This is a genomic window from Pseudomonas sp. MT3, from assembly GCF_054720805.1.
The window spans coordinates 107,717-163,956 of record NZ_JBTVPY010000010.1 but is presented as its reverse complement, the minus strand read 5'-3'; the positions used below and the strand labels follow the sequence as shown (position 1 = coordinate 163,956).

Annotated in this window: 51 protein-coding genes (1 of these 51 cut by a window edge); 34 read left to right on the top strand and 17 right to left on the bottom strand. The window is 66.5% G+C overall.

Going from position 1 to position 56,240, the window contains the following annotated elements:
• Positions 1-160 precede the first annotated feature (160 nt).
• On the top strand, positions 161-1,798 hold the full coding sequence (locus tag ACYCAX_RS12715; protein WP_041712140.1) for an MFS transporter: 1,638 nt from the start codon (positions 161-163) through the stop codon (positions 1,796-1,798).
• Positions 1,799-1,940: 142 nt separating this feature from the next.
• Positions 1,941-2,225 carry a hypothetical protein gene (locus ACYCAX_RS12710; RefSeq protein WP_015478422.1) on the top strand — a complete coding sequence of 95 codons (285 nt, stop codon included), beginning with the start codon at positions 1,941-1,943 and terminating at the stop codon, positions 2,223-2,225.
• Positions 2,226-2,390: 165 nt separating this feature from the next.
• Here the strand turns inward: ACYCAX_RS12710 and ACYCAX_RS12705 are convergent, their stop codons facing one another.
• Together ACYCAX_RS12705 and ACYCAX_RS12700 are read right to left on the bottom strand one after the other, a co-directional pair.
• The gene (locus ACYCAX_RS12705; protein ID WP_015478421.1) at positions 2,391-2,780 is read right to left on the bottom strand and encodes a hypothetical protein; all 390 of its coding nucleotides are present in this window, start codon (positions 2,778-2,780) and stop codon (positions 2,391-2,393) included.
• A gap of 170 nt (positions 2,781-2,950) precedes the next feature.
• Positions 2,951-3,388 carry a YqaA family protein gene (locus ACYCAX_RS12700; protein ID WP_015478420.1) on the bottom strand — a complete coding sequence of 146 codons (438 nt, stop codon included), beginning with the start codon at positions 3,386-3,388 and terminating at the stop codon, positions 2,951-2,953.
• A 190-nt stretch (positions 3,389-3,578) separates the two neighbouring features.
• Between ACYCAX_RS12700 and ACYCAX_RS12695 the strand changes: the two genes are divergently transcribed.
• The 16 genes from ACYCAX_RS12695 to ACYCAX_RS12620 all read left to right on the top strand — a co-directional run bounded on the left by ACYCAX_RS12695 (position 3,579) and on the right by ACYCAX_RS12620 (position 20,372).
• Positions 3,579-5,198, top strand: a complete 1,620-nt coding sequence (locus tag ACYCAX_RS12695) for a methyl-accepting chemotaxis protein (protein ID WP_015478419.1) — start codon at positions 3,579-3,581, stop codon at positions 5,196-5,198.
• Entirely contained in the window at positions 5,173-5,682 is a 510-nt protein-coding gene (locus ACYCAX_RS12690) for a chemotaxis protein CheW (protein ID WP_460248153.1), read from the top strand. Before ACYCAX_RS12695 ends, ACYCAX_RS12690 begins: the two co-directional genes overlap by 26 nt.
• Complete coding sequence (locus ACYCAX_RS12685; protein ID WP_294979570.1) at positions 5,679-6,920, top strand: CheR family methyltransferase; 1,242 nt, start codon at positions 5,679-5,681, stop codon at positions 6,918-6,920. The genes ACYCAX_RS12690 and ACYCAX_RS12685 overlap by 4 nt, the downstream gene beginning before the upstream one ends.
• Complete coding sequence (locus ACYCAX_RS12680; protein WP_460248152.1) at positions 6,913-7,599, top strand: chemotaxis protein CheW; 687 nt, start codon at positions 6,913-6,915, stop codon at positions 7,597-7,599. The genes ACYCAX_RS12685 and ACYCAX_RS12680 overlap by 8 nt, the downstream gene beginning before the upstream one ends.
• Positions 7,596-9,851, top strand: a complete 2,256-nt coding sequence (locus tag ACYCAX_RS12675; protein WP_460248151.1) for a response regulator — start codon at positions 7,596-7,598, stop codon at positions 9,849-9,851. Before ACYCAX_RS12680 ends, ACYCAX_RS12675 begins: the two co-directional genes overlap by 4 nt.
• Positions 9,848-10,855: a chemotaxis response regulator protein-glutamate methylesterase gene (gene cheB / locus ACYCAX_RS12670; RefSeq protein WP_015478414.1), complete on the top strand. Its 1,008-nt coding sequence runs from the start codon at positions 9,848-9,850 to the stop codon at positions 10,853-10,855. Before ACYCAX_RS12675 ends, cheB begins: the two co-directional genes overlap by 4 nt.
• 8 nt (positions 10,856-10,863) lie before the next feature.
• Entirely contained in the window at positions 10,864-11,886 is a 1,023-nt protein-coding gene (locus tag ACYCAX_RS12665; protein ID WP_041712138.1) for a response regulator, read from the top strand.
• Between the two features lie 118 nt (positions 11,887-12,004).
• Positions 12,005-13,100, top strand: a protein-coding gene (gene prfB, locus ACYCAX_RS12660) for a peptide chain release factor 2 (RefSeq protein ID WP_157883337.1) whose coding sequence is annotated in 2 segments (ribosomal slippage) — positions 12,005-12,076 and positions 12,078-13,100 — 1,095 coding nt in all. Because the reading frame shifts where the segments join, the coding sequence is not laid out codon by codon here.
• Between the two features lie 130 nt (positions 13,101-13,230).
• Positions 13,231-14,736, top strand: a complete 1,506-nt coding sequence (lysS, locus tag ACYCAX_RS12655; RefSeq protein WP_460248150.1) for a lysine--tRNA ligase — start codon at positions 13,231-13,233, stop codon at positions 14,734-14,736.
• Positions 14,737-15,113: 377 nt separating this feature from the next.
• A complete protein-coding gene (locus ACYCAX_RS12650) occupies positions 15,114-15,830 on the top strand; it encodes a TetR/AcrR family transcriptional regulator (protein WP_460248149.1) in 717 nt (238 codons plus the stop codon).
• A gap of 96 nt (positions 15,831-15,926) precedes the next feature.
• The gene (locus ACYCAX_RS12645) at positions 15,927-16,490 is read left to right on the top strand and encodes a hypothetical protein (RefSeq protein WP_015478409.1); all 564 of its coding nucleotides are present in this window, start codon (positions 15,927-15,929) and stop codon (positions 16,488-16,490) included.
• Positions 16,487-17,791, top strand: coding sequence for a flavohemoglobin expression-modulating QEGLA motif protein (locus ACYCAX_RS12640; RefSeq protein ID WP_015478408.1), 1,305 nt, complete (start codon positions 16,487-16,489; stop codon positions 17,789-17,791). Before ACYCAX_RS12645 ends, ACYCAX_RS12640 begins: the two co-directional genes overlap by 4 nt.
• Before the next feature lie 46 nt (positions 17,792-17,837).
• Positions 17,838-18,584, top strand: a complete 747-nt coding sequence (locus tag ACYCAX_RS12635; protein WP_294978804.1) for a TIGR00266 family protein — start codon at positions 17,838-17,840, stop codon at positions 18,582-18,584.
• Positions 18,581-19,504, top strand: coding sequence for an alpha/beta hydrolase (locus ACYCAX_RS12630; RefSeq protein WP_294978801.1), 924 nt, complete (start codon positions 18,581-18,583; stop codon positions 19,502-19,504). Before ACYCAX_RS12635 ends, ACYCAX_RS12630 begins: the two co-directional genes overlap by 4 nt.
• Complete coding sequence (locus ACYCAX_RS12625; RefSeq protein ID WP_015478405.1) at positions 19,501-19,824, top strand: hypothetical protein; 324 nt, start codon at positions 19,501-19,503, stop codon at positions 19,822-19,824. The genes ACYCAX_RS12630 and ACYCAX_RS12625 overlap by 4 nt, the downstream gene beginning before the upstream one ends.
• 38 nt (positions 19,825-19,862) lie before the next feature.
• Positions 19,863-20,372 carry an O-acetyl-ADP-ribose deacetylase gene (locus ACYCAX_RS12620; protein WP_294978797.1) on the top strand — a complete coding sequence of 170 codons (510 nt, stop codon included), beginning with the start codon at positions 19,863-19,865 and terminating at the stop codon, positions 20,370-20,372.
• 171 nt (positions 20,373-20,543) lie between these two features.
• Here ACYCAX_RS12620 and ACYCAX_RS12615 read toward each other — a convergent pair whose 3' ends face one another.
• Entirely contained in the window at positions 20,544-22,919 is a 2,376-nt protein-coding gene (locus ACYCAX_RS12615) for a heavy metal translocating P-type ATPase (protein ID WP_460248148.1), read from the bottom strand.
• Between the two features lie 90 nt (positions 22,920-23,009).
• Here ACYCAX_RS12615 and cadR point away from each other — a divergent pair, with 90 nt between their 5' ends.
• Positions 23,010-23,477, top strand: coding sequence for a Cd(II)/Pb(II)-responsive transcriptional regulator (cadR, locus tag ACYCAX_RS12610; protein WP_015478402.1), 468 nt, complete (start codon positions 23,010-23,012; stop codon positions 23,475-23,477).
• 136 nt (positions 23,478-23,613) lie between these two features.
• Here cadR and ACYCAX_RS12605 read toward each other — a convergent pair whose 3' ends face one another.
• Entirely contained in the window at positions 23,614-23,961 is a 348-nt protein-coding gene (locus tag ACYCAX_RS12605) for a hypothetical protein (protein ID WP_015478401.1), read from the bottom strand.
• 209 nt (positions 23,962-24,170) lie between these two features.
• On the opposite strand from ACYCAX_RS12605, the gene ppc reads away from it, so the two are divergent.
• From ppc to ACYCAX_RS12570, 7 genes are all read left to right on the top strand, one after another.
• Entirely contained in the window at positions 24,171-26,807 is a 2,637-nt protein-coding gene (ppc, locus tag ACYCAX_RS12600; protein ID WP_294978787.1) for a phosphoenolpyruvate carboxylase, read from the top strand.
• A 250-nt stretch (positions 26,808-27,057) separates the two neighbouring features.
• Complete coding sequence (gene adk, locus ACYCAX_RS12595) at positions 27,058-27,705, top strand: adenylate kinase (protein WP_015478399.1); 648 nt, start codon at positions 27,058-27,060, stop codon at positions 27,703-27,705.
• 101 nt (positions 27,706-27,806) lie between these two features.
• Positions 27,807-28,481: a tRNA (adenosine(37)-N6)-threonylcarbamoyltransferase complex dimerization subunit type 1 TsaB gene (gene tsaB / locus ACYCAX_RS12590; protein ID WP_015478398.1), complete on the top strand. Its 675-nt coding sequence runs from the start codon at positions 27,807-27,809 to the stop codon at positions 28,479-28,481.
• A gap of 68 nt (positions 28,482-28,549) precedes the next feature.
• A complete protein-coding gene (locus ACYCAX_RS12585; protein WP_460248147.1) occupies positions 28,550-28,897 on the top strand; it encodes a hypothetical protein in 348 nt (115 codons plus the stop codon).
• The gene (locus ACYCAX_RS12580) at positions 28,894-29,754 is read left to right on the top strand and encodes a DUF72 domain-containing protein (RefSeq protein WP_294978812.1); all 861 of its coding nucleotides are present in this window, start codon (positions 28,894-28,896) and stop codon (positions 29,752-29,754) included. The genes ACYCAX_RS12585 and ACYCAX_RS12580 overlap by 4 nt, the downstream gene beginning before the upstream one ends.
• Positions 29,755-29,831: 77 nt before the next feature.
• Positions 29,832-30,662 (top strand): isocitrate lyase/PEP mutase family protein, encoded by an 831-nt coding sequence (locus tag ACYCAX_RS12575; protein WP_015478395.1) that lies wholly within the window; start codon positions 29,832-29,834, stop codon positions 30,660-30,662.
• A gap of 67 nt (positions 30,663-30,729) precedes the next feature.
• Entirely contained in the window at positions 30,730-31,512 is a 783-nt protein-coding gene (locus ACYCAX_RS12570; RefSeq protein ID WP_015478394.1) for a class I SAM-dependent methyltransferase, read from the top strand.
• A gap of 190 nt (positions 31,513-31,702) precedes the next feature.
• Here the strand turns inward: ACYCAX_RS12570 and ACYCAX_RS12565 are convergent, their stop codons facing one another.
• Positions 31,703-32,335, bottom strand: coding sequence for a TetR/AcrR family transcriptional regulator (locus ACYCAX_RS12565; protein ID WP_015478393.1), 633 nt, complete (start codon positions 32,333-32,335; stop codon positions 31,703-31,705).
• A gap of 96 nt (positions 32,336-32,431) precedes the next feature.
• On the opposite strand from ACYCAX_RS12565, the gene ACYCAX_RS12560 reads away from it, so the two are divergent.
• Together ACYCAX_RS12560 and ACYCAX_RS12555 are read left to right on the top strand one after the other, a co-directional pair.
• Positions 32,432-33,535, top strand: a complete 1,104-nt coding sequence (locus ACYCAX_RS12560; protein ID WP_015478392.1) for an efflux RND transporter periplasmic adaptor subunit — start codon at positions 32,432-32,434, stop codon at positions 33,533-33,535.
• A 6-nt stretch (positions 33,536-33,541) separates the two neighbouring features.
• Positions 33,542-36,610 carry an efflux RND transporter permease subunit gene (locus tag ACYCAX_RS12555; RefSeq protein WP_460248146.1) on the top strand — a complete coding sequence of 1,023 codons (3,069 nt, stop codon included), beginning with the start codon at positions 33,542-33,544 and terminating at the stop codon, positions 36,608-36,610.
• A gap of 230 nt (positions 36,611-36,840) precedes the next feature.
• On the opposite strand, the gene ACYCAX_RS12550 is transcribed toward ACYCAX_RS12555, so the two are convergent.
• From ACYCAX_RS12550 to ACYCAX_RS12530, 5 genes are all read right to left on the bottom strand, one after another.
• On the bottom strand, positions 36,841-37,542 hold the full coding sequence (locus ACYCAX_RS12550; RefSeq protein ID WP_015478390.1) for an ATP-binding cassette domain-containing protein: 702 nt from the start codon (positions 37,540-37,542) through the stop codon (positions 36,841-36,843).
• Positions 37,543-37,545: 3 nt separating this feature from the next.
• Positions 37,546-38,313, bottom strand: coding sequence for a high-affinity branched-chain amino acid ABC transporter ATP-binding protein LivG (livG, locus tag ACYCAX_RS12545; protein WP_015478389.1), 768 nt, complete (start codon positions 38,311-38,313; stop codon positions 37,546-37,548).
• On the bottom strand, positions 38,310-39,566 hold the full coding sequence (locus ACYCAX_RS12540) for a high-affinity branched-chain amino acid ABC transporter permease LivM (protein WP_015478388.1): 1,257 nt from the start codon (positions 39,564-39,566) through the stop codon (positions 38,310-38,312). Before ACYCAX_RS12540 ends, livG begins: the two co-directional genes overlap by 4 nt.
• Positions 39,563-40,486: a high-affinity branched-chain amino acid ABC transporter permease LivH gene (gene livH / locus ACYCAX_RS12535; RefSeq protein WP_015478387.1), complete on the bottom strand. Its 924-nt coding sequence runs from the start codon at positions 40,484-40,486 to the stop codon at positions 39,563-39,565. Before livH ends, ACYCAX_RS12540 begins: the two co-directional genes overlap by 4 nt.
• Before the next feature lie 116 nt (positions 40,487-40,602).
• Complete coding sequence (locus ACYCAX_RS12530) at positions 40,603-41,724, bottom strand: branched-chain amino acid ABC transporter substrate-binding protein (RefSeq protein WP_015478386.1); 1,122 nt, start codon at positions 41,722-41,724, stop codon at positions 40,603-40,605.
• 307 nt (positions 41,725-42,031) lie between these two features.
• On the opposite strand from ACYCAX_RS12530, the gene ACYCAX_RS12525 reads away from it, so the two are divergent.
• Both ACYCAX_RS12525 and ACYCAX_RS12520 read left to right on the top strand, forming a co-directional pair.
• Positions 42,032-42,349, top strand: coding sequence for a DUF2288 domain-containing protein (locus ACYCAX_RS12525; protein ID WP_294977784.1), 318 nt, complete (start codon positions 42,032-42,034; stop codon positions 42,347-42,349).
• Between the two features lie 66 nt (positions 42,350-42,415).
• A complete protein-coding gene (locus tag ACYCAX_RS12520) occupies positions 42,416-42,787 on the top strand; it encodes a DUF5064 family protein (protein ID WP_294977782.1) in 372 nt (123 codons plus the stop codon).
• Between the two features lie 260 nt (positions 42,788-43,047).
• Here ACYCAX_RS12520 and phnE read toward each other — a convergent pair whose 3' ends face one another.
• Genes phnE through ACYCAX_RS12500 form a run of 4 tightly spaced genes read right to left on the bottom strand, consistent with a single transcriptional unit; the run spans position 43,048 to position 46,314 of the window.
• Positions 43,048-43,836, bottom strand: coding sequence for a phosphonate ABC transporter, permease protein PhnE (phnE, locus tag ACYCAX_RS12515; RefSeq protein WP_460248145.1), 789 nt, complete (start codon positions 43,834-43,836; stop codon positions 43,048-43,050).
• The gene (locus ACYCAX_RS12510) at positions 43,833-44,660 is read right to left on the bottom strand and encodes a PhnE/PtxC family ABC transporter permease (RefSeq protein ID WP_294977780.1); all 828 of its coding nucleotides are present in this window, start codon (positions 44,658-44,660) and stop codon (positions 43,833-43,835) included. The genes phnE and ACYCAX_RS12510 overlap by 4 nt, the downstream gene beginning before the upstream one ends.
• Positions 44,654-45,460 carry a phosphonate ABC transporter ATP-binding protein gene (locus ACYCAX_RS12505; protein ID WP_015478381.1) on the bottom strand — a complete coding sequence of 269 codons (807 nt, stop codon included), beginning with the start codon at positions 45,458-45,460 and terminating at the stop codon, positions 44,654-44,656. Before ACYCAX_RS12505 ends, ACYCAX_RS12510 begins: the two co-directional genes overlap by 7 nt.
• Positions 45,457-46,314 (bottom strand): putative selenate ABC transporter substrate-binding protein, encoded by an 858-nt coding sequence (locus ACYCAX_RS12500; RefSeq protein WP_015478380.1) that lies wholly within the window; start codon positions 46,312-46,314, stop codon positions 45,457-45,459. The genes ACYCAX_RS12505 and ACYCAX_RS12500 overlap by 4 nt, the downstream gene beginning before the upstream one ends.
• Positions 46,315-46,483: 169 nt before the next feature.
• Here ACYCAX_RS12500 and ACYCAX_RS12495 point away from each other — a divergent pair, with 169 nt between their 5' ends.
• Both ACYCAX_RS12495 and ACYCAX_RS12490 read left to right on the top strand, forming a co-directional pair.
• Positions 46,484-47,383 carry an NAD(P)-dependent oxidoreductase gene (locus ACYCAX_RS12495; RefSeq protein WP_460248144.1) on the top strand — a complete coding sequence of 300 codons (900 nt, stop codon included), beginning with the start codon at positions 46,484-46,486 and terminating at the stop codon, positions 47,381-47,383.
• Positions 47,380-48,171 (top strand): hydroxypyruvate isomerase family protein, encoded by a 792-nt coding sequence (locus ACYCAX_RS12490; RefSeq protein ID WP_460248143.1) that lies wholly within the window; start codon positions 47,380-47,382, stop codon positions 48,169-48,171. Before ACYCAX_RS12495 ends, ACYCAX_RS12490 begins: the two co-directional genes overlap by 4 nt.
• Before the next feature lies 1 nt (position 48,172).
• Here ACYCAX_RS12490 and ACYCAX_RS12485 read toward each other — a convergent pair whose 3' ends face one another.
• A complete protein-coding gene (locus ACYCAX_RS12485) occupies positions 48,173-50,335 on the bottom strand; it encodes a putative bifunctional diguanylate cyclase/phosphodiesterase (protein WP_460248142.1) in 2,163 nt (720 codons plus the stop codon).
• Positions 50,336-50,636: 301 nt separating this feature from the next.
• Between ACYCAX_RS12485 and ACYCAX_RS12480 the strand changes: the two genes are divergently transcribed.
• Positions 50,637-52,295 carry a phosphoethanolamine transferase gene (locus ACYCAX_RS12480; RefSeq protein ID WP_460248141.1) on the top strand — a complete coding sequence of 553 codons (1,659 nt, stop codon included), beginning with the start codon at positions 50,637-50,639 and terminating at the stop codon, positions 52,293-52,295.
• A gap of 70 nt (positions 52,296-52,365) precedes the next feature.
• Here ACYCAX_RS12480 and ACYCAX_RS12475 read toward each other — a convergent pair whose 3' ends face one another.
• Positions 52,366-52,818 (bottom strand): universal stress protein, encoded by a 453-nt coding sequence (locus ACYCAX_RS12475; RefSeq protein ID WP_015478375.1) that lies wholly within the window; start codon positions 52,816-52,818, stop codon positions 52,366-52,368.
• Positions 52,819-53,103: 285 nt separating this feature from the next.
• Positions 53,104-55,956: an RNA polymerase-associated protein RapA gene (rapA, locus tag ACYCAX_RS12470; RefSeq protein ID WP_177324588.1), complete on the bottom strand. Its 2,853-nt coding sequence runs from the start codon at positions 55,954-55,956 to the stop codon at positions 53,104-53,106.
• A 224-nt stretch (positions 55,957-56,180) separates the two neighbouring features.
• On the opposite strand from rapA, the gene ACYCAX_RS12465 reads away from it, so the two are divergent.
• Positions 56,181-56,240, top strand: partial view of a hypothetical protein gene (locus ACYCAX_RS12465; RefSeq protein WP_015478373.1) — the 5' end (the start) only. Its footprint extends 243 nt past the window's final position; only the first 60 of its 303 coding nucleotides appear in the window; it begins with the start codon at positions 56,181-56,183; its stop codon lies beyond the right edge, outside the window.

Here is a 56,240-nt window from a genome sequence, read left to right as displayed (position 1 = left end):
CTCCCGGCCGCTGAGGTGTCGGGCGGTTCGCGAGCAAGGACTGGGCGTCCCCCTCGGTCCTGCAAGGAGCAACATCGAAACGCTATCGCGCGGTGTGAAAGCCGTGGCAGTAGAGGCTGAAACAACAATAAAAGCCCCAGCAGGGGCAGGAGAGCCCGCAATGTCTGATCCAGCAGTGACGAGTGCGACACAGAGCAGGACCTACGAGCGGCAGGTGTCGTCACGCCGCGAAGAGCGCAAGGTGATCTTCGCCTCGTCGCTCGGCACGGTGTTCGAGTGGTACGACTTCTTCCTCTACGGCGCGCTGGCGGCGGTCATCAGCAAGCAGTTCTTCGCCGGGGTGAACGACACCACCGCCTTCATCTTCGCCCTGCTGGCCTTCGCCGCCGGCTTCCTCGTGCGACCCTTCGGCGCGCTGGTGTTCGGCCGCCTGGGCGACATGATCGGGCGCAAGTACACCTTCCTCGTCACCATCCTGCTGATGGGCCTGTCGACCTTCGCCGTCGGCCTGCTGCCGTCCTACGCCAGCATCGGCGTGGCCGCGCCGATCATCCTCATCGCGCTGCGCATGCTGCAGGGCCTGGCGCTGGGCGGCGAGTACGGCGGCGCGGCGATCTACGTGGCCGAGCACGCGCCGGCCAACAAGCGCGGCAGCTACACCAGCTGGATCCAGTCGACCGCCACCGGCGGCCTGCTGCTGTCGCTGCTGGTGATCCTCGCCTGCCGCCAGCTCACCGGCGACCAGTTCGAGACCTGGGGCTGGCGCCTGCCGTTCCTGCTGTCCATCGTGCTGCTGGGCATTTCCACCTGGATTCGCCTGTCGATGCACGAGTCGCCGGCGTTCCTGAAGATGAAGGCCGAGGGCAAGACCAGCAAGTCGCCGCTCAAGGAGTCCTTCACCAACTGGAAGAACCTGAAGATCGTCCTTACCGCGCTGTTCAGCATCAACGCCGGGCAGGCGGTGACCTTCTACTGTGCGCAGTTCTACGTGCTGTTCTTCCTCACCCAGGTGCTCAAGGTGGACGGCGCCCTGGCCAACGAACTGCTGGTCGTCGCGCTGGTGATCGGTGCGCCGTTCTTCGTGGTGGCCGGCTGGCTTTCCGACAGGATCGGCCGCAAACCGGTACTGTTGGCGGGCCTGCTGCTGGCGACGGTGGGCTACTTCCCGCTGTTCCAGGCGTTGACCCATTACGCCAACCCGCAGATCGACCAGGCGTCGCGCACCGCGCCGATCACCGTGATAGCGGACCCGGCAACCTGTACCTTCCAGTTCGATCCGGTCGGCAAGGCCAAATTCGACAGCCCCTGCGACCAGGTGAAGACCCTGCTGGTGAAGAGCGGCGTGCCCTATGGCTCGCAGGCGGCGCCGGCCGGCAGTGGCGTGGTGGTGACCGTCGGCGAGACGCGCATCGAAGGTTTCGACGCCGCTGCGCTGAGCGCCGCGGTGAAGGCGGCGGGCTATCCGGCCAAGGCGGATGCCGAGCAGGTGAACAAGGGCATGGTGATCGCCATCCTGGTGGCGCTGGTGCTGATCTCCTGCCTCTGCTACGGCCCGCTGGCGGCGCTGATGGTGGAGCTGTTCCCGACCCGCATCCGCTACACCTCGCTGTCGCTGCCGTACCACATCGGCAACGGCTGGTTCGGTGGTCTGCTGCCGACCCTGTCGTTCGCCCTGGTGGTGTACACCGGCGATATCTTCTATGGCCTGTGGTATCCGGTGCTGATCACGGCGGTGAGCCTGGTTTGCGCGCTGCTGTTCCTCAAGGAAACCCGCCACAACGACATCCACGCCGACTGACCGGCCGGGCATGAAGGGCGCCTGCGGGCGCTCTTCGTGTTCATTCGGCGGCTTCGGGCTCGCCTGGACGCCGTCGCTGGAATACCCTTGCGGGATTTTCCGGCGCACGTTGTGCCGGGCCCTTCGTGGAGAAGCACCGAGCATGAGTCAGGCATTCGTCACCGTTACCGTCAGCGCCGAGCACTGGGGGCGTGAAACCGAGGCGGTGGACAACCCGCGTGTCTCGGCCAGCCTGAGCGCGCCGGAGCCGGGCATCATCAAGCTGAGCTTCGACGGCCAGCTGGATGCGCCGGAGGAGCCCACCCATGTCTGTGTGACGCTGGAAAACGGGTTGTCCTATTACGGCGAGATCAAGGATGGCGCGGCGAACGAGACGGGCGGCTGGCTGACCTTCGACGGCGAGCTGATCGATCTGGAAGGATTCTGAGCCCGGGCCGGCTCTCGTAGGAAGCGGGACTTGTCCGCGAGATCCATCGCGGCCGACTCGGTGCGCCATGTGAACACCGGCGTCATTCGCCCGCGGTGCTGTTGAAGGAAGCCTCAATGAAAAACCGGCCACTCGGGCCGGTTTTTCATTGCCTGTGGATAACCCTCACTGCCGCGGGATCATCCCCTCGATACGCTTGGCGAAGGCATTGGCCAGGTCGCCGTCGGCGAGCAGCAGCAGGTAGTCATGGTCCGACTTGGCTGCCGGGGCGATGCGGTACTTGAGCGTGCCGGACGCCACCTGGCCCACTACCGGCACCGACAGCGTGCCGACGCATTCCAGGACGCCACTGTCCGGGTCCTTCTCGATGATGGCCACGTCCTTCAGTTCGGCCTTGGTCAGTGCATCGGCCTGGCTGGACAGCGACCCGCTGAGGAAGATCTTCACCAGTTGGTTCTTCACGTCGTCCGACCCGCAGACCTTGGCCTGGTTGCCGCCGCAGGCGCTCAGCAGCGCAGCCGCAGCCAGCACGGCCGACAATTTCAACACATTCATCTATCCACCCCGTGGCATTCCATGATGGCTATTGGATACGTCAGCGTAGGAAAAATTCCCTGGCCAGACGATAAATCGCGCACCCATGCCGCTCATGACGGTGCAGGTGGGCCGGCCGGCCCATCGCGGCCTGGGCAGGGCAACACTGTCGGCCCGACAGATCGGACGATTCAACCCAGCGTCAGCCAGGCCAGTGCGGCGTAGCGGCCGACCTTGGCCAGGGTCACCAGCAGCAGGAAGCGCCAGAGCGGCTCGCGCATCACACCGGCGATCAGGGTCAGCGGGTCGCCGATCAGCGGCGCCCAGCTCAGCAGCAACGACCAGCAGCCGAAGCGCCGGTAACGCGCCTGGGCTTTTTCCAGCGTCTGCGCGCTGACCGGGAACCAGCGCTGGTCATGCCAGCGTTCGATGCCGCGCCCCAGCACCCAGTTGACCAGCGAGCCGAGCACGTTGCCCAGGCTCGCGGCCAGCAGCAGCGACCAGAGCGGGTATTGCCCGCCGAGCAGCAGGCCCACGAGCACCGCTTCCGATTGCAGGGGCAGCAGGGTGGCGGCGCCGAAGGCCGAGAGGAAAAGGCCGGCGTGGGCGGCCAGGGCAAGGGACAGCATGGGGGAAATTCGATGGCCTTCCGGGGCGGGGAAAAGTGCTGGAAATTTGGAATAAAGAGGCGAGCTTTAGACGTGTCCAGATACTATATGTCCTATCTTGCTGAGGACTTAGTAGGAATTTTCATTCGCGAGCCTAAGCTTTCCCGAATGCACGTCCGTCAGCATGTCTCGATCATTTCTGGGGAACGCTGTGAAGAACTGGACTCTACGCCAACGCATCCTGGCCAGCTTTGCTGTCGTCATCGCCATCATGTTGCTGATGGTGGTGATCTCCTATGTCCGCCTGCTGGACGTGGAATACAGCACGGAGCGGGTCAGCCGCGATGCCATGCCTGGGACCTACGCCCTGACCACCATGCGCTCGTCCTGGACCGACAGCATCCTGATGGTGCAGATGCTGGTCGGCCTGAGCGAGGACAAGCCGCTCGACGCGGCGGGTCGCCAGGCGTTCCGTACCAACCATGAGGCGCTGCTCGAGCGCCTCGCCCGCTATGAAGCGACCATCCACGAGGACCGCGACCGCCAGATGCTGGCGCGTTTCAAGCAGCAGGCGCAGGACTACGACGTGCTGCTGGGGCAAGTGCTGGAGCAGTACGGCACCGATCGTATCGCGGCGCGCAAGCTGCTGGTGGAGAAGCTGGATCCGGCCTGGGACACCGGGCGCAAGACGCTCAACGACCTGATCGACCTGAACAGGCAGATCGCCGACGCGGCCGCCGAAGAGATCGTCATCGAAGTGCAGCGGGCCAAGGTCATCATGCTGGTGTCGCTGCTGCTGGCCATCATCGTGGCGGCGATCTGCGGGCTGTTGCTGATGCGCGCCATCACCGAGCCGGTGCGCCAGATGGTGCGCGGGCTGTCGTCGATGGGCGGCGGCGACCTGACCACCCGCCTGGAGCTGGAACGCAACGATGAGTTCGGTGTGATCGAAACCGGCTTCAACGGCATGGCCGAAGAGCTCAAGAGTCTGGTGTCGCAGGCGCAGCGTTCGGCCATCCAGGTGACCACCTCGGTGACCGAGATCGCCGCCACCTCCAAGCAGCAGCAGGCCACCGCCACCGAGACGGCCGCCACCACCACCGAGATCGGCGCCACCTCGCGGGAAATCGCCGCCACCTCGCGCGACCTGGTGCGCACCATGACCGAGGTGTCCTCGGCCGCCGAGCAGACTTCCACCCTGGCCGGCTCCGGCCAACTGGGCCTGGCGCGCATGGAAGAGACCATGCACCACGTGATGGGCGCCGCCGAGCTGGTCAACGCCAAGCTGGCGATCCTCAACGAGCGCGCCGGCAACATCAACCAGGTGGTCACCACCATCGTCAAGGTGGCCGACCAGACCAACCTGCTCTCGCTCAACGCCGCCATCGAGGCGGAGAAGGCCGGCGAGTACGGCCGTGGTTTCGCCGTGGTGGCCACCGAAGTGCGCCGCCTGGCCGACCAGACCGCCGTGGCCACCTACGACATCGAGCAGATGGTCCGCGAGATCCAGTCCGCCGTGTCCGCCGGCGTGATGGGCATGGACAAGTTCTCCGAGGAAGTGCGCCGTGGCATCGCCGAGGTCGGCCAGGTCGGCGAGCAGCTCTCGCAGATCATCCAGCAGGTGCAGGCGCTGGCGCCGCGCGTGCAGATGGTCAACGAAGGCATGCAGGCCCAGGCCACCGGCGCCGAGCAGATCAACCAGGCGCTGGTGCAACTGGGCGAGGCCACCGGGCAGACCGTGGAATCCCTGCGCCAGGCCAGCTTCGCCATCGATGAACTGAACCTGGTGGCCAACGGACTGCGCAATGGCGTTTCCCGCTTCAAGGTCTGACGCGGCTATGGCCGGCAGGCTCTACCTGCAGTTCCGCCTCGGCGCGGACCGCTATGCGCTGGACGTGCACGACGTCATCGAAGTGCTGCCGTTGCCGGCGCTCAAGCGCCTGCCCGAGGCGCCGGCGTGGGTCGCCGGGCTATACGCCCATCGCGGCGAGCTGCTGCCGGTGCTCGATCTCAGCCAGCTCGCCTTCGGTCACGGCGCGCCCCGGCGCACCAGCACGCGCCTGGTGCTGGTGCGCTACCGGGTGGATGCGCAGGCCATCGAACAGCATCTCGGGCTGATCCTGGAGCAGGCCACCCACACCTTGCGCCGCGATCCGGCGGCCTTCCGCGACTATGAGCTGGACAACGGCGCCGCCCGCTACCTCGGCCCGGTGCTGGAGGACGAGCAGGGACTGTTGCAGCGCGTGGCGGTCGATCAATTGCTGACCGATGAGGCGCGCGAGCGTCTGCTGCGCGATGCGGGGAGTGCGGCATGACCGATGCGCGCTTCGCCCGGCTGCTCAAGGAGCGCATCGGCCTGGACGCCGAGTCGGTCGGCGACGCGGTGATCGGCCGTGCCGTGCGCCAGCGCAGCGTCAAGGTGGCCGGCGGCGATGCCGAGCGCTACTGGGAACGCCTGCAGGTGTCCGCCGAAGAAGTGCAGGCGCTGATCGAGGCGGTGATCGTCCCGGAAACCTGGTTCTTCCGTTATCCGGAGTCCTTCGCCGCGCTGGCCCAGCTGGCCGGGCGCCGGGTCTGCGAGCTGGCCGGTGCGCGCCCCTTGCGCCTGCTCAGCCTGCCGTGCTCGTCGGGCGAGGAGCCTTATTCGATCGTCATGGCGCTGCTCGACGCGGGGCTGGCGCCTTCGGCCTTTCAGGTCGACGCGCTGGACGTCAGCCGCCCGGTGCTCGAACGCGCCGAGGCGGGCCGTTACGGGCGCAACTCCTTCCGTGGTGCGAACCTGGGGTTCCGCGATCGTCACTTCACCGGCACGGACAGCGATTTCCAGATCAGCGAGGCCGTGCGGGCGAAGGTGCAGTTCCGCCTGGGCAACCTGCTGTCGCCGTCGCTGCTGGCCGGCGAGGCACCCTATGACTATGTGTTCTGCCGCAACCTGCTGATCTATTTCGACTGCGCGACCCAGGAACGGGTGGTGGACGTGCTGCGCCGCCTGGCGCGCGAGGACGGGGTACTGTTCATCGGCCCCGCCGAGGCCAGCCTGCTATCGCGCCAGGGGTTGCGGCCGCTGGGCGTGGCGCAGTCCTTTGCCTTCCCGCTGGACAGCCAGACCCAGGCGCCGGCGGCGCGCCCGGCATTGGTGCCGCCGCCGCCCAGGCGTACCGCGCCGGCGACGAAATCCAGCGCCGCGCCGGTGCGTCCGCGCGCGCCGAAGCCGTCTCCACCGATCCCGCGCCTTGCGTCGGCCAGCGCCAGCCTCGAAGACATTGCCCGGCTGGCCAATTCCGGCCAGGCCGCCGAGGCACGCCAGCGTTGCGAAGCGCTACTGGCCGAACAGGGCCCCAACGCCGAGGCGTTCTACTGGCTGGGGCTGCTCAGCGACGCCCAGGGGCGGGGGGCGCAGGCGCAGGGCTACTACCGCAAGGCGCTGTACCTGCAACCCGATCATCAGGAAAGCCTCCTGCATCTGGCCGCGCTGCTCGCCGCCCAGGGCGACCAGGAGGGCGCCCGGCGCCTGCAGGAACGCGCCGCTCGAGGAGTGAAGCGCGATGCCTGAATACGACTACGAATTGCAACTGGATGATCGTGCCGAGCCGGTGGAGGACTGCTGGAACCGCATCGGTGTGCGCGGCGACAAGTCCTGCCCGCGGCTCGTCGAGCACATCCATTGCCGCAACTGCCCGGTCTATGCGGCGGCGGCCATTCGCATGCTGGACCGCTACTCGCTGGGCGGCGAATCCGCCGCGCCGGCGCCGGTGGCCGATGAAGCGGCGCCCGAGGACGGGCTCGCCTACCTGATTTTCCGTCTCGGCGATGAATGGCTGGGGCTGCCGACCCGCGCCCTGGCGGAGGTCGCCTCCGAATGCGCGGTGCACTCACTGCCGCACCAGCGCTCGCCGGCGCTGCTGGGCGTGGCCAATGTGCGGGGAACGCTGGTGGCCTGCATCTCGCTGGGCGAACTGCTCGGCCTGGATCGGGGCACCGGCGTTGCCAACGGCCGGCGCGTGGTGCCGCGCATGTTGATCCTGGCGGCCGGCAGCGGGCCGGTCCTGTCGCCGGTGGATGAGGTGGACGGCATTCATGAGCTGGACAGCGCCACTGTGGTGGCTGCGTCCGGGCCAGCGTTGGCGGCCAACGATCGTTTCACCCACGGCGTGTTGCAGTGGAGCGGACGCAGTGTCCGCCTGCTTGACCCCGAGGCGTTGCTGGAAGCCGCCACCCGGAGCCTCGCATGACCCCGGATCAGATGAAGGATGCCTCGATGCTGGAGCTGTTCCGCCTGGAGGCGGAGGCCCAGACGCAGGTGCTCAGCCAGGGCCTGCTGGCGCTGGAGCGCAACCCGGGCCAGGCCGACCAGTTGGAAGCCTGCATGCGCGCCGCCCATTCGCTGAAGGGCGCGGCGCGGATCGTCGGGCTGGATGCCGGCGTACAGGTCGCCCACGTGATGGAAGACTGCCTGGTCGGCGCCCAGGAAGGGCGCCTGCTGCTGACGCCGGAGCACATCGATGCGCTGCTGGCCGGCACCGATATCCTGCTGCATATCGCCGATGCCCAGGCCGAGCGGGCCGAGCAGGCGCAACAGGCGGTCCCGGCGATGGTGGAGCGCCTGCAGGCGCTGGTGAGCGGGCAGGCGGCGGTACGCGCCGCGCCGCCCGTGCCGGCGGAAATGCCCCCGCTCGCCGAGCCCGAGGCCGCCGTCGAGCAGCCGCCGCGCCGTCGCTCCGGCGACAGTGACGACGCCGGCGAGCGTGTCCTGCGGGTTACCGCCGAACGCCTCAACCAGTTGCTCGACTATTCCAGCAAGGCACTGGTGGAGTCCCAGCGCCTGAAGCCGCTGCTCGACTCGTTGCAGCGCCTGAAGCGTGTGCAGGCCAGCGCCAGCCGCGTGCTGGATGGCGCCCGCGACGCCGTCGGCGGCGCCAACCTCGAACCCGAAGCGCAGACATACCTGGCCGACGCGCGGCGGCTGGTCGGCGAATGCCAGCAGTTGCTCAGCGAGCAGATCGCCGAGCTCGACGAGTTCAGCTTCAAGGCCGGCCAGCGCGCCCAGTCGCTCTACGACACCGCGCTGGCCTGCCGCATGCGGCCTTTCTCCGACGTACTCGCCGGGCAGGCGCGGATGGTCCGCGACCTTGGCCGCTCGCTGGGCAAGGCCGTGCGCCTGGACATTCAGGGGGCCACCACCCAGGTCGACCGCGAGGTGCTGGAAAAGCTCGAAGCGCCGCTCACGCACCTGCTGCGCAATGCCGTCGACCACGGCATCGAGTCCCCCGAGGTGCGCCTCCAGGGCGGCAAGCCGGAGGAGGGCCGCATCCAGCTGCTGGCCCGGCACCACGCCGGGATGCTGGTGCTGGAGCTGCAGGATGACGGCGCCGGGGTCGATCTTGAGCGCCTGCGCCGCGCCATTGTTCGCCGCCAGCTCTCCACCGGGGAGACCGTGGCGCGGCTGACCGAGGATGAGCTGCTGGCCTTCCTGTTCCTGCCCGGCTTCAGCATGCGCGAGCAGGTCACCGAAGTGTCCGGCCGGGGCGTCGGCCTGGACGCCGTACAGCACATGGTGCGCCAGCTGCGCGGCGGCATCCGCATGGAGCAGGTGGGGGGGCAGGGCGCGCGCTTCCACCTGGAGGTACCGCTGACCCTCTCGGTGGTGCGCAGCCTGGCGGTCACCATCGGCGGCGAAGCCTACGCCTTCCCGCTGGCGCATATCGAACGCATGCGCCGCCTGGCGCCGGCGGAGATCGTCCAGCTCGAGGGGCGCCAGCAGTTCTGGCACGAGGGGCGGCACGTCGGCCTGGTCGCGGCCAGCCAGTTGCTGCAACGCCCCGAGGGCAACGCCAGCGACGAGGAGATCGCCGTGGTGGTGATCCGCGAGCGCGACAGGCTCTACGGCGTGGCGGTGGAGCGTTTCATCGGCGAGCGGACCCTGGTGGTGCTGCCGCTCGACCCGCGCCTGGGCAAGGTGCAGGACGTGTCTGCCGGCGCGCTGCTGGACGACGGCACGCCGGTGCTGATCCTCGATGTTGAGGACATGTTGCGCTCGGTGGAGAAGCTGCTGGCCACCGGCCGCCTGGAGCGCATCGACTCCGCCGGCCGCCTGAGCGGTCCGCAGCGCAAGCGCGTGCTGGTGGTGGATGACTCGCTCACCGTGCGCGAGCTGGAGCGCAAGCTGCTGCTCGGTCGCGGCTACGACGTCGCCGTGGCGGTGGATGGCATGGATGGCTGGAATGCGCTGCGTTCGGAGCATTTCGACCTGGTCATCACCGACATCGACATGCCGCGCATGGACGGCATCGAGCTGGTCACCCTGATCCGCCGCGACAGCCGCCTGCAATCGCTGCCGGTGATGGTGGTGTCCTACAAGGATCGCGAAGAAGACCGCCGGCGCGGGCTCGACGCCGGCGCCGACTATTATCTGGCCAAGGCCAGTTTCCACGATGAGGCCCTGCTGGATGCGGTGGTCGACCTGATCGGAGGTGCGCAGGGATGAAGATAGGGATCGTCAATGACATGCCCCTGGCGGTGGAGGCGATGCGCCGCGCGCTGGCCTTCGAGCCGGCGCACCGGGTGGTCTGGGTAGCCTCCAACGGCGCGGAAGCCATCGAGATGTGCGCCGCGCAGAAGCCCGACGCGGTGCTGATGGACCTGCTGATGCCGGTGATGGATGGCGTCGAGGCCACCCGCCGGATCATGGCCCAGAGCCCCTGCGCGATCATCGTGGTCACCGTCGACCTGGAGCAGAACATGACCCGGGTGTTCGATGCGATGGGCTATGGCGCGGTGGACGCGGTGAACACCCCGGCCATCGGCAGCGGCGATGCCTACGAGGCCGCCCGCCCGCTGCTGCGCAAGCTGCAGAACCTGGCCTGGCTCAACGCCCCGCGCAATGAACGTCCCCCGGCCACCATCGAACCGCTGCGCCGGGGCAGCGGCGCGCGCCAACTGGTGGCCATCGGTTCCTCGGCCGGGGGCCCGGCGGCCCTGGCGGAACTGTTCAGCCAACTGCCGACGAGTTTCCCCGCCGCCATCGTGGTGGTGCAGCACGTCGATGAAGTGTTCGCCGCCGGCATGGCCGAGTGGCTCTCGACCCAGGCGCGCATCCCCGTGCGCCTGGCCCGCCAGGGCGAACTGCCGCAGCCCGGCTGCGTGCTGCTGGCCGGCACCAATCACCATATCCGTCTGCTCAGGAACGGCGAGCTGGCCTACACCGCCGAGCCGAGCAGCCATATCTACCGTCCGTCCATCGACGTGTTCTTCGACAGCCTGGTGGAGAACTGGAACGGCGACGCCGTCGGCGTGCTGCTCACCGGCATGGGCCGCGACGGCGCCGAAGGGCTCAAGCACATGCGCGAGCGTGGCTTTCTCACCCTTGCCCAGGATCAGGACAGCAGCGCTGTCTATGGCATGCCCAAGGCCGCAGCCGCGATCGGCGCCGCCGTAGAGATACGTGCGCTGGGCGATATCGCTCGCCGTCTTGCCGAGGTTTGCGGCTAGGAGCTTTCATGAACCCGATACAGAGTAATTACCCCGTGACCACTCCAGGCGATTCCGCCGTGATGGTGCTGTTGGTCGATGACCAGCCGATGATCGGCGAGGCCGTGCGCCGCGCCCTGGCGGACGACCCCAACATCGACTTCCACTTCTGCTCCGACCCGCAGAAGGCGATCGCCGTGGCGATCCAGATCAAGCCGACCGTGATTCTCCAGGACCTGGTGATGCCCGGCGCCGATGGCCTGGCGCTGGTGCGCGAGTACCGGGCCAACGTGGCGACCCGCGACATCCCGATCATCGTCCTGTCGACCAAGGAGGAGCCATCGGTGAAGAGCGCGGCCTTTTCTGTCGGCGCCAACGATTACCTGGTCAAGCTGCCCGATGCCATCGAGCTGGTGGCGCGCATCCGCTACCACTCGCGCTCCTACCTCGCGCTGCTGCAGCGCGACGAGGCCTACCGCGCCCTGCGCGAAAGCCAGCAGCAGCTGCTGGAAACCAACCTGGTGCTGCAGCGGCTGATGAACTCCGATGGCCTGACCGGGCTGTCCAACCGCCGCCATTTCGACGAGTACCTGGAAATGGAATGGCGCCGTGCCCAGCGCGAGCAGACCCAGCTGTCGATTCTGTTGATCGACGTGGACCACTTCAAACCCTACAACGACACCTTCGGCCATGTTCAGGGCGATGAGGCGCTGCGCCAGGTAGCGACGGCGATCCGCGCCAGCTGCAGCCGTCCGTCGGATCTGCCGGCGCGCTATGGCGGCGAGGAGTTCGTCCTGGTGCTGCCGGGTACCTCGCCGGGCGGTGCGCGCCTGCTGGCGGAAAAGCTGCGACGCTCGGTGCAGGAACTGGGGATAGCCCACGAACTGCCGCAGCCCGGCGCGCCGCTGACCGTCAGCATCGGCGTGGCGACGCTGACGCCGCAGGCCAGTCAGCCGTATCGCCAACTGATCGAACTGGCCGACCAGGCGCTCTACAACGCCAAACACGGCGGCCGCAACCAGGTGGGGATCGCCGATCCGGCGGCTGGCTGAGGCGTGCTGATCGGTTGACGACGCTTTGTCGTCAACCGAAATCGGCTGACGAAAAATCACTCAATCAGGGTATACTTGCCGGCTTTTCTACGCCCTTTACCCGTGAGAGTTGCCCGTCATGGAAATCCAACCGATCCTCAACAGCATCAAGGACCTCTCCGACCGCACCCAGTCCATTCGGGGGTATCTTTGACTACGATCTGAAACATGATCGTCTGATCGAAGTAAACCGCGAGCTGGAAGACCCGGCGATCTGGAACAACCCCGAATACGCCCAGAACCTGGGCCGCGAGCGCGCCACCCTGGCGCAGATCGTCGAGACCCTCGACGAGCTCACCGGCGGCCTGGCCGATTCGCGCGACCTGCTGGACATGGCGGTCGAGGAGGACGACGAAGGCGCCGTCAACGACGTCGCCAGCGAAGTCGAACGCCTGCGCGAGATCCTCGAGAAGCTGGAGTTCCGCCGCATGTTCAGCGGCGAGATGGACCCGAACAACGCCTACCTGGACATCCAGGCCGGCTCCGGCGGCACCGAAGCCCAGGACTGGGCCAACATGCTGCTGCGCATGTACCTGCGCTGGGCCGACAAGCACGGCTTCGACGCCGAGATCGTCGAGCTGTCCGAGGGCGAAGTCGCCGGCATCAAGGGCGCCACCGTGCATATCAAGGGCGAGTACGCCTTCGGCTGGCTGCGCACCGAGATCGGCGTGCACCGTCTGGTGCGCAAGAGCCCGTTCGACTCCGGCAACCGTCGCCACACCTCGTTCACCGCGGTGTTCGCCTCGCCGGAAATCGACGACAACATCGAGATCGAGATCAACCCGGCTGACCTGCGCATCGACACCTACCGCTCCTCCGGCGCGGGCGGTCAGCACGTGAACACCACCGACTCCGCGGTGCGTATCACCCACGTGCCGACCAACACCGTGGTGGCGTGCCAGAACGAACGCTCCCAGCACGCCAACAAGGACACCGCCATGAAGATGCTGCGGGCCCGGTTGTACGAGCAGGAGATGCAGAAGCGCAACGCCGCCTCGCAGGCGCTGGAAGACACCAAGTCCGATATCGGCTGGGGCCACCAGATCCGCTCCTACGTGCTCGACCAGTCGCGCATCAAGGACCTGCGTACCGGCGTGGAACGCAGCGATTGCGACAAGGTGCTCGACGGCGACCTGGACGAGTACCTCGAGGCCAGCCTCAAACAAGGGCTCTGACGCAGAGCCCCCTTGTAGGAACGAGGGGGGCGCCTAGCCCTTGCTCGCGAAGCTCTCGACCCTCTTCGCGAGCAAGCTCGCTCCTACATATGCAACCCATTTGAAATTGACGCCAGGCAGATAGACGACCATGAGCGACCAACAACTCGACCAGACCGAACTGCAACAGGAAGAAAACAAGCTGATCGCCCAGCGCAAGGAAAAGCTTGCCGCCGTGCGCGAAGCCAAGGCCATCGCCTTCCCCAACGACTTCCGCCGCGATGCCTACTTCGCGGACCTGCAGAAACAGTACGAAGGCAAGACCAAGGAAGAGCTGGAAGCCGCAGCCATCCCGGTCAAGGTCGCCGGTCGCATCATGCTCAACCGCGGTTCCTTCATCGTCCTGCAGGACAGCAGCGGCCGCCTGCAGGCCTACGTCAACCGCAAGACCCTGCCGGAAGAAACCTTGGCCGAGGTGAAGACCTGGGACCTGGGCGACATCATCGGCGCCGAAGGTGTGCTGGCTCGTTCCGGCAAGGGCGACCTGTACGTCGACATGAGCAGCGTGCGCCTGCTGACCAAGTCCCTGCGCCCGCTGCCGGACAAGCACCACGGCCTGACCGACACCGAGCAGCGCTATCGCCAGCGCTACGTCGACCTGATCGTCAATGAGGAAACCCGCCACACCTTCCGCGTGCGTTCCCAGGTCATCGCCCACATCCGTCGCTTCCTGTCCGATCGCGGCTTCCTCGAAGTGGAAACCCCGATGCTGCAGACCATCCCCGGCGGCGCGGCGGCCAAGCCCTTCGAAACCCACCACAACGCACTGGACATGGCCATGTTCCTGCGCATCGCGCCGGAGCTGTACCTCAAGCGCCTGGTGGTCGGTGGCTTCGAGAAGGTCTTCGAGATCAACCGCAACTTCCGTAACGAAGGCGTTTCGACCCGGCACAACCCCGAGTTCACCATGCTCGAGTTCTACCAGGCCTATGCCGACTACGAAGACAACATGGACCTGACCGAGGAACTGTTCCGTGAGCTGGCCCAGGCCGTGCTCGGCAGCACCGACGTGCCCTACGGCGACAAGGTCTTCCACTTCGGCGAGCCGTTCGCCCGCCTGTCGGTGTTCGACGCCATCCTCAAGTACAACCCGGAACTCACCTCGGCTGACCTGAACGACGTCGAAAAGGCCCGCGCCATCGCCAAGAAGGCCGGCGCCAAGGTCCTCGGCCACGAAGGCCTGGGCAAGCTGCAAGTGATGATTTTCGAGGAGCTGGTCGAGCACAAGCTGGAGCAGCCGCACTTCATCACCCAGTACCCGTTCGAGGTCTCCCCGCTGGCGCGCCGCAACGACAACGACCCGAGCGTCACCGACCGCTTCGAGTTGTTCATCGGTGGCCGCGAGATCGCCAACGCCTACTCCGAGCTCAATGACGCCGAAGACCAGGCCGAACGCTTCATGCTGCAGGTGAAGGAGAAGGACGCCGGTGACGACGAGGCGATGCACTACGACGCCGACTTCGTCAACGCGCTCGAATACGGCATGCCGCCCACCGCTGGCGAAGGCATCGGCATCGACCGCCTGGTGATGCTGCTGACCAACTCGCCATCGATCCGCGACGTCATCCTGTTCCCGCACATGCGCCCGCAGGCGTAAGCGCAGGAAACCGGTGAAAGAGGCCGCCTTCGGGTGGCCTTTTTCGTTTGCGCCAGGGGCCGGTTCCTGCATGCGGCGGACAACGCTTTTCGTAGGAGCGAGCTTGCTCGCGAACCCACCCAGTTCCGACGCTGCCGGGAAATCCGTTCGCGAGCAAGCTCGCTCCTACAAGGAGGCTCCCTCCGACGAACTGTGTACGGCCACAAGTGGCCCGAACACCGTGTAGCACGTCATACACCCAAAGCCGGATTTTTCGCCGCCCGCGCTGCCACGCGCGCCTGTGCTGCCGCATTGATGCCAGCGCCGTGCGGTGATTGATTCCCTATCGAAAAGCCCGAACAATGCGCCATCAGGCCGCGCCGCCGGAGGTAATGCCAGTGACCCCAGTGTCCCCGCGAGACAGCGCCGCGCAAGTCGCCAGCGCCATCGCAGAAAGTGTTCAGTACCAGGGCCGCAAGGCCAGCCGCCAGGGCAGCGAGCAGCGCCGCCAGGCGATCCTCGACGCCGCGCTGCGGATCATCGTCCGCGACGGCGTACGCGCCGTACGCCACCGCGCCGTGGCCGCCGAGGCCGGTGTGCCGCTGTCGGCCACCACCTACTACTTCAAGGACATCCAGGACCTCATCACCGATACCTTCGCGCTCTTCGTCGAACGTAGCGCCGAGGCGCTCTCGGCCTTCTGGGCCAGCGTCGAGGGCGATCTGCAGGCGATGGCCGCGAGCCTCGGCCAGGACGATCCCCAGGCGCGCCGCGCACTGACCGACAATATCGTCGAGCTGGCGATCAAGTACGTGCAGGTGCAGCTCACCGAGCGCCGCGAGCACCTGCTGGCCGAGCAGGCGTTCCGCCAGGAGGCGCTGCTCAACCCAAGCCTGATGGCGCTGGCGCAGCGGCACCGGCGCATTCTCTCCCTCGGCGTCGTGCATTTCTTCGAAGTACTCGGCTCGAAGCAGCCGGAACAGGATGCCAAGGTGTTGACGGCCATCATCCTGCAGATGGAGTATCAGGGCCTGCTGGACGGGGTCGACCACCTGCAGATCGACGAAATGCGTGCCATCCTTAGCCGCTATCTCGACCTGGTGATGGGCCTGTAGCCGCAGCAGCATTGCAACCCCGCCCGCCGGCGGGGTTTTTTCTACGGACGCCTCCGCGCATCGCATGAGAAGGCATTCGGACCTAAGGAGGGCGTGATGAAAGTCTGGCGTGCACTGCTGCTGTTGAGCATCGGCCTGCTCAGTGGCTGTCTGGTGACGTTCAAGGACCCGATTCCGGCCAACGAGGCTGCGCCAGCCCATCTGCTGGGCCAGTGGTCGCGGGTGAACGAGTACGGCGATGAGCAGTTCCTCGAGATCACCCGGTCCGGTTCCAACGTCTATCGCGCGATCAGTTACATCGACAGCAAGGACAACACCGACAGCATCGACGACTTCGGTTTCACCGTCTCCCACCACGGCAAACGCTGGTACCTGTCCGCCGGGCTGCCGAAAAGCATGGGCGGCAATTTCGCCCTGGCCGGTTTCGAGATCACCGACAAGGACGAGCTGGTGATCTATAACCTGGATGTCGAACGCATCCTGCAGGACATGGGCGAGGGTGCGCTGAAAGGACAGAAGGTGGACACCGAACAGGGCGATGGTGCCCTGGTGACCAGTCCGCTGGCCCAGGTGATCGCCTACCTGAACGACCCGGCCAACTCGGACGTGTTCGTCGAAGCCCTGCGCTATTCGCGCGTGACTCCGGGAGAACGGCAATGACGCCGCGCCGCAAGCAGACCTCGCCCACCGAATACCAGCAGATCATCCGCGGCCTGTCCGACCGCATCGTCGAGGCGCAGACGCCGATCCGCGTGCTCGACGCCATCAAGTGGGATGACGGCATCCGCGACGATTTTCTCAAGGGCCGCGGCAAGCACGCACCCAAGGTCGACCGCGCCTATTACGACGGTCGCCCGCTGTCCTTCGACAGCAGCGCGAAGAAGCAGGAATTCCAGAACATCGAGCGCGACATCACCCGCCAACTGGGCCAGTTCAACCCGGTGGGGCAGATCATGCGGCGCATGTGCAAGGAATACCGCATGGTCATCCGCATGCTCGAAGCGCGCGGCACCCAGGACTTCGGGCTGATCTCCCAGGAGCTCTACGGCTCGGCTTCCGACGCCTTCCACGCCGGCGACCCGACGCTGGCCGACCTCGGCCTGATGCTCTCGGACTACCTGAACAACATCGCCGACCGTGGCGACCTCAAGGACGAACCCAAGACGCTCACCGCCACGGAAGTGGTGGCGATGCTGCAGGAGCGCCTGAACAAGGTGTTCGACGACAAGGACGACACCATCCGCGTCTTCGAATCCGACGGTATCGTCGCCGATGCGGCGGCCGGCGCCGACTACATCAAGGTGCGCGCCGACGCGCTGTTCAACGAGCGCGACGTGCGCGCACTGGAAGTCCATGAGGGCCTGGTGCACGTCGGCACCACCCTCAACGGGCTCAACCAGCCGATCTGCACCTTCCTCGCCAAGGGGCCTCCGTCCTCCACCGTGACCCAGGAGGGCCTGGCGATCCTGATGGAAGTGATCGCCTTCGCCTCCTACCCGACGCGCCTGCGCAAGCTCACCAACCGCACCCGCGCCATCCACATGGCCGAAGAGGGCGCGGACTTCCTCGAGGTGTTCCACTTCTACCGCGAGCAGGGCTACAGCGTGGAAAGCAGCTACCAGAACTCCAGCCGCGTGTTCCGTGGCTCGACGCCCGCCGGCCTGCCGTTCACCAAGGACCTGTCGTACCTCAAGGGCTTCATCCTGATCTACAACTACATCCAGCTCGCCGTGCGCAAGGGCAAGCTGGAGCAGATCCCGCTGCTGTTCTGCGGCAAGGCCACCCTGGAAGACATGCGCACCCTGCGCCAACTGGTGGACGAGGGCCTGGTGGTGCCGCCCAAGTACCTGCCGCCGCAGTTCCGCGACCTCAACGCGCTGTCGGCGTGGATGTGCTTCTCCAACTTCCTCAACCACCTGAGCCTCGACCGCATCGAGGCGGACTACGCCAATATCCTCTGAACGGCGCGCCCGCACGGATTCGCACGGGCGGCCAGGAGTGCCCGCTATGCCCAGCCATGACCTCGACTACCGCATCCTCGGCGAATCCATGCAGACCGTGGAGATCGAACTGGACCCCGGCGAGACGGTGATCGCCGAAGCCGGCGCCATGAACTACATGACCGGCGGCATCCACTTCGCCGCACGCATGGGCGACGGCTCGGACTCCAGCCTGCTGGGCAAGTTGTGGAGTGCCGGCAAGCGCAAGTTCAGCGGCGAATCGGTCTTCATGACCCACTTCACCAACGAGAGCCAGGACAAGCAGCATGTTGCCTTCGCCGCACCCTATCCCGGCAGCGTGGTGCCGGTGCGCTTGGGCGAAGTCGGCGGCAAGCTGATCTGCCAGAAGGACTCGTTCCTCTGTGCGGCTTATGGCACCAAAGTCGGCATCGCCTTCGCCAAGCGCCTGGGCGCGGGCTTCTTCGGGGGCGAAGGCTTCATCCTGCAGAAGCTGGAGGGGGACGGCCTGGTCTTCGTCCATGCGGGCGGCACGGTGATCCGCCGCGAGCTGAAGAACGAGACGCTGAGGGTGGACACTGGCTGCCTGGTGGCCTTCACCGATGACATCGACTACGACGTGCAACTGGCCGGCGGCCTGCGCAGCATGCTGTTCGGCGGCGAGGGCCTGTTGCTGACCACCCTCAAGGGCACCGGTACCGTCTGGCTGCAGAGCCTGCCGTTCTCGCGCCTGGCCGAGCGCATCTACGACGCCACCTACCGTGCCCGTGAAGAGGTAAGGACCAACCCCGAATGACCGCCCTGCGTCTCGCGCTCGTCGCCTGCCTGGCCCTGCTGGCCGGCTGCAGCTCGCTGCTGTTCTATCCCAGCCCCGATGTCGCCATCACCCCCAAGCGCGCCAAGCTGGAGTACCGCGATGTCACCCTCACCACTGCCGATGGCGTGAAGCTCGCCGGCTGGTGGTTGCCGGCCAAGGCCGGCGTGCCGGTGAAGGGGACCGTGCTGCACCTGCACGGCAACGGCGGCAACATGGCCTGGCACCTGGGCGGCGCCTACTGGCTGCCCGAGCAGGGCTACCAGGTGCTGATGCTCGACTACCGTGGCTACGGCCACTCCCAGGGCGAACCGAGCCTGCCGGCGATCTACCAGGACATCGACGCGGCCTTCGCCTGGCTGGACAAGGCACCGGAGGTGCAGGGCAAGCCGGTAATCCTGCTCGGCCAGAGCCTGGGCGGGGCGATGGCGGTGCACTACCTGGGCATGCACCCGCAGCGGCAGAAGCAACTGCACGCCGTGGTGCTCGACGGCGTGCCGGCCAGCTACCGCGACGTGGCGCAGTACACCCTGGGCAACGCCTGGCTGACCTGGCCGCTGCAGGTGCCGCTGTCCTGGGTGGTGCCCGATGGCGACAGTGCGATTCGTTCGATCCCGCGACTTTCTGGCGCACCTGTGCTGTTCTTCCACAGCATCGACGATACCATTGTGCCCCTGGACAACGGCCTCTCCCTCTACAAGGCCGCGCCACCGCCGAAAGTCTTCCAGCTGACCCGCGGCAACCACGTGGAAACCTTCGGCGAACCGGTCTGGCGCGAAGTGATGTTGCGCTTCCTCGACGATCCGCAGCACTTCACCGGATTGCGCCGGCTGGCCGAAGTCCCGAACTCGTCAACGCCAGAGCCCGCCAAGGCGGAACCCACACAACAAGGCAAGCCATGAACGACCGCAATCCGATTTCCTACATCCTCACCGTCATCGCCACCATCTTCGTCTCGGTCGGCACGCTCTGGTACTACGGTTACCTGCACTTCGCCAAGCCCGAGGACGCACTGGAACTGACCCAATTCACCATGCTCAAGAGCGTCCCCGGCCAGGACACCAAGCTGTCGCTGACCCCGGCCGACCAGCAGGCGCAGTGCATCGATGGCGTGCTGGTGATGTTCGACATGACCCAGAAGGGCCTGACCGGCGTACTGGTCGACGGCCGCAAGCGCGCCGTGCGCTGCATGGGCGAGGAGACCCCGCAAGAGATCAAGTGACGGTGAGCCCGCCGTCGCAGGCCCAGGGAGGAAGCGTCATGAGCCACCCCGAGATCCGCGTCTGGCAGGGCGATATCACCCGTCTCGACGTCGACGCCATCGTCAACGCCGCCAACAGCTCGCTGCTGGGCGGCGGTGGCGTCGACGGCGCCATCCACCGCGCCGCCGGCCCGGACCTGGTCCACGCCTGCCGCCCGCTGGGTGGCTGCAAGACTGGCCAGGCGAAGATCACCCCCGGCTTCCGCCTGTCGGCGCGGTTCGTCATCCATACCGTCGGGCCGGTCTGGCGCGGCGGCGGGCAAGGCGAGCCGGAGCTGCTCGCCCAGTGCTACCGCAACAGCCTGCAACTGGCCGAGGACAAGGGGCTGGCCAGTATCGCCTTCCCGGCTATCAGCACTGGCATCTATGGCTATCCCGCCGAGGCGGCGGCGCAGGTCGCCGCCGATGAGCTACGACGCCCGCGCGAGCAGGGCGGTTCGCTGAAGGAGCTGGTGCTGGTGGCGTTCTCGGGAGAGATGGCGGAGTTGTACCGGCGACTGCTGGGCTGAGGGCTTATCCGCTGGTCTGCTCCTGCGGGCTGAATCCGGTGCTGCTTTCGTAGGAGTGGACTTTGTCCGCGATCCGCCGGCAGGGCCGGCGTCAGAGCGGTTCGCGAGCAAGAACCAGGCGTCCCCCTCGCTCCTGCACAAAAGCAGGAGCGAGCGTAAGACCCGGTAAGTTCAACCCTGGTACCGCAACAGCCGCAACCCGTTGAACACCACCAGCAGGCTGGCGCCCATGTCGGCGAACACCGCCATCCACAACGTACCCTCGCCGGCCAGGGTCAGGGCCAGGAACACTGCCTTGATGCCCAGCGCCAGGCTGATGTTCTGGATCAGCACGCGGTGGGTCCGGCGCGACAGGCGGATGAAGGACGGTAGCTTGCGCAGGTCGTCGTCCATCAGCGCCACGCCGGCGGTTTCGATGGCGGTGTCGGTACCCGCCGCGCCCATCGCGAAGCCGATGTCGGCGCGGGCGAGGGCGGGGGCGTCGTTGATGCCGTCGCCGACCATGCCCACACGGTAGCCGCCTTCCTGGCGCTGCTTCACCTCATTGAGCTTGTCTTCCGGCAGCAGGTTGCCCTGCGCCGCATCGATGCCCACCTGGGCGCCAATGGCGGCGGCGGTGTGCGGGTTGTCGCCGGTGAGCATCAGGGTTTTCACGCCCAGTTCGTGCAACTGTGCCACCGCTTCGCGGCTGGTTTCCTTCACCGCGTCGGCCACCGCGAAGAGCGCCAGCGGGCCGTTGTCGTCGAGCAGCACGATGACCGTCTTGCCTTGCTGTTCTAGGGCGTCGAGGCGGGCTTCCAGTTCCGTCGAGCACAGTTCCAGCTCTTCCACCAGGCGATGGTTGCCCAGATGGTAGAGGCGGCCGTCGATCTCTCCCTTCACGCCACGGCCTGGCAGGGCGGTCAGTTCGCCGACGTTGTAGAGCGCGATAGTGTCCGTTTCGGCGGCGCGGGCCACGGCCTGCGAGACCGGGTGGTCGGAGCGCGCGGCCAGGCTGGCGGCCAGGGCTCGCACATTGGCGCCGGGCAGTTCGCGCAGGGGCGAGTAATCGGTCTGGCGCGGGCGGCCTTCGGTCAGGGTGCCGGTCTTGTCCAGGGCGATCCAGGCCAGCGAACGGCCCAGCTCGAGGAACACCCCGCCCTTGATCAGGATGCCCAGGCGTGCCGCCGCCGACAGGCCGCTGACGATGGTCACCGGGGTGGAGATCACCAGGGCGCAAGGGCAGGCGATCACCAGCAGCACCAGCGCGCGGTACACCCAGTCCAGCCAGGCGCCGCCGAAGAACAGCGGTGGCAGCAGGGCGGTGGCGATGGCGATGAGGAACACCACCGGCGTGTAGATGCGCGAGAACTGGTCGACGAAGCGTTGGGTCGGCGCGCGGGAGCCCTGGGCTTCCTCCACGGCGTGGATGATCCGCGCCAGGGTGCTGTCGTCGGCGACGCGGGTGACGCGGTATTCCAGCGCGCTTTCGCCGTTGATGGTGCCGGCGAACAGCGGGTCGCCCGCCTGTTTCTCCACCGGCAGGCTTTCGCCGGTGATGGGCGCCTGGTTGACGCTGGAGCGGCCGTCGAGCACTTCGCCATCCAGCGCGATGCGTTCGCCGGGGCGCACACGGACGCGGGACTCCAGCGCCACCGACTTGGCCTGCACCTCGCGCCATTCGCCGCCGACCTGCACGGTGGCCAGCTCCGGCGCCAGTTGCAGCAGTCCACGGATGGCGTTGCGCGCGCGCTCCAGGGATTTCGCCTCGATCAGCTCGGCGATGGCGAACAGCACCGCGACCATCGCCGCTTCCGGCCACTGGCCGATCAGCATGGCGCCGGTCACCGCGATGCTCATCAGCGCGTTGATGTTCAGGTTGCGGTTCTTCAGCGCGATCCAGCCCTTGCGGTAGGTCGGCAGGCCGGCGCCGAGGATGGCCGCCACCGCCAGCGCCGCTACCAGCCACTGCGGGCCGATGGCGAACCATTCGAAGAACTCCGCAACGGCCGCCGCCACGCCGGCCAGCGCCAGCGGCCACCAGGGCTTGTGCCGGGTGGCTGGCGCAGTCATCGGAGCGTTGTCGTCGAGCGGTTCGGCCTGCATGCCCAGCGAGGCCACCAGCTTCTGCAGCGGTTCGATGCTGTCGAAGCGGTGCTGCACGCGCAGCAGGCGCTGCATCAGGTTGAAGTCGAGGTTTTCCACCGCTGGCACCCGGCTGAGGGCATCGCGCAGCAGGCGTTCCTCGGTGGGGCAGTCCATCGCTTCGATGCGCAGGCTGGTCCAGCGCAGTTCTCCGCCGGCCGCGCCGCTCGCCGCAGTGGCGGCGTCGCGGGCCCGCGCGCTGCGATCTTCACCCTGTCCGTGATCGTGATCGTGATCGTGATCGTGGGCATGGGCATGGGCATGGCCGTGGTCATGATCATGCTCGTGATGGCGAGTGGCGGGTTCGGCCACCGGCGTGCGCAGCAGCGCGCCCCTGTCGCAGCCGCAGCAGCTCGCGGCAGCGCTGTGTTCCTGATCCTGGACGGGGCCGTGGATGATCGGGCCCTGGCGATTGGCAGTCATGTCGTCCGTTCCTGTTTGACGAGTTGCTGCCGATTGCACACCCTGTAGTAACTACAGAGTCAAGCCTGTCTTTCAACCCGGAGGTCGAAGATGAAGATCGGTGAACTGGCGAAGCTGACCGGCTGCCCCGTGGAGACCATCCGCTACTACGAGCGCGAGGGCCTGTTGCCGGAGCCGTCGCGCAGCGAGGGCAACTACCGGCAGTACGATGCCGTCCATGTGGAGCGCCTGTCGTTCATCCGCCATTGCCGCTCGCTGGACATGACCCAGGAGGAAATCCGCATCCTGCTGGGCCTGCGTGACCGCCCCGAGTCCGATTGCGGTACCGCCAACCGGCTGATCGACGAACACCTGCACCACGTCGAGGTGCGGATTGCCGAGTTGCAGTCGCTCAGCCAGCAACTGCGTGACCTGCGCGCCCGGTGTCGCGGTGAGGGCAACAGCGAGGACTGCGGCATCCTGCGCGAACTGGAGCAGCCGGCGGAGCCATCGGTGGTTCCCGAGGTCTGCGCGGAGGCGGGGCACCTGCACGTGCCAGGCGTCCACGGCCGACACTGAAAGCTGCGGGCCTTTCGTAGGAGCGAGCTTGCTCGCGAACCGACCCAAGGTCGGAGTCACCGGAAAGCGCGTTCGCGAGCAAGCTCGCTCCTACAGGCAAGGCAAAGCGCCCCGGCGACGACCGGGGCGCTTTCATTCAGGGGTGATTGGCCTGTCCCTCGGCCTCCGTCAGCTCATGCAGGTACTTGCGCGACAACTGCAGGAAGCGCGGCGTCGGGCCGATGTCCTCGTAGATCGGGTCGCCCTGTTCATCCAGGGCCACCACCTTCTGTCCCTTCACATAGGGGAAGCTCGCTTCCAGCTCCTCCAGCGCCGAGCCGACCAGTTCCCCCAGGAGTTCCTCGGCGCTGCGCTTGGGATACATGTCATGCAGCGCGGCCAGGCGCGCGGCGGTTTCCACGTCCAGCGGGATGCTGTAGTGATGCTTGGTCATGCGCCCCCTGGCGTTCTGTTCCCAATGGCGTACCAGATCGCGGATTTTCATGTTCACCTCAGTGGCCCGTTCGTGGCGGGCATGTGGAGCGGGCCTCGTGGGTCCGCCGACGTGTTTTCCCGATGGCCTCGGGATCACTTTGAGCCTAGACGCTGTCCGAGCTGGAATGCAGGCGTTCGTCGCACGCTTGTCAGGGGGTGTCGCCAGCGGCACTGTGTAGAACGCTTAGCCATCATGGACTCTCAATCAAGGAGGCAGTCATGGCCGATATCGATGCGCGCCTGCGCGAGGACGTTCACCTGTTGGGCGAGTTGCTGGGGCAGACCATCCGCGCCCAGTACGGCCAAGGCTTTCTCGACAAGATCGAACTCATCCGCACCGGCGCCAAGGCCGCACGGCGTGGTTCGGCGGAAGGCGCCCGGCAATTGACGGCGACCCTCGACGCACTGGGCGAGGACGAACTGCTGCCGGTGGCGCGGGCCTTCAACCAGTTCCTCAACCTGGCCAACATCGCCGAGCAATACCACCGCATCCGCCGGCGCACGCCCAAGGAGCCGGAGCCCTTCGAGAATCGCGTGCTGGGTGAGCTGCTGGGACGCCTGCGCAAGTCCGGCCTCGGCGCCGAAGGCCTCGCGCGGCAGGTGGCGGAACTGGAGATCGAGCTGGTGCTGACCGCGCACCCTACCGAAGTGGCGCGGCGCACGTTGATTCAGAAGTACGATGCCATGTCCGCGCAGTTGGCCGCCGGCGATCACAGCGACCTGCTGCCCGAAGAGCGTGAAGCGGTGCGCGAACGCCTGCAGCGGCTGGTCGCCGAGGCCTGGCATACCGAGGAAATCCGCCGCACCCGGCCGACGCCGGTGGATGAAGCCAAATGGGGCTTCGCGGTCATTGAACACTCGCTGTGGCAGGCGCTGCCGGCCTTCCTCCGGCACATCGACGCCACCCTGCAACAGACGCTGGGCGAACGTTTGCCACTCTCCGCCGCGCCGATCCGCTTCGCCTCCTGGATGGGCGGCGACCGCGACGGCAATCCCAATGTCACCGCGGCGGTCACCCGCGAAGTCCTGCTGCTGGCGCGCTGGATGGCCGCCGACCTGTACCTGCGGGATGTCGACAGCCTGGCCTCGGACCTGTCCATGCAGCAGGCCAGCGACGAACTGCGCGCGGAAGTGGGGACGGTTGCCGAACCCTACCGCGCGCTGCTCAAGCAACTGCGCGAACGCCTGCGTGCCACCCGCGCCTGGGCCGAGCGGGCCATCCACAGCGGCGAGGCGCCGTGCGCGGAGGTGCTGCAGGACAATCGCGAACTGCTCGATCCGCTGCAGCTCTGCTACCGCTCGCTGCAGGACTGCGGCATGGGCGTGATCGCCGAGGGCACGCTGCTCGACACCCTGCGCCGCGCCGCCACCTTCGGCCTGTTCCTGGTGCGCCTGGACGTGCGCCAGGACTCCACGCGCCACGCCAGGGCAATGAGCGAAATCACCGAATACCTCGGCCTGGGCAACTATGCCGAGTGGGACGAAACCGTGCGCCAGGAATTCCTCCTGGAAGAACTCGCCAGCCGCCGCCCCCTGCTGCCGGCGAACTACCTGGCATCGCCGGAAACCGCCGAAGTCCTGGCCACCTGCCGGGTGGTGGCCGAGGCCCCGGCGGCATCGCTGGGTTCCTACGTGATCTCGATGGCCGGGCAGCCGTCCGACGTGCTCGCCGTGCAATTGCTGCTCAAGGAGTGCGGGCTGCAACGGCCGATGCGCGTGGTGCCGCTGTTCGAGACACTGGAAGACCTGGACAACGCCGGTCCCTGCATCGACCGCCTGCTCAGCCTGGACAGCTACCGCACCGGCCTGGCCGGCCCGCAGGAAGTGATGATCGGCTACTCCGACTCGGCCAAGGACGCCGGCACCCTGGCCGCCGCCTGGGCGCAGTACCGCGCGCAGGAGGCGCTGGTGGAAATCTGTCGCAACCACGGCGTCGAATTGCTGTTGTTTCATGGTCGTGGCGGCACCGTCGGCCGTGGCGGCGGCCCGGCCCACGCGGCGATCCTTTCGCAGCCGCCGGGTTCGGTGGCCGGGCGTTTCCGCACCACCGAGCAGGGCGAGATGATCCGCTTCAAGTTCGGCCTGCCGGGCATCGCCGAGCAGAACCTCAACCTTTACCTTGCCGCCGTGCTGGAGGCCACGCTGCAGCCGCCGCCGGTGCCGGAACCGGCCTGGCGCGAGGAGATGGACCGGCTCGCCGCCGACGGCCTGGCGGCCTACCGCGCGGTGGTGCGGGAGAACATGCAGTTCGTCGACTACTTCCGCGAGGCCACCCCGGAGCAGGAGCTCGGCCGCCTGCCACTGGGCAGCCGCCCGGCCAAGCGCCGTGAGGGCGGGGTGGAAAGCCTGCGGGCGATTCCCTGGATCTTCGCCTGGACCCAGACGCGCCTGATGTTGCCGGCCTGGCTGGGCTGGGAAAACGCGCTGCTCAACGCCATCGAACGTGGCGAGGGCGCGCTGCTGGGGCGCATGCGCAAGGAGTGGCCGTTCTTCACCACCCGCATCGATATGCTGGAGATGGTGCTGGCCAAGGCCGACCGGGAAATCGCCCAGCTCTACGACGAACGACTGGTGCAATCGGAACTGCGACCATTAGGGGTGCATTTACGCGACCTATTGTCGCAGTCGGTGCGCGTGGTACTGGGGCTGACCGGGCAGTCCCAGTTGCTCGGCAACGCCGCCGAAACCCGCGAGTCGATCAGCGTGCGCAACACCTACCTGGACCCGTTGCACCTGCTCCAGGCGGAGCTCCTCGCTCGCTCCCGGCGCTGTACTGGCGACGCCTGCGGCGGTCTGGAGCAGGCCATGCTGGTTACGGTGGCGGGCATCGCCGCGGGTCTGCGCAACACCGGTTGAGGCACTGCCACCCCCCCACCAATGGTGGATTGCGCAAGGGCAGAATGACGGTAATTTGATCGCTCGCCGGGGGTGTTTCGTCTGCCCCCGGCTGGCTTGTGCGGTCGCCAGGGGCGGCTTGTGTGGTGGGGGGCCGCTGTGTATCGTGAGCAACCTTTCGGCGCGCATCTGCGCCATTCAAAGCATGATGAGATTGGCCCCACGAGGCGGATCCGTGATTTCGCTTAACAAGTATTAAAGGAGCATATCGATGCGTGTGATTCTGCTCGGGGCGCCCGGTGCCGGCAAAGGTACCCAGGCTCGCTTCATCACTGAGAAGTTCGGCATTCCGCAGATCTCCACCGGCGACATGCTGCGCGCGGCGGTCAAGGCGGGCACCGAACTGGGCCTGAAGGCCAAGAGCGTGATGGACGCCGGCGGCCTGGTCTCCGATGACCTGATCATCAACCTGGTGAAAGAGCGCATCGCCCAGCCCGACTGCATCAACGGGTTCCTGTTCGACGGTTTCCCGCGCACCATTCCCCAGGCCGAGGCCATGAAGGAAGCCGGCGTCACCATCGACCACGTGGTCGAGATCGCCGTGGACGACGAGGAAATCGTCGGCCGCATGGCGGGCCGCCGTGTGCACGCCGCCTCGGGCCGCGTCTACCACATCCAGCACAATCCGCCGAAGGTGGAAGGCAAGGATGACGTGACCGGCGAAGACCTGCTGCAGCGCGAAGACGACAAGGAAGAAACCGTGCGTCACCGCCTGTCGGTCTACCACTCGCAGACCAAGCCGCTGGTCGACTTCTACCAGAAGCTGGCCGCCGTCGAAGGTACTCCGAAGTACACCTGCGTCGAAGGTGTCGGCTCGGTGGAGCAGATCACCGCCAAGGTGCTCACTGCCCTCAGCTGATTGCCCCGCGCAATGCCAAAGGCCCGCACAATGCGGGCCTTTGGCGTTTATAATGCGCGCCCTTTTTCATCGCCCTGCTTTTATCGTTTAAGGAAAGCACCATGCCCACGCTGCTGGCCCTGGATACCTCGACCGAAGCCTGTTCCGTCGCGCTGCTGCATGACGGCCGCCGGTTTGTTCGCCATGAGGTGATCCCGCGTCTGCACGCCCAGCGCCTGCTGCCGATGGTGCGGGATATCCTCGGCGAAGCCGGTATCGAGCTGTCCGCCGTGGAGGCCATCGCCTTCGGCCGTGGCCCCGGCGCCTTCACCGGCGTGCGCATCGCCATCGGCGTGGTCCAGGGCCTGGCCTTCGCCCTGCAGAAGCCGGTGCTGCCGATTTCCGATCTGGCGGTGCTGGCCCAGCGTGCCTACCGCGAGCACGGCGCCAGCCAGGTAGCGGCGGCCATCGATGCGCGCATGGACGAGGTCTACTGGGGCTGCTACCGCCTGGAGCAGGGCGAGATGCGCCTGGCCGGGGTGGAAGCGGTGCTGCCGCCGGAGCGCGTGGCGCTGCCGGGCGATGCCCAGGGCGAGTGGTTCGGCTCCGGCACCGGCTGGGGCTTCGAGGAGCGCCTGGCGGTGACGGTCGCGGCCCACGACGCCAGTCTGCTGCCGCACTCCGAAGACCTGCTGACCCTGGCCGAATTCGCCTGGGCGCGGGGTGATGCGGTTGACGCAGAGCAGGCCCAGCCGGTTTATCTGCGCGACAACGTGGCGACCCCCAAGAAGGCCTGAGCCATGCCAATTGCCAAGGCATGGGGCGCTCGTTAGAGTGATCGGCATCCCCTCCGAGTTTCCAGCCAATGCGTATCGACGGCTTCATCTCCACATCCCAGGCGCCTGAGCGTACTGCCCGCACGGGCACTGCGGTCACGCCGTATCGGGAGGTGCAGCGTGATGTCGAGAGCCGCCGCGAGCAGCCAGCGCCGACCTCCGCCAGCCAGGGCTTCGAACCGGAACCGCAGGCGCGCCGCGTTGAAGCCGGAAGCGCCAGCAGCTACGGCATGCCGGTCACCCTGCGCGACAATCTCGAGTACCAGCGCCCGCTGAGCTCCCGCGCCGCCCAGGCGCTCGCCAGCTACGCCAGCACCGCCAGCATGGCCGGCCCGTACGAGGGCCAGGAAGTCCTGGGTCTCGACCTTTACGCCTGATGTCGTTGCCGTATTTCCTCGGTTGCCCTTCGTGGAACGAACCAGCCTGGCGCGGCACCTTCTATCCCGCCGATCTGCGCGCCGCCGAAACCCTTGGTTTCTATTCCCAGGTGTTCAACGCGGTGGAAGGCAACACCACCTTCTACGCCCGGCCCAATGTCGAAACCCTGAAACGCTGGGCGCAGACCATGCCGGGGAACTTTCATTTCTGCGCCAAGCTGCCCCGTGACATCAGCCACGAAGGCGACCTGCGCGGGCAGTTGGAAAACACCCGGGACTTTCTCGACCTGCTGGCGCCCCTGGGCGAACGGGTGATGCCGTTGTGGCTGCAGGTGTCCGCGAGCTTCGGCCCCGATCGTCTCGGCGAACTGGCGGCCTGGCTGGATGCCTTCGCCGAACGTCGGATCGCGGTGGAGGTACGGCATCCGGCGTTCTTCGCCAAGGGCGAGGAGGAGCGGGCGTTGAACCGGTTGCTGCTGGAACGTGGCGTCGAGCGCATCTGCCTGGACGCCCGCGCACTCTTCGCCTGCCGCTCCGACGACCCGGCCGTGCTGCATGCGCAATCGAAGAAGCCGAAGGTGCCGGTGCGTCCGGCGGCCTTCAGCGATAGCCCGCAGGTGCGTTTCATCGGCGGGCCCGACCTGGACGCCAACGCCACCTACCTCACGCCGTGGGTGGCCAAGGTCGCCGAGTGGATCGAGCAGGGCCTGACGCCTCATGTCTTCCTGCACACCCCGGACAACCACCGCGCCGCCGAACAGGCGCGATGCTTCCACGCCCTGCTGCGCGAGCGTCTGCCGGGGCTGCCGGCGCTGCTCGAGCCGAAGCCGGAAGTGGAACAGCTCGGCCTGCTCTGAGCCGCTGTTCCCGATGGCGCCTTGCGGGGGAGGGGGCTAACCTGCTCCTTCCTTTTCCGATCGCCAAGGAGACCGCCATGACTACCCAGCAACAGCGCGGCGAAGCGTTCCGGGCGCTGCACCAGCGCGACGGCCTGTTCATTCTGCCCAACCCCTGGGACGCCGGCTCGGCGAAGATGCTCGCCCACCTGGGCTTCGAAGCGCTCGCCAGCACCAGTGCGGGCCTGGCGTTCTCCCTCGGCCGGCGTGATGCCGAAGGTACGGTGAGCCGCGAGGAAGCGCTGGCCAATGCCCGGGCGATCATCGAGGCGACGCCGTTGCCCGTCGCCGCCGATCTGGAAAACGGTTACGGCGACGAACCGGAGGACTGCGCCGAGACCATCCGCCTCGCCGCCGCCTGCGGGCTGGTCGGCGGCTCCATCGAGGATGCCAGCGGACGCCCGGACACCCCGATCTATCCGCTGGAACTGGCCGTGGAACGGGTCCGCGCCGCCGTGCGGGCCGCCCGTGCCCTGCCGTTCCACTTCACCCTGGCGGCGCGGGCGGAAAACCTGCTGCACGGCCGCAACGATCTGGACGACACCATCCGCCGCCTGGTGGCCTTCGCCGAGGCGGGGGCCGATGTGCTCTATGCGCCGGGGCTGAAGACCCGAGCGGAAATCGCCGCGGTGGTCAGTGCGGTGGCGCCGCGTCCGGTGAATGTGCTGGTCGGTTCGCCCGCGCTGGAACTCAACCTCGCCGAGCTGGCCGGGCTGGGCGTGAAGCGCGTCAGCGTCGGCTCCAGCCTGGCGCGGGTGGCCTATGGTGCGTTCTTCCACGCCGCAGAGGCACTGGCGGGCAGCGGCGACCTGCAGCCAATGGGCGAGGCGATCCCGTTTGAGCGGATCAATCAGTTGTTCCGGGGCTGAGGGCTCGCCGGGTCCGTTGAGCGGCGCGCTGCGCTAGAATCGCGGTTTTTTCCAGGACCGCCCCGCCATGACCGAGACCCTCACTCCGCCGCGCATCGTCGTCCAGGCGCTGGCGCCTGCCTGGCAGGCCGCCGCCGAGCAGTGGGCGCAGCGGCTCGGGTTGCCGATGGGCGAGGGGGAGGCGGACTTCGCCCTGCAACTGGGCGAGCACGGTCTGCAATTGTTGCAACTGGGGCCGGATTCGCCCGGCCCGGTGCGGGTGGATTTCCTCGAAGGCGCCACCGCCCATCGCCGGCAGTTCGGCGGCGGCAGCGGACAGATGATCGCCAAGGCGGTCGGCATCCAGCCGGGCGTGCGTCCCCACGTGCTGGACGCCACCGCTGGCCTGGGCCGCGATGCCTTCGTGCTGGCGACCCTGGGTTGCGAGATGCACCTGACCGAGCGCCAGCCGATCATCGCCGCGCTATTGGAGGACGGCCTGGCCCGCGCGGCGGGTGATTTCGAGGTGGGTGCCATCGTCGCGCGCATGCGCCTGCTGCAGGGCAACGCCATCGAACGCATGGCCGCCTGGGAAGGGGAGGCACCGCAGGTGGTCTACCTCGACCCGATGTTCCCGCACCGCGACAAGAGCGCGTTGGTGAAGAAGGAAATGCGCCTGTTCCGCCCGTTGGTGGGCGACGACCTGGACGCCCCGGCGCTGCTGGAAGCGGCCCTGAAACTGGCCAGCCACCGGGTGGTGGTCAAGCGCCCGCGCAAGGCGCCGATCATCGAGGGGCAAAAGCCGAGCTACAGCCTCGAGGGCAAGTCCAGCCGCTACGACATCTATCCGCTGAAGAGCCTGAAGGGCTGATACGTCCGTTTTCGTAGGGGCGGACTCCGTCCGCGATCCAGCCCCGCTGCGAGGATGATCGCGGACGAAGTCCTGCCGGTTGGATCCGGAGCGGCTCTTGTAGGAGCGAGCTTGCTCGCGAACCCGCCCAGCGTCGGAGCGACCGGGAGATCCGTTCGCGAGCAAGCTCGCTCCTACAGAGGGTGCTCTGTCATGGTCGGAAGGCCTTGAGGAACAGCGCCACCACTTCCTGCACGTGTGCTTCGGCTTCTGCTTCCGTGGGCGGCGTTTCGCAGCCGATCAGCAGGCGGAAGTGCACGCAGCCCTGCACCAGCATCAGGAAATGCTCGGCGGCCCGGCGAGGGCTGTCCATCTGCAGGCTGCCCTGCTCGCGCGCCTGCGCCAGCAGACGCTCCATCTGCTCCAGCACGCGCTGCGGGCCGGCCTCGAAGAAGAGTTGCGACAAGTGCGGGTTCCCCGCGCCCTGGGCCACCATCAGCCGGCTCAGGGAAATCGCCTCGGGGCTGTTGATCAACTGGTTGAAGCCGCGCGCCAGGTTCAGCAGCAGGCTTTCCAGCGGCGCGTCGGTCGGCGGCTCGGCGAAGAGTTCAGGCATGCGTTCGGCGCACTTGGCCTGCACCGCTTCGACGAACAGCGTTTCCTTGTCGGTGAAGTGGCTGTAGACGGTGAGCTTCGACACGCCAGCCTCGGCGGCGATGGCTTCCATGCTGCTGCCGTCGTAGCCGAAGCGAATGAACAGATCCTTCGCCGCTTCGAGGATGGCCTTGCGTTTGGCGGGGTCCTTGGGGCGACCCGGCCCGTTGGAGGGAGTAGATGGTGACATGATTTTACATTTCAAATACTGGACTGGTGGGTTCTGTATTTTTACTATACCGGGGAGTATAAGAATTCAACCGCGTTTTGCGAAAGGTCACACATCATGTTCCGCCATGCTCTGTCTGTCGCGCTTCCTGCTGTCCTTTCCCTGTCCCTGACTGCCTGCGGTAACGGTGAACCGCCCAAGCCGGCGGCGCGTCCGGCGATGGTGGTGCAGCCGCTGCCGGCCCGGGATGTTACCGAAGCCTACCCCGGCGAGGTACATGCCCGTCATGAGCCTGAACTGGCCTTTCGTATTGGCGGAAAAGTCAGCAAGCGCCTGGTGGAAACCGGCGAGCGCGTGAAGAAGGACCAGCCGCTGGCGGAGCTGGACCCCGAGGACGTACGCCTGCAACTGGAAGCGACCCGCGCCCAGGTGGCGGCCGCCGAGGCCAACCTGCAGACCGTCCGCTCCGAATACTCCCGCTACAAGACGCTGCTCGAACGCCAACTGGTCAGCCAGTCGCAGTTCGACAACATCGAGAACACCTACCGCGCCGGCGCGGCGCGGGTGAAACAGATCCGCGCCGAGTACGACGTGGCCCGCAACCAGGCGGGCTATGCGGTGCTGCGTGCGCCCCAGGACGGCGTGATCGCCACCCGTCGGGTGGAAGTGGGGCAGGTGGTCGCCGCCGGGCAGACCGTCTTCACCCTCGCCGCCGACGGCGACCGCGAAGTGCTGATCAGCTTCCCCGAACATGCTATCGACCGCTTCCGCGTCGGCGAGGCGGTGAGCGTCGAACTCTGGTCGCAGCGCGACAAGCGCTTCAGCGGCAAGATTCGCGAGCTGTCGCCGGCGGCCGATCCGCAGTCGCGCACCTTCGCTGCGCGAGTCGCGTTCGATGACGCCAAGGTGCCCGCCGAGCTGGGTCAGAGTGCGCGGGTCTACATCCATGCCGAAGGTTCTGTGCCGCTGGCGGTGCCGCTGGCCGCGCTGACCGCCGAGGGCGGCCAGCCGTTCGTCTGGGTGGTCGATCCGAAGAGTTCCACCCTGCATCGCCGCCCGGTGCGCATCGGTCCTTACGCCGAGGATCGCGTGCCGGTGCTCGAAGGGCTGAGTAGCGACGACTGGGTGGTGGCGGCGGGCGTTCAGGTATTGCGTGAAGGTCAGGAGGTACGGCCGGTCGATCGGGAGAACCGTTCGATCAAGCTGGTGGCGAAGGAGTAACGCCCGATGCAATTCAACCTTTCCGCCTGGGCGCTGCAGAACCGCCAGATCGTCCTGTTCCTCATGTTGCTGCTGGGCATTGTCGGTACGCTGTCGTACACCAAGCTGGGGCAGAGCGAGGACCCGCCGTTCACCTTCAAGGCGATGGTGGTGAAGACCAACTGGCCGGGCGCGACCGCCGAGGAGGTGTCGCGCCAGGTCACCGAGCGCATCGAGAAGAAGCTGATGGAAACCGGCGACTTCGACCGCATCATCTCCTTCTCCCGACCCGGTGAATCCCAGGTGACCTTCGTCGCCCGCGAGGACTTCCGCTCCCGCGACGTTCCCGAACTCTGGTACCAGATCCGCAAGAAGGTCAGCGATATCCGCTACACCCTGCCGCAGGGCATCCAGGGGCCGTTCTTCAATGACGAGTTCGGCACCACCTTCGGCAACATCTACGCGCTGTCCGGCAAGGGCTTCGACTACGCGGTGCTCAAGGACTACGCCGACCGCCTGCAACTGCAGCTGCAGCGCATCAAGGACGTCGGCAAGGTCGAACTGATCGGCCTGCAGGACGAGAAAATCTGGATCGACCTGTCCAACACCAAGCTCGCCACCCTCGGCCTGCCGCTGGCGGCGGTGCAGAAGGCGCTGGAAGAGCAGAACGCGGTGACCGCCACCGGCTTCTTCGAGACCGCGACCGACCGCGTGCAGCTGCGCGTGTCCGGACGTTTCGATTCGGTGGAGGACATCCGCTCCTTCCCGATCCGTGTCGGCGATCGCACCTTCCGCATCGGCGACGTCGCCGAGGTCCATCGCGGCTTCAATGATCCGCCCGCGCCGCGCATGCGCTTCATGGGCGAGGACGCCATCGGCATCGCCGTGGCCATGAAGGACGGCGGCGACATCCTGGTACTGGGCAAGAAGCTCGACGCCGAGTTCGAGCGCCTGCAGCAGACCCTGCCGGCCGGCATGCAACTGCGCAAGGTGTCCGACCAGCCGGCGGCGGTGCGCGAAGGCGTGGGCGAGTTCGTCCGCGTGCTGGCCGAGGCGCTGATCATCGTGCTGCTGGTGAGCTTCTTCTCCCTCGGTCTGCGCACCGGCCTGGTGGTGGCGTTGTCGATCCCGCTGGTGCTGGCGATGACCTTCGCCTGCATGTACTACTTCGGCATCGGCCTGCACAAGATTTCCCTCGGCGCGCTGGTGCTGGCGCTGGGGCTGCTGGTGGACGACGCGATCATCGCCGTGGAGATGATGGCGGTGAAGATGGAGCAGGGCTACGACCGGCTCAAGGCCGCGAGTTACGCCTGGACCAGCACGGCCTTCCCGATGCTCACCGGCACCCTGGTCACCGCCGCCGGCTTCCTGCCCATCGCCACCGCGCAGTCGGGCACCGGCGAATACACCCGCTCGCTGTTCCAGGTGGTGACCATCGCGCTGCTGGTGTCGTGGATCGCCGCCGTGGTGTTCGTGCCCTACCTGGGCGAGAAGCTGCTGCCGGACCTGGCCAAGCGCTACGCCGAGAAGCACGGCGGCAGCGACAAGGGCCATGATCCCTATTCGACGCCGTTCTACCAGCGCTTCCGGCGCCTGGTGGAATGGTGCGTGCGTTACCGCAAGACGGTGATCCTGCTGACCGTGGCAGCCTTCATCGGCTCGATCATGCTGTTCCGCCTGGTGCCGCAGCAGTTCTTCCCGCCGTCGGCGCGACTGGAGCTGCTGGTCGACCTGAAGCTGGCCGAGGGCGATTCGCTGGCCGCCACCACCGAGCAGGTCAACCGCCTGGAGAAGATGCTCGCCGAGCATCCGGGCATCGATAACTACGTGGCCTACGTCGGCACCGGTTCGCCGCGCTTCTACCTGCCGCTGGACCAGCAACTGCCGGCGGCGAGCTTCGCCCAGTTCGTGGTCCTGGCCAAAAGCCTGGAGTCCCGTGAAGAGATTCGCCAGTGGCTGATCAAGCACATGAACGAAGACTTCCCGACCCTGCGCACGCGCATCAGCCGTCTGGAGAACGGCCCGCCGGTGGGCTATCCGGTGCAGTTCCGCGTCTCCGGTGAGCACATCCCGGAAGTCCGCGCGCTGGCGCGCAAGGTCGCCGACAAGATGCGCGAGAACCCCCACGTGGTGAACGTACACCTGGATTGGGAAGAACCGAGCAAGGCGGTGTTCCTCGACATCGATCAGGAGCGCGCCCGCGCCCTCGGGGTGAGCACGGCAGACATCTCGCAGTTCCTGCAGAGCTCGCTGACCGGTTCCACCGTGAGCTTCTACCGCGAGGACAACGAGCTGATCGAAATCCTCCTGCGCGGCGACGATCGCGAGCGGCATGACCTGTCGCAGCTGCCCAGCCTGTCGATGCAGACCAGCAGCGGCCGCAGTGTGGCGCTGTCGCAGGTGGCGACCCTGGAATACGGCTTCGAGGAAGGCATCATCTGGCGGCGCAACCGCCTGCCTACCGTGACCGTGCGAGCCGACATCTACGACGACTCGCTGCCGGCGACCCTGGTGAAGCAGATTTCGCCGACCCTGGATCCGATCCGCGCCGAGCTGCCCGACGGCTACCTGCTGGACGTCGGCGGCACCGTGGAGGATTCGGCCAAGGGGCAGAACTCGGTGAACGCCGGTATTCCGTTGTTCATCGTGGTGGTGCTCAGCCTGCTGATGCTGCAGCTGCGCAGCTTCTCGCGGATGATCATGGTGTTCCTCACCGCGCCGCTGGGGCTGATCGGGGTGACCCTGTTCCTGCTGATCTTCCAGAAGCCCTTCGGCTTCGTGGCGATGCTTGGCACCATCGCCCTGGCCGGGATGATCATGCGCAACTCGGTGATCCTGGTGGACCAGATCGAACAGGACCGCGCCCACGGCCTGGACACCTGGCACGCGATCATCGAGGCCACGGTGCGGCGCTTCCGTCCCATCGTGCTGACCGCCCTGGCGGCGGTGCTGGCGATGATCCCGCTGTCGCGCAGCGTGTTCTTCGGCCCGATGGCGGTGGCGATCATGGGTGGCCTGATCGTCGCTACGGTGCTGACCCTGCTGTTCCTGCCGGCGCTCTATGCGGCGTGGTTCAGGGTGAAGAAGGACGCCTGAGGAACGCCGGGTTGCGTCTGAGGAGGCCTGTGCCCGGGCATTCCCCCTCATCCCGGAAGGTTGGGGCGAGGGGGATGCACGGGCAGGGGTAACCCCGGAAGAAGACAGTTGCTCCTGCAGTTGGCGCCCATCCAGGGTCGCGGGTTGCCTGGTAGGCGTGCGAAGAGCCGCTTTGTGCGAGCCAATGAAAAACGGCCCCGAAGGGCCGTTTTTCATTGCAGCGCGGGACGTCAGCCGCCGAGGTACGCGTCGCGCACCTTGGGGTTCACCAGCAGGTTGGCGCCGGTATCCTGCATGACGATGCGGCCGTTCTCCAGCACATAGCCACGGTCGGCGAGCTTGAGCGCCTGGTTGGCGTTCTGCTCGACGAGGAAGACGGTCACGCCTTCCTGGCGCAGCTGTTCGACGATGTCGAAGATCTGCTGGATGATGATCGGCGCAAGGCCCAGGGACGGTTCGTCGAGCAGCAGCAGCTTGGGCTTGCTCATCAGCGCACGGCCGATGGCGAGCATCTGCTGTTCACCGCCGGACATGGTGCCGCCGCGTTGGCTGAAGCGTTCCTTCAGGCGCGGGAAGAGCGCCAGGACCTTGTCCATCTGCTCCTGGTAGTCGCCCTTGCTGGTGAAGAAACCGCCCATCGCCAGGTTCTCCTCCACGGTCAGGCGGGCAAACACGCGGCGGCCTTCCGGCACGACGGCGATGCTCTTGCGCATGATCACGGAGGACTCCTTGCCGACCAGCTCCTCGCCCAGGTACGTGATGCTGCCCGAGGCCGCGCGTGGCGAGCCGCAGAGGGTCATCAGCAGGGTCGACTTGCCGGCCCCGTTGGCGCCGATCAGGGTGACGATCTCACCCTGCTGGACTTCCATGCTGACCTCGTGCAGCGCCTGGATCTTGCCGTAGAAGGTGGAAACCTTGTCGAACTTCAGCATGACTCAGGCCTCCCCCAGATAGGCTTTGATCACATCCGGGTTGCCGCGGATTTCCTCCGGGGTACCGTCCGCAAGCGGGGTGCCCTGGTTGATCACGTAGATATGGTCGGAAATGCTCATCACCAGCTTCATGTCGTGCTCGATCAGCAGCACGGTGACGCCGTGTTCGGCGCGTAGCATGGCGATCAGCGCCTTGAGGTCCTCGGTTTCCCGCGGGTTCAGGCCGGCTGCCGGTTCGTCCAGCATCAACAGCTGCGGACGGGTCATCATGCAGCGGGCGATCTCCAGACGGCGCTGCTGGCCGTAGGCGAGGGTGCCCGCCGGGCGGTTGGCGATGTCCTTGAGGTTGACGATCTCCAGCCAGTGCGCGGCGTAGTCCAGCGCCTCCGCCTCGCTGCGGCGGAAGGACGGCAGCTTCAGCAGGCCGGCAAGGAAGTTGGTGTTGAGGTGGCGGTGCTGGGCGACCAGCAGGTTCTCCACCGCGGTCATTTCCTTGAACAGGCGAACGTTCTGGAACGTCCGCACCACACCCTTATGGGCGATCTTGTGGCCGGGCAGGTCCTGCACGGCCTCGCCACGCAGGAGGATTTCACCGCCGGTGGGCTGGTAGAAGCCGGTCAGGCAGTTGAACACGGTGGTCTTGCCGGCGCCGTTGGGGCCGATCATCGAGACCACCTGCTTCTCTTTCACGTCCAGGGCCACACCGTTGACGGCCAGCAGGCCGCCGAAGCGCATGGTCAGGCCTTTTACATCGAGAATGGTCTGGCTCATTTGCGCAACTCCAGGTGCGGGCGCTGCATGGGCAGCAACCCCTGCGGACGCCAGATCATCATCAGCACCATGATGGCGCCGAACATCAGCATGCGGTACTCGCTGAACTCGCGCATGAGCTCCGGCAGCAGGATCATCACCACGGCAGCCAGGATCACGCCCAACTGCGAACCCAGGCCACCCAGCACGACGATGGCGAGGATGGTCGCCGACTCGATGAAGGTGAAGGACTCCGGCGTTACCAGGCCCTGGCGCGCAGCGAAGAAGCTGCCGGCGAAACCGGCGAAGCAGGCGCCGAGGGTGAAGGCGGAGAGCTTGATGATCGTCGGGTTCAGGCCCAGGGCGCGGCAGGCGATCTCGTCTTCACGCAAGGCTTCCCAGGCGCGGCCCAGGGGCATGCGCAACAGGCGGTTGATCACGAACAGCACCAGCAGCACCAGCAGCAGCGCGACCAGGTAGAGGAACACGACCTTGTAGTTCGAGTTGTAGGCGATGCCGAAGAACTCGTGGAAGGTCTGCATGCCCTCGGGGGCGCGGCGCTCGAGGGAGAGGCCGAACAGGGTCGGCTTGTCGATGCTGCTGATGCCGTTGGGGCCGCCGGTCAGCCAGGTCAGGTTGCGCAGCAGGATGCGGATGATCTCGCCGAAGCCCAGGGTCACGATGGCCAGGTAGTCACCGCGCAATCTCAACACCGGGAAGCCGAGGATGAAGCCGAAGAAGGCCGCCATCAGGCCGGCGATCGGCAGGCACACCCAGAAGCCCAGTCCGTAGTAGTGCGAGAGCAGCGCGTAGCTGTAGGCGCCCACGGCGTAGAAGCCGACGTAGCCCAGGTCGAGCAGGCCCGCCAGGCCCACCACGATGTTCAGGCCAAGGCCCAGCAGCACGTAGATCAGGATCAGCGTGGCGATGTCCACCGCGCCGCGCGAGCCGAAGAACGGCCAGGCGAGAGCGAGGATGATCAGGCCGAAGATGATCTTGCGCTGCACCGAGGAGTGGGTCAGGCGTTCGGCGAGCTTGGTGTGCGGTGTGGACAGGAACTGGCGGGTACTGGTCACGAAATGGAATTTGTCGCGCACCAGTTGCCAGACGAACATGCCCGCCGCGCACGCGGCGATGGTCCACAGGGTGGTCGGGCTGGCGCCCTCCAACTGCAGGCCGATGCCGATGACGCTGAGCTTGATGCCGAGCACCGGGTAGGCGACGGCCATGACCAGCAGGGCACTGAAGAATGCAATCTTGAGTCTCTGGCTCATACTTTTTCCACCTCCGGGCGGCCGAGGATGCCGGTGGGGCGGAAGAGCAGGACGAGCACCAGCAGGGTGAACGCCACCACGTCCTTGTACTGGTCGCCGAACACGTCGGCGCCGAAGGCTTCGGCAACGCCGAGCACCAGCCCGCCGAGCATGGCGCCGGGGATGCTGCCGATGCCGCCCAGCACCGCGGCGGTGAACGCCTTGATGCCGGCCAGGAAGCCGATGTGCGGGTTGATCACGCCGTACTGCAGGCCCAGCAGCACCGCGGCCACGGCGGCCAGGGTGGCGCCGATGACGAAGGTCAGGGCGATGATGTTGTTGGTGTTGATGCCCAGCAGGTTGGCCATCTTCAGGTCCTCAGCGCAGGCGCGGCAGGCGCGCCCGAGACGGGATCGGGAGATGAACATGGACAGGCCGTACATGGCCAGCAGGGTGACGATGAAGATCAGCACCTGCATGTACGAGATGGTCACGCCGGTCATTTCGTCGGCGCCGATCACGAAGTTGCCCGGCAGCAGGTTGGGGATGGCCTTGTCCTTGGAGTCCTGGGCGAGCAGGACTTCGTTCTGCAGGAAGATCGACATGCCGATCGCTGAGATCAGCGGAATCAGTCGGTTGCTTCCGCGCAGCGGGCGGTAGGCGATTCGTTCGATACCGTAGCCGTAGGCACTGGTGACGATGATGCTGGCGGCGAAGGTGCAGATGATGACGACAGGTAGACTTACGATACCCATCATCGCCAGCCCCGTGATCACGATGAAGGCTACGTACGAGCCAATCATGTACACCTCGCCGTGGGCGAAGTTGATCATGCCGATGATGCCGTAGACCATGGTGTAGCCGATGGCGATCAGGGCATAGGTGCTGCCGACGGTGAGGCCGTTGATCAGCTGTTGCAGGTAGTGATAGAGCTCAGGCATTACCTAACTCCTCGGGCGTCGCGTGAAGCGGCGCTTGTGGCGCGACGGACCCCCGGAATACTCGGATAAACAAAGCCCACTGCGTGGGCAGTGGGCTTTGTGTGGAGGCAAGTGGCTTACTTGGCTTCGGTCTTGGTGCCGTCCTTGTGCCACTGGTAGACCACGAAGTTGAAGTTCTTCAGGTCGCCCTTCTCGTCGAAGCCCAGGTCACCGGTCGGAGTGGAGAAGGTGTTGGCGCGCAGGGCCGCTGCCACCTTGTCGGTATCCTCGCTGCCGGCTTTCTTGATGCCTTCGGCGATGACCTGTACTGCGGCGTAGGCCGGGAACACGAACGGACCGCTCGGGTCTTCGTTCTTGGCCTTGAAGGCGTCAACCAGGGCCTTGTTCTTCGGATCCTGGTCGAAGGACTTCGGCAGGGTCACGTAGAGGCCTTCGGAAGCCGGGCCGGCGATGGCGGAGATTTCCTTGTTGCCGACGCCTTCCGGACCCATGAAGCCGACCTTCAGGCCCTTCTCGCTGGCCTGGCGCAGGAGCAGGCCCAGTTCCGGGTGGTAGCCGCCGTAGTAGACGAAGTCCACCTTGGCTTGCTTGAGCTTGGCGATCATCGCGGAGAAGTCCTTGTCGCCGGCGTTGATGCCTTCGAACAGGGCCACCTTGATGCCGGCGTCCTCCAGGGTCTTCTTCACGGCAGTGGCGATGCCTTCGCCGTACTGCTGTTTGTCGTGGATCACGGCCACGGTCTTGGGCTTGATGTGCTCGGCGATGAACTTGCCGGCGGTCGGGCCCTGCAGGCTGTCCAGACCGATGGTACGGAAGATCAGCTTGTAACCGCGGGAGGTGATGTCCGGGCTGGTGGACGCCGGGGTGATCATGATCACGCCTTCGTCTTCGTAGATGTCGGAAGCCGGCTGAGTGGAGCTGGAGCAGAGGTGGCCAACGACGAACTTGACGCCATCGTTGACGATCTTGTTGGCAACGGCCACGGCCTGTTTCGGATCGCACGCGTCGTCGTAGACCACGCCTTCGAGTTGCTTGCCGTCTACGCCGCCGGCCTTGTTGATCTGCTCAATGGCCATCTTCGCGCCAATGAATTGCATCTCCCCGTACTGGGCGACGGCGCCGGTCACCGGGCCGGCCAGAGCGATCTTGATGGTGTCGGCGGCCATGGAGTAGCTGGCAACGCCGGCCAGAGCCAAGGCGGTGAACAGCTGGGAAAGACGCTGAGTACCCTTTTTCATAGTGCTCCACTCTTCTTGTGTTTTCGTTTTTGTAGTTCTGGTAGCCGAAGGCTGCCGAACCGGGATTGCCCCGGACAGGCCCACCGGCAACTGTACCGGTACAGTGTAGAGTGCCGCTTTACCGCTTGAAAAGCAGGAGGCGGCGGGCTGGCCGAGTGTATGTCGCAACATTGACACAAACGTACAGAAAAACGGCGCTTACCCGGTGTCTCCCCGAGGGTTTCCGTCAGCCGGAAAGCACCGCCCGGACCTTGCCTGGCGCGGCCTCGGCGCTATCATGGCGCCGATCGTTTATCAGGTGAGATCCATGACTGAACAAGCTAGCACCCTCTATGCCAAGTTGCTTGGCGAAACCGCGAAGATTTCCTGGCAGGAGCTCGCGCCCTTCTTCGCGCGCGGCAACCTGCTCAAGGTCGGGGCTGGCGCCGATCTGGTGGAGGTCGCGGTGGGCGTGGCCGAGGACGACAAGGCGAAGGTTGCCGCCTGGCTTGCGAGCGGCGAGTTGAGCAAGGTCGACGAGCCTCAGGCGGAGGATTTCCTTGCCCGTGATCCGGAGCTCTGGGCCGTGGTGATCGCGCCCTGGGTGCTGGTCCAGGAAAGAGTTCGAAAAGACGTCCTGCACTGACTCAGGATGATTTCCAATTCATCAAGGCGCGCTAGACTGTCGGGATTCCATCGAAGGAGATTCGCCATGTTCGAACCGGGCCATCTGCACCTCCAGGCCATGCCGGGGCTGGACCAGCAGGAAATTGACGCTCACATCCACTACGAAGTTCGCAAGGATGCGGCGAAGGGCACCTACGTGCACTTCACCATGAAAGGCGAAATCGACCGCAATGCCTTCAGCGAAGAGTGGGACATGCCCAAGGAGCAGGCCTTCAACTTCGCCAGCGATGCGACCCGTATCGCGCAGAAGCACGGCCTGCATCCGCGCTTTGGCGCCGTGGTGCGCAATCACAAGGAATACGACGCGATGTTCGAGGACATCCGTCAGAAACTCGGCACGCACTATGGCGACCCAGTGGACCTCAATGACGTGATTCGACACGGCGAAGAGGATTGATACTCCTTGGAATCCATAAAGCCCGGCCATGCGCCGGGCTTTTTGTTGCGTGCTGTTACGCTGGGCTTCGGCGTGTTTCGTAGGAGCGGATTCCGTCCGCGATCAGCCGGCAAGGCCGGCGCTGGGCGGGTTCGCGAGCAAGCTCGCTCCTACGAAGAGCACATCGGCGTGAGCTTGTAGGAGCGAGCTTGCTCGCGAACCGCACGAGGCCAGTCGCGAACGGAGTCCGCCCCCGCAAAATCCAGGACCCGCATGCCGACTCAATGGGTCACCCAGCGCTGCCGCGCCCAGGCGCTCAGCGTATCGACGCCCAGCACCAGCACCAGCATGGCGAGAATCACCGTTGCCGCCTGGGCCTGCTGGAACAGGCTGAGGCTGAAGTAGAGCATCTGTCCCAGTCCGCCGGCGCCGACGAAACCGAGCACGCTGGCCATGCGGATATTGTTCTCCCAGCGATACAGCGTATAAGCCACCAGCTGTGGCCAGACGCCGGGCAGGGTGCCATAGGCGAAGGCGGCGATGCGTCCGCCGCCGGCCAGACGCACGGCCTCGGCCGGCGCGCTCGGCGTATTCTCCAGCGCCTCGGCGAACAGCCGGCCGAGCACGCCGCCGGTGTGCAGCGCCAGGGCCAGGGTGCCGGCGTTCGGCCCCAGTCCGGCGGCCAGCACCATCAGTGCGCCCCAGACCAACTCCGGTACCGCGCGCAGGGCGTTGAGCAGCAGCCGCGCCAGACTCTGGGCCACGCGCCCGAAGCGGCCGGCGGCGGGCAGGGCGACCAGCAGGCCGATCAGCACCGCCAGCAGCGTGCCGATGGCCGACATGGCCAGGGTTTCCAGGGCGCCGCGGCCGACGGCCACGAGGTGCGCGGCGGACAGGTCCGGGGAGAGGAAGTCCCCGGCGTAATCGAGCATCTGGCCGGCCCCGCGTGCACTGAACAGCCCGCCGGTGTCCATGTCCAGATAGGCGAACGACGCCGCCACCGCGATCAGTACGGCGAGCAGCCAGGCCAGGCTGCGCAGCAATCCGTTCACTCGAGACGGTCCGCTCATTCGAGCCTCCCGCGCAGGAAGCGGCTGAGCAGGTCGGCGCCGAGCACCAGTACCAGAAAGGTCAGCAGGATGCTCGCCACCTCGCCGCCGGCGAACATGCGCAGCGACAGGTCGATCTGCTGGCCGAGGCCGCCGGCGCCGACGAAGCCCATCACCACCGAGGCGCGGATCGCGCATTCCCAGCGGTAGACGGTGTAGGAAATCAGTTCCGGCGCTGCCGAGGGCAGCACTCCATAGGCGAAGGCTTGCAGGCGCGAGCCGCCGCCCAGCAGCACGGCGCGGGTCGGGCGTGGGTCCACCGACTCGAAGATTTCCGCATAGACCTTGCCGAGCATGCCGCCGTAGGTGATGGCGATGGCCAGCACGCCGGCGGTGGGGCCCAGGCCCACGGCACGGACGAACAGCAGCGCCCAGACAATCTCCGGAATGCTGCGCAGCAGGATCAGCAGCCCGCGCACTGGCCAGCGCAGCGCACGCGCCCACCAGGCTGGCAGGCCGCCACGGGGCAGGGCGGAGATCGACAGCGCGCGGGTCGCCAGCAACGCGCTGGGGAAGGCGATCAGCCAGGCCAGCGCCATGCCGGCGGTGGCGATGGCCAGGGTTTCCAGGGTGGCGCGGCCGAGCAGGCCGAGAAATTCGGCGTCATGGGCCGGCGGCCAGAAACCAGCGAGGAAGTTGGCCATTGTCCGCGCGTTGTCGCCGCTGAACAGGCCGGCGATGTCCAGCTCGGAGAGTCGCAGGCCCGGCCACAGCAGGGCAAGGGCGAGCAGGGTGAGCAGCAGGCGCGGCAGTGCGGCCGGGTCGCGGGGCGAGGTCGTCAGCATCGCGGGATCTGCACCACCATCGGCTTGCCCACCGGCGAGGCGCTGTCCTGCCGTCCCAGTTGCTCGTTGGCGTAGAGCGCCCGCAGGTCGTCCGGGGTGACCCGTTCCGCCGGCTTGTCGAAGGCGATGCGGCCGTCGCGGATGCCGACGATGCGCGGGAAGTGCTCCAGCGCCAGGTCCACCGCGTGCAGGCTGGCCAGCAGCGTCACGCCACGGTTCTGCGCTTCGCGGCTGAGCACTTCCAGGGTATGGCCGGCGAGCACCGGGTCCATCGCCGAGACGGGTTCGTCCGCCAGCAGCACTTCGGCCTGCTGGTACAGCGCACGGGCGATGCCGACGCGTTGCAGCTGGCCGCCGGAAAGCTGGTCGCAGCGTTCGAACAGCTTGTCGCCCAGGTCCAGGCGTTGCAGTTCGGCGCGGGCGCCGGTGCTGTCGAGCGGGTAAAGCAGGCTGGCCAGGCTCTTGCCCAGCGACCACTGGCCGAGGCGGCCGGCGAGTACGGCGGTGACCACCCGCTGGCGCGGCGGCAGCGGCGGCGCCTGGTGTACCAGCGCAATGCGCGCGCGCAGGCGCTGGCGTGCGGCGTCGCCCAGCGCCCAGGGTTGGGCACCGAGCAGTTCGAAGCGGCCCGCCGAGGGTTTCAGGGCGGTGGCCAGGATACGCAGCAGGGTGGTCTTGCCGGCGCCCGAGGGGCCGATGATCGCCACCCGCTCGCCGGCTCCGACCGTGAGGTCGATGCCGGCGAGCGAACGCTGGCCATTGGCGTGGACGTGCTCCACGCCGGTCAGTTCCAGGGTCACTTCAAGAGGCCTGCGGCGCGCGCCGACTCCTCGATGCCCTGGTAGTTCTCAGGCTGGGTCTCGATGAAGCGGCTGGCCGCCTGCAGGTCGAGGATTTCCTTGTCGCGCGGCTTGCTCGGGTCGAGGGCGAGGAAGGCCTTCTTGATTTTCTCGGCCAGGGCCGGATCGAGGTTGCCGCGTACGGTCCAGTTGTAGTCGTAGTAGGTCGGGGTGGTGGCGAAGACCTTCACCTTGTTGGTGTCGACCTTGCCGGCGTCGACCAGTTTTTGCCACACGGAGGCGTTCAGCACGCCGGCGTCGACCTTGCCGGCCTGGACCCAGGCGACGGTGGCGTCGTGGGCGCCGGAATAGGCCACGCGGGAGAAGAACTGCTCGGGCACCACGCCGTCCTTCTGCATGAAGTAGCGCGGCATCAGGCTGCCGGAGGTGGACGACACGGAGCCGAAGGCGAAGGTCTTGCCCTTGAGGTCCTGGATCGACTTCACGTTCGCATCGGCGGTGATGAATTTGCTGGTGAACTGCTGGTCCTGCTCGCGCTGTACCAGCGGGATGGCGTTGCCGGTCTTCAGGCGCGCCTGGACGAAGGTGAAGCCGCCCAGCCAGGCCATGTCCAGGCGATCGGAAGCCAGGGCCTCGACCACGCCGGCATAGTCGGACACCGGGATGAACTTCACCGGCATGCCCAGCTGTTCTTCCAGGTAGGCGCCCAGCGGCTTGAACTTGCGCAGCAGTTCGGTGGGGGCTTCATCGGGGATGGCCGAGACCTTGAGTTCTTTCAGGGCTTCGGCATGGGTAACGGACGCAGCAAAGGACAGCGCAAAGCAGGCGGCGAGCGCCAGGGTGCGTTTCAGCATGGAGCAGTCTCCGGTTCAATAGCGGAAAAAGCCTGGGAAGTTTAGCGGCGGTCTGCCCGCGTATTCCCCGACCTTGGGTACACGCACTGCCGGCAGGCTCGGCCTCGGGCCTCGCGGGGGTTAAGATGGCCGCCCCCGTGCCCGCTATTTTGCCTGACAGGAGTGACCCATGTCTGCTGCCTTGCCTTCCATTGCCTTCGCCGGCCTCGGCCTGATGGGCGTGCCCATGTCCCGCCGGCTGCTCGCCGCCGGTTTTCCGCTGACCGTGTGGAACCGTTCCGCCGGCAAGCGTGAGCTGCTCGCCGGGGAGGGCGCCAGGGCCGTGGAGACGCCGGCGCAGCTGTGTGCCGAGGCCGAAGTGGTGATGCTGTGCCTGGCAGACACCGCCGCCGTGCGCGAGGTGGTATTCGGCGCCGGCGGCATCGTCGAGGGCGCCCGTGCCGGGCAGGTGCTGGTGGACTTCTCCAGCCTGGAGCCGGCCGCCACCCGCGAAATGGCGGTGGAACTGGAAGCGCGCACCGGCATGCGCTGGGTCGACGCGCCGGTCTCGGGCGGCACGCCGGGCGCGGAAGCCGGCACCCTGGCGATCATGGCCGGCGGTCGGGTCGAGGACATCGAACGCGTGCGGACGATCCTGGCCAATCTGGGCCAGCGCCTGACGCGCATGGGAGATGTCGGCGCCGGGCAGGTGACCAAGGTGTGCAACCAGATGATCGTCGCCTGCAACGCGCTGGTGATCGCCGAGGTGGTGGCGCTGGCGGAGAAGTCCGGTGTCGACGCGAGCCTGATCGCCCCGGCGCTGGCCGGCGGCTTCGCCGATTCCAGGCCCCTGCAGATCCTGGCCCCGCAGATGGCCGAGAGCCGCTTCGAACCGGTGAAGTGGCACGTGCGCACGCTGCTCAAGGACCTGGATACCGCCGTCAGGCTGTCCCGCGAGGAAGGCTCGGCCACGCCCATGAGCGGCCTTGCCGCGCAGCTGATGCGCCTGCATGGCAGCCAGGGCAATCTCGAACGCGACCCGGCTACCCTGGTCGAGCAATACCGTCAGTCGAAGGAATCCCGAGCATGAAACTCTGCGCCAACCTGTCCCTGCTGTTCACCGAAGTCCCGCTGCTGCAGCGTATCGACGCCGCCGCCAAGGCCGGCTTCGAGGGCGTGGAGATCCAGTTCCCTTATGACGTGCCCGCGCAGGATCTGAAAGCCGCGCTGGACGCCGCCGGCCTGCCGCTGGTGCTGATCAACCTGCCCGCTGGCGACCTGATGCAGGGTGGCGCGGGCCTGGCGGCGGTAGCGGAGCGCGCGGCGGAGTTCGATGCGGCGCTGGCCCAGGCGCTGGACTATGCGCGCATCGTCAAGCCGCAGCACGTGAACGTGCTGGCTGGGCGGCTGGTCGAGGGGCTGGACCGCGAGGTCGCCCTGCAGACCCTGGCGGAGCGTCTGCGCGCGACCTGCGATGCCTTCGCCGGCAGCGGCACCGACGTGCTGATGGAGGCCATCAACTGCCACGACATGAAGGGCTTCCTGCTCAACACCCCGGAGCACCTGCAGGACATGCTAGAGCGCGTGGCGCGGGAGAACCTGCGCGCGCAGCTGGACCTCTACCACATGGCGCGCATGGGCCTGGAACTGGTGGATTGCATCTATGCGCTGATGGGCCAGATCGGCCACGTGCAGTTCGCCGACTACCCCGAGCGCGGCGAGCCGGGCTCCGGCGAGATGGAGTTCGAGGTACCGCTGCAGGTGCTCGACGATGTCGGCTACGACGGCTGGCTGGGCGCCGAGTACCGCCCCACCGGCACCACCGCCGACTCGTTGCGCTGGCTGCCGCGCTGGCGTGCAGGCCAGTTTGACTTCTGATTCAGGCCTGGTTGCGTAGCAGGGCCGAATCGCTGCCCTCGTGGTAGGCGTCGAGAAACTCCACCAGCGCGGAGAAGGGCAGCGGTCGGCTGAACAGGTAGCCCTGCGCCAGCTCGCAGTGGTTGTCGCGCAGGAAGGCCAACTGCTGCGGGTGCTCGACGCCTTCGGCGATCACCTTCAAGTGCAGCTTCTGCGCCATGGCGACGATTGCCTGGGCGATCTCGCTGTCACGCAGGGATTGTGGCACGTCGCAGATGAAGGAACGGTCCACCTTCAGCGCATCCAGTGGCAGCCGGCGCAGGTACGACAGTGACGAATAGCCGGTGCCGAAGTCGTCGATCGACAGGCTAACACCCAGTTCACGCAGGCGACTGAGCAACGGGATGGCCTGGTCGATGTTGGCCATCACCGCGTTTTCGGTGACTTCCAGCTCCAGGTAACGGGCGGGCAGTCCGGCGTCGTCCAGGGTGCGCTGCACTTCTTCCACCAGGCTGTCGCGGCCCAGGTTGCTGGCGCAGCAGTTCACCGCCACCCGCAGGTCGGCAAATCCCAGGTCGTGCAGGCGGCGCAGGTCCTTGCAGGCATGGCGCAGGACCCAGGCGTCCAGCGCGCCGATCAGGCCGTTGGCCACGGCCAGGTTGATGAAGCGGTCCGGCGCCAGCAGGCCGTGGGTCGGGTGCTTCCAGCGCACCAGGGCTTCCACCTGTTCCACCCCGCCGTGGTCGAGGCGCAGGATCGGCTGGTAATAGAGCACCAGTTCGTCGTCCCACAGCGCCTTGCGCAGTTCCTCTTCCAGCTGCAGCTCCTGGGTGGCCTTGGTCTTCAGGTGCGGGCTGAAGAAGTGGGTGACGTTGCGTCCGTTGCCCTTGGATTGATAAAGGGCGAGGTCGGCGTGCTTGAGCAGTTCCTCGGCCTGTTCGCCGTCGTTGGGGAACAGGCTGATGCCGACGCTCAGGGTCATCACCAGGCTGCGCCCGGCGGTGGTGATCGGCTCCTTCATGCGCTGCATCAGGCGTTGGGCGAGAATGCGCGCTTCGTGGTCCTCGCCCAGGTCGGCGAGGATGCAGAACTCGTCGCCGCCGAACCGGGCCAGCAGGTCGGAGCCGCGCAAGGCGCTGCGGATGCGCCCGGAGACGATGCACAGCAGTTCGTCGCCGGCGGCGTGGCCGAGGGAGTCGTTGACCCGCTTGAAGTGGTCCAGGTCCAGCAGGATCACCGCCATGCCCTGGCCCTGCTTGCGGTTGCGCTCCAGGCGCAGGGCGAACTCCTCGTTCAGCGCCGTGCGGTTGTGCAGGCCGGTGAGTCCGTCGAAGCGCGCGAGTTGCTGCAGCGAGGCATTGGCGTGATCGAGCTGGCTGAGCAGGGCATTGACCCGGTGCAGTTCGCTTTCCTTGCTCTCCAGGCTTTCCTCGATCCAGGCGGCCCAGAGCCCGGCGAGCACCACCGCCAGCGCCAGCAGGCCGACCATCAGGCCGAGCTGGATGGCGTTGCCTTGGGTGGGGTCTTCGCCCGGCACCACCCAGCTGGGTAGCGTCAGGGTCAGCGCCGCCATACCGGTGAAGTGCATGCCGGCGATGGCGCTGCCGAGCAACAGGCTGGCGGCGACCTGGTAGATCCATTGGCGCTGCGCAGGCTGCCGGTTGAGGACGGGCGTCAGCACCAGGGCGGCATAGGCCACCAGGATCGCCAGCAGGACCGACAGCGCCACCAGGGGCGGGTCGTAATGCTGCGCCGGTGGCGCCTGGATGGCGGCCATTCCGGTGTAGTGCATGCCGGCGATGCTCGCGCCGATGCAGCAGGCGGCCAGCAGGTGTTGCAGGGGGCTGAGCCCGGCCTGGACGAGCAGGCGCATCGCGACCACCGAGGTGCCGATGGCGATGAACAGCGAGAGGAGGGTCAGCCCGCCGCTGAAGTGCACCGGCACCGCCGGGCGGAAGGCGAGCATGGCGACGAAATGCATCGACCAGATGCCGCTACCCAGGCAAATGCCGCCCACCCACTGCCAGCGGTGGGCGTGGCGGGGCGTACGGATCATCCGGCTGGCGATGCTCAAGGCGACGAAACTGGCGACGCAGGCAATCAGGATGGAAAGCAGCACCAGGCCGGAATTGTGTGTGCACTCCAGCAGCACCGCGTCGGGTACGGCGTCCTTCTGCCATTCCATAGCCGGGAGCTCCTGATGTCGGGACGTGGTCGGGGCACGGTTCGATATCACTTTGATGTCAGTCTAGGAGGCGACCATCGCCCTGCAAGGCGTGGATGGCCTTTCCGACGGGGCGGAGGGCTGTCGCCGACGTACGGTCGAGCCCGTTGGCGATGGCGTCTCATCTCTTTCTTCCGGGCAGGGATGGAATCGCCAAATTGACATTTTTTTGACTAACTTCCGGCTAGAGTATCGCCGCCGGCCGGGAGGCTCGGCCGTTGACGTTTCCAACCCGATTATTGACGCTCAAGGAGTGCACTCGATGGCCGAGGGCAAGCGCCGCCTCTTCCCGCAGATCAGTTCGACGCGGCTGGTCATGCTGTTTTCCCTGGCCCTGGTGTTGTTCTACAACGTCGCGACCTGGAAGGCGCTGAACAACCTGGTGCCGCTGGAAGGCATCAAGGGCGCTGCGTTCTTTCTTTCCTTCGCCTTCTTCCTCTGGGCGGCCTTCACCCTGCTGCTGACGCTGGTGTCGTTCCGGCCGCTGCTCAAGCCGGCGCTCACGTTGGTGGCACTGGTTTCCGCGGGCGCGGCCTACTTCATGAACGCCTACGGCGTGGTCATCGACACGGTGATGGTGCAGAACGTGTTCGAGACCAATCCCGGCGAAGCCGCAGCGCTGTTCAGTGCGCGGATGGTGGGTTACCTGCTGGTGCTGGGCGTACTGCCGGCGGCGATCATCTGGCTGACCCCGGTGAGCTATCGCCCGTTCTTCCGCGGACTGCTGAACAAGGTCCTGGCGATCGCCGGGTGCCTGGCGGTGGTGGCGGTTTCGGTGGGCAGCTTCTATTCCACCTACGCGCCGGTGTTCCGCCAGGAAGACAAGCTGACCCACTTCATCAATCCGACCAACTACATCTATGCAGTGGGCAAGTACACCAAGCAGCGCCTGGGCATCAAGGAAAACCTGGTGGTACAGCCGATCGGCGAGGATGCCGTGCTGACCCAGCGCGTGCGCGCCGACGGCAAGAAGTCGCTGATGGTCTTCGTGGTCGGTGAAACCGCTCGCGCCGATCATTTCTCCCTCAACGGCTACGCCCGCGACACCAACCCGGAACTGGCGAAGCTGGACATCATCAACTTCGCCAACGTCAGCTCCTGCGGCACCTCCACCGCCGTGTCGGTGCCCTGCATGTTCTCCAAGTTCCCCCGCGAGGACTACAGCGACAAGAAGGGCAAGACCTACCAGGGGCTGCTCGACGTTCTGCAGCGCGTGGGGGTGTCCGTGCTCTGGCTGGACAACAACAGCGACTGCAAGGGCACCTGCCTGCGCGTGCCGAACCGCGACATTCCCAAGACCCAGGCCGGTCCGTTCTGCGATGGCAAGAACTGCCTGGACGAAGCCTTGCTGCAGGATCTGCAAGCCTATATCGACGGCTTGAAGGGCAACGCGATCATCGTCCTGCACGCCGACGGCAGCCACGGCCCGGAGTACTACGAGCGCTATCCGAAGACCCTGGAACGCTTCAAGCCGGTATGCCACACCAACCAGCTGGGCAGTTGCAGCAGCGAGGAACTGGTGAACGTCTACGACAACACCATCCTCTACACCGACTTCTTCCTGTCCAAGGTGGTGGAGCTGCTCAAGCGCAACGAAGGCCGCTTCGACACCTCGATGCTCTATGTCTCCGACCACGGCGAGTCGCTGGGTGAAAATGGCGTCTACCTGCACGCCGCGCCCTACGCCATCGCCCCGAAGGCGCAAACTCATGTGCCGATGGTGATGTGGTTCGGCGCTGGCGCGCTGGGCGATCTGGGTATCGATCGCGGCTGCCTGGAGACCAAGGCCAAGGCCGATGAGTTGAGCCATGACAACCTGTTCCACTCGGTGCTCGGACTCTATGAGGTGCGTACCAGCCTCTACCAGCTGGACCTGGACATCTTCCATTCCTGCCGACGCAACATGACCGTCTCCCAGTAAACGGGAACAGCGGCAAAAAGAAGGCCCTGCGGCGTCTGCCGCAGGGCCTTCGTGTTTTCCGGTTCTGGAATTACTTGTCGCGTACCAGCAGCACCGGGCGGTTGCTGACGCGGATCAGGCCTTCGGCCACGCTGCCCAGCATCAGGCGGCGTACGCCACGGCGGCCGTGGGTGCCCATGACGATCACATCGGCTTTCGAGGCTTCGGCCTCGATCTCGATGCGTTCGGCGATCTCCTCGCTGGCGCGCTCCTGGCAGACCCGCTCGAACACGGCCTTGACCGGGAAGTCGGCGACATGCTCCCTGGCCTTGGCCAGGATGTCATCGGCAGCCTTCAGCGCGGCTTCACGCAGCGGCTCGGGGTTGTAGTACACGGCGTAGTCGGGCAGGTGCCGCAACGGGCTGTCGACGATGGTGATGACACGCAGCTCGCCGCCGCTCAGCTTGGCCAGCTTGGCTGCTTCCACCAGGGCACGGTCGGAAACCGGACTGCCGTCCACCGCGACCAGAATGCGCTCGTACATGATGTGTTCCTCAATCAGTGGGCTTGGTAAGAAAACTCTATCCCTCCGAGGGCGAGATTCCCTTGCGCAGCGTCAATGGTAGTCGGTATGTCTGAAAATGCCGGGAATAGAGCGGTGTAACCGTGGACGGAACGTTGCCAGGGCGGGTTCGCGAGCATACAGGTTGCGGGCGTGCCTGCGTTTCGTAGGAGCGAGCTTGCTCGCGAACAAAGCCCGCCCCATGAAAAAAACCGCCACAGGTCACCCCGTGGCGGCTTCTTCATTGCGCGTTGCTCGGTATCCGGATCAGCCAGCCACCAGAACGCGGATCGCCTCCAGGCGCAGCGAGGCTTTATCCAGCATCGACAGGCTGTCGTCGCGCTGCTTGCGCAGGGCTTCCAGTTCGCTGTCGCGCACGCTGGGGTTGACGGCCTTGAGCGCGGTCAGACGGGCCAGTTCCTCGTCCAGGGTGGCGGTCAACTGCTGGCGGGCCTGTTCCACGCGCTCGGCGTGGCGCGGTGCGATCTTGGTTTCGGCCACGGCGAACTGCTTGGCCAGCACGTCGCGCTGGGCCTGCACGAACTTGTTGGCGCTGGCGCGCGGCACGCTTTCCAACTGGTCGTTGAGGGTTTCGAAGGACACGCGGGCGGACAGGTCGTTGCCGTTGGCGTCCATCAGGCAGCGCAGCGCCACCGGCGGCAGGAAGCGGCCGAGCTGGAGTTTGCGCGGCGCCACGGCTTCGCTGACGAACAGCAGCTCCAGCAGCACGGTGCCGGGCTTGAGCGCCTTGTTCTTGATCAGCGCCACCGATGTGTTGCCCAGCGAGCCGGACAGCACCAGGTCCATGCCGCCCTGCACCATCGGGTGCTCCCAGGTGAGGAACTGCATGTCTTCGCGGGCCAGCGCCTGGACGCGGTCGTAGGTGATGGTGACGCCTTCGTCGTCGCCCAGCGGGAAGCTGGCGTCCAGCATCTTCTCGCTCGGACGCAGGATCAGCGCGTTCTCGGAATGGTCCTCGCTGTGGATGCCGTAGGTATCGAACAGCTTCTCCATGTAGATCGGCAGGGCGAACTGGTCGTCCTGCTCATCGATTGCTTCCACCAGCGCCTCGCCTTCGCCGGCGCCGCCGGAGTTCAGCTCCAGCAGGCGGTCGCGGCCGCTGTGCATCTCGGCTTCCAGCGCCTCGCGGGCGGCGATGCCTTCGGCCAGCAGGGCAGCGAAGGCGTCGTCGTCGCCGCCGTCCAGCAGTTCCACCAGGCGCGGGCCGAAGCGGTGCTGCAGGGCGTTGCCGGTAGGGCAGGTGTTGAGGAACGCGTTCAGCGCCTGGTGGTACCACTGGAACAGGCGTTCCTGCGGGCTGTTTTCCAGGTGCGGGACGTGGATCTGGATGGTGTGCTTCTGGCCGATGCGGTCGAGACGGCCGATGCGCTGTTCCAACTGGTCCGGGTGGGCCGGCAGGTCGAACAGCACCAGGTGATGGGCGAACTGGAAGTTGCGGCCTTCGCTGCCGATTTCCGAGCAGATCAGCACCTGGGCGCCGAACTCTTCATCGGCGAAGTAGGCGGCGGCGCGGTCGCGTTCGAGGATGCTCATGCCTTCGTGGAACACGGTGGCCGGGATGCCGGACTTCAGACGCAGAGCGTCTTCCAGGTCCAGCGCGGTCTCGGCGTGGGCGCAGATCACCAGCACCTTGTACTGCTTGAGCATCTTCAGGGTGTCGATCAGCCACTCGACGCGCGGGTCGAAGCGCCACCAGCGGGCGTTCTCGTCGGCGTCCTCGACCTGGGCCTGGAAGCTGACTTCCGGGTACAGATCCGGGTGCTCGCCGATGGGCAGTTCCATGTACTCGATCGGGTTGGCCAGCACGTAGGGGTGCAACTGACGCTCCGGGAAGCCCTGCACGGCGGCGCGAGTGTTGCGGAACAGCACGCGGCCGGTACCGTGGCGGTCGAGCAGCTCACGGACCAGGCGGGCACGGGCGTCTTCGTTGCCGCTCTCGACGCTGGCCAGCAGTTCGTCGCCGGCGCTGCCGAGGAAGCCGTGGATGGCCTCGCGGGCGGTGGGGGAGAGGCGGCCGTGGTCGATCAGCTCCTGCACGGCCTCGGCGACCGGACGGTACTGGCCGCTTTCGGCGCGGAAGGCTTCCAGGTCGTGGAAACGGTCCGGGTCGAGCAGGCGCAGACGGGCGAAGTGGCTGTCCAGGCCCAGCTGTTCCGGGGTCGCGGTGAGCAGCAGTACGCCGGGGATGACCTGCGACAGTTGTTCGACCAACTGGTATTCGCGGCTGGCCTGCTCCGGGTGCCAGACCAGGTGGTGGGCTTCGTCCACGACCAGCAGGTCCCAGCCGGCGGCGAACAGGGCGTCCTGCGCACGCTCGTCCTCGCGCAGCCACTCCAGCGCCACCAGGGCCAGCTGGGTGTCTTCGAAGGGATTGCTGGCATCGCTCTCGACGAAACGTTCGCGGTCGAACAGGGCGACTTCCAGGTTGAAGCGCCGGCGCATTTCCACCAGCCACTGGTGCTGCAGGTTTTCCGGCACCAGGATCAGCACGCGGCTGGCGCGGCCGGAGAGCAGTTGGCGGTGGATCACCAGGCCCGCTTCGATGGTCTTGCCCAGGCCCACTTCGTCGGCCAGCAGGACGCGCGGCGCCATGCGGTCGGCGACTTCGCGGGCGATGTGCAACTGGTGGGCGATGGGTTGCGCGCGGGCGCCGCCCAGGCCCCAGAGGGAAGATTGCAGCAGGCGGGTGCGGTGTTCCAGGGTGTGGTAGCGCAGGCCGAACCAGGACATCGGGTCGATCTGCCCGGCGAACAGCCGATCGCTGGCCAGGCGGAACTGGATGAAGTTCGACAGCTGGGTCTCCGGCACGGTGTGCTGGTCGTTCTGTGCGGTGATGCCGTGGTAGATCAGCAGGCCGTCGACCTCGTCCACTTCGCGGACGGTCATCTTCCAGCCTTCGAAATGGGTGATCTCGTCGCCCGGGGCGAAGCGCACGCGGGTCAGCGGCGCGTTGCGCTCGGCGTACTGGCGGGTATCACCGGTGGCGGGATAGAGCACCGTGAGCAGGCGGCCGTCCAGCGCCAGGATGGTCCCCAGCCCGAGTTCCGCTTCACTGTCGCTGATCCAGCGTTGACCGGGTTGATACTGCGCCATGATCACCTCCCAAAAAAAGCCGGCTATGGTACCGGAACGTGTGGCATTCAGCGATGGCCGAAGACGGTGCCGGTCGTCCGAAAGGTCGGGCCTGCCGGGAGGGAGGCGCTGGGCGTCGGGGGCTCCCGCTGGACTTGCCGCAAATGTACGAAAGTGTAGCGAGCCGGGCTCAAGTCTGTAGCGGAGCCGCCGATAGCCTGACCAGAGGACCTCCGACGGGACTTTTCCGCATGCTGCCGCCCATTCCCCACAGTCTGGCACCGGTCACCGCCCAGCAGGACGTGCCCAGG

Excerpts from the sequence above, each read along its gene's own strand:
- ACYCAX_RS12715 (WP_041712140.1), top strand. The coding sequence starts at position 161 with ATGTCTGATCCAGCAGTGACGAGTGCGACACAGAGCAGGACCTACGAG.
- ACYCAX_RS12710 (WP_015478422.1), top strand. The coding sequence starts at position 1,941 with ATGAGTCAGGCATTCGTCACCGTTACCGTCAGCGCCGAGCACTGGGGG.
- ACYCAX_RS12705 (WP_015478421.1), bottom strand. The coding sequence starts at position 2,780 with ATGAATGTGTTGAAATTGTCGGCCGTGCTGGCTGCGGCTGCGCTGCTG.
- ACYCAX_RS12700 (WP_015478420.1), bottom strand. The coding sequence starts at position 3,388 with ATGCTGTCCCTTGCCCTGGCCGCCCACGCCGGCCTTTTCCTCTCGGCC.
- ACYCAX_RS12690 (WP_460248153.1), top strand. The coding sequence starts at position 5,173 with ATGGCGTTTCCCGCTTCAAGGTCTGACGCGGCTATGGCCGGCAGGCTC.
- ACYCAX_RS12685 (WP_294979570.1), top strand. The coding sequence starts at position 5,679 with ATGACCGATGCGCGCTTCGCCCGGCTGCTCAAGGAGCGCATCGGCCTG.
- ACYCAX_RS12680 (WP_460248152.1), top strand. The coding sequence starts at position 6,913 with ATGCCTGAATACGACTACGAATTGCAACTGGATGATCGTGCCGAGCCG.
- ACYCAX_RS12675 (WP_460248151.1), top strand. The coding sequence starts at position 7,596 with ATGACCCCGGATCAGATGAAGGATGCCTCGATGCTGGAGCTGTTCCGC.
- cheB (WP_015478414.1), top strand. The coding sequence starts at position 9,848 with ATGAAGATAGGGATCGTCAATGACATGCCCCTGGCGGTGGAGGCGATG.
- ACYCAX_RS12665 (WP_041712138.1), top strand. The coding sequence starts at position 10,864 with ATGAACCCGATACAGAGTAATTACCCCGTGACCACTCCAGGCGATTCC.
- lysS (WP_460248150.1), top strand. The coding sequence starts at position 13,231 with ATGAGCGACCAACAACTCGACCAGACCGAACTGCAACAGGAAGAAAAC.
- ACYCAX_RS12645 (WP_015478409.1), top strand. The coding sequence starts at position 15,927 with ATGAAAGTCTGGCGTGCACTGCTGCTGTTGAGCATCGGCCTGCTCAGT.
- ACYCAX_RS12640 (WP_015478408.1), top strand. The coding sequence starts at position 16,487 with ATGACGCCGCGCCGCAAGCAGACCTCGCCCACCGAATACCAGCAGATC.
- ACYCAX_RS12635 (WP_294978804.1), top strand. The coding sequence starts at position 17,838 with ATGCCCAGCCATGACCTCGACTACCGCATCCTCGGCGAATCCATGCAG.
- ACYCAX_RS12630 (WP_294978801.1), top strand. The coding sequence starts at position 18,581 with ATGACCGCCCTGCGTCTCGCGCTCGTCGCCTGCCTGGCCCTGCTGGCC.
- ACYCAX_RS12625 (WP_015478405.1), top strand. The coding sequence starts at position 19,501 with ATGAACGACCGCAATCCGATTTCCTACATCCTCACCGTCATCGCCACC.
- ACYCAX_RS12620 (WP_294978797.1), top strand. The coding sequence starts at position 19,863 with ATGAGCCACCCCGAGATCCGCGTCTGGCAGGGCGATATCACCCGTCTC.
- ACYCAX_RS12615 (WP_460248148.1), bottom strand. The coding sequence starts at position 22,919 with ATGACTGCCAATCGCCAGGGCCCGATCATCCACGGCCCCGTCCAGGAT.
- cadR (WP_015478402.1), top strand. The coding sequence starts at position 23,010 with ATGAAGATCGGTGAACTGGCGAAGCTGACCGGCTGCCCCGTGGAGACC.
- ACYCAX_RS12605 (WP_015478401.1), bottom strand. The coding sequence starts at position 23,961 with ATGAAAATCCGCGATCTGGTACGCCATTGGGAACAGAACGCCAGGGGG.
- ppc (WP_294978787.1), top strand. The coding sequence starts at position 24,171 with ATGGCCGATATCGATGCGCGCCTGCGCGAGGACGTTCACCTGTTGGGC.
- adk (WP_015478399.1), top strand. The coding sequence starts at position 27,058 with ATGCGTGTGATTCTGCTCGGGGCGCCCGGTGCCGGCAAAGGTACCCAG.
- tsaB (WP_015478398.1), top strand. The coding sequence starts at position 27,807 with ATGCCCACGCTGCTGGCCCTGGATACCTCGACCGAAGCCTGTTCCGTC.
- ACYCAX_RS12585 (WP_460248147.1), top strand. The coding sequence starts at position 28,550 with ATGCGTATCGACGGCTTCATCTCCACATCCCAGGCGCCTGAGCGTACT.
- ACYCAX_RS12575 (WP_015478395.1), top strand. The coding sequence starts at position 29,832 with ATGACTACCCAGCAACAGCGCGGCGAAGCGTTCCGGGCGCTGCACCAG.
- ACYCAX_RS12570 (WP_015478394.1), top strand. The coding sequence starts at position 30,730 with ATGACCGAGACCCTCACTCCGCCGCGCATCGTCGTCCAGGCGCTGGCG.
- ACYCAX_RS12565 (WP_015478393.1), bottom strand. The coding sequence starts at position 32,335 with ATGTCACCATCTACTCCCTCCAACGGGCCGGGTCGCCCCAAGGACCCC.
- ACYCAX_RS12560 (WP_015478392.1), top strand. The coding sequence starts at position 32,432 with ATGTTCCGCCATGCTCTGTCTGTCGCGCTTCCTGCTGTCCTTTCCCTG.
- ACYCAX_RS12555 (WP_460248146.1), top strand. The coding sequence starts at position 33,542 with ATGCAATTCAACCTTTCCGCCTGGGCGCTGCAGAACCGCCAGATCGTC.
- ACYCAX_RS12550 (WP_015478390.1), bottom strand. The coding sequence starts at position 37,542 with ATGCTGAAGTTCGACAAGGTTTCCACCTTCTACGGCAAGATCCAGGCG.
- livG (WP_015478389.1), bottom strand. The coding sequence starts at position 38,313 with ATGAGCCAGACCATTCTCGATGTAAAAGGCCTGACCATGCGCTTCGGC.
- ACYCAX_RS12540 (WP_015478388.1), bottom strand. The coding sequence starts at position 39,566 with ATGAGCCAGAGACTCAAGATTGCATTCTTCAGTGCCCTGCTGGTCATG.
- livH (WP_015478387.1), bottom strand. The coding sequence starts at position 40,486 with ATGCCTGAGCTCTATCACTACCTGCAACAGCTGATCAACGGCCTCACC.
- ACYCAX_RS12530 (WP_015478386.1), bottom strand. The coding sequence starts at position 41,724 with ATGAAAAAGGGTACTCAGCGTCTTTCCCAGCTGTTCACCGCCTTGGCT.
- ACYCAX_RS12525 (WP_294977784.1), top strand. The coding sequence starts at position 42,032 with ATGACTGAACAAGCTAGCACCCTCTATGCCAAGTTGCTTGGCGAAACC.
- ACYCAX_RS12520 (WP_294977782.1), top strand. The coding sequence starts at position 42,416 with ATGTTCGAACCGGGCCATCTGCACCTCCAGGCCATGCCGGGGCTGGAC.
- phnE (WP_460248145.1), bottom strand. The coding sequence starts at position 43,836 with ATGAGCGGACCGTCTCGAGTGAACGGATTGCTGCGCAGCCTGGCCTGG.
- ACYCAX_RS12510 (WP_294977780.1), bottom strand. The coding sequence starts at position 44,660 with ATGCTGACGACCTCGCCCCGCGACCCGGCCGCACTGCCGCGCCTGCTG.
- ACYCAX_RS12500 (WP_015478380.1), bottom strand. The coding sequence starts at position 46,314 with ATGCTGAAACGCACCCTGGCGCTCGCCGCCTGCTTTGCGCTGTCCTTT.
- ACYCAX_RS12495 (WP_460248144.1), top strand. The coding sequence starts at position 46,484 with ATGTCTGCTGCCTTGCCTTCCATTGCCTTCGCCGGCCTCGGCCTGATG.
- ACYCAX_RS12490 (WP_460248143.1), top strand. The coding sequence starts at position 47,380 with ATGAAACTCTGCGCCAACCTGTCCCTGCTGTTCACCGAAGTCCCGCTG.
- ACYCAX_RS12485 (WP_460248142.1), bottom strand. The coding sequence starts at position 50,335 with ATGGAATGGCAGAAGGACGCCGTACCCGACGCGGTGCTGCTGGAGTGC.
- ACYCAX_RS12480 (WP_460248141.1), top strand. The coding sequence starts at position 50,637 with ATGGCCGAGGGCAAGCGCCGCCTCTTCCCGCAGATCAGTTCGACGCGG.
- ACYCAX_RS12475 (WP_015478375.1), bottom strand. The coding sequence starts at position 52,818 with ATGTACGAGCGCATTCTGGTCGCGGTGGACGGCAGTCCGGTTTCCGAC.